54 protein-coding genes and 3 pseudogenes (1 of these 57 running past the window's edge) are annotated in these 56294 nt (G+C 59.5%); 36 read left to right on the forward strand and 21 right to left on the reverse strand.

Annotated features, from left to right (window positions below):
- Positions 1 to 511 precede the first annotated feature (511 nt).
- Both IP85_RS00040 and IP85_RS00045 read left to right on the forward strand, forming a co-directional pair.
- On the forward strand, positions 512 to 1870 hold the full coding sequence (locus tag IP85_RS00040; protein WP_197277959.1) for an MATE family efflux transporter: 1359 nt from the start codon (positions 512 to 514) through the stop codon (positions 1868 to 1870).
- Positions 1867 to 2997 (forward strand): DMT family transporter, encoded by a 1131-nt coding sequence (locus tag IP85_RS00045; RefSeq protein ID WP_054147624.1) that lies wholly within the window; start codon positions 1867 to 1869, stop codon positions 2995 to 2997. Before IP85_RS00040 ends, IP85_RS00045 begins: the two co-directional genes overlap by 4 nt.
- Positions 2998 to 3011: 14 nt before the next feature.
- On the opposite strand, the gene IP85_RS00050 is transcribed toward IP85_RS00045, so the two are convergent.
- A complete protein-coding gene (locus IP85_RS00050; RefSeq protein ID WP_054147625.1) occupies positions 3012 to 3962 on the reverse strand; it encodes a LysR family transcriptional regulator in 951 nt (316 codons plus the stop codon).
- A gap of 484 nt (positions 3963 to 4446) precedes the next feature.
- Here IP85_RS00050 and IP85_RS00055 point away from each other — a divergent pair, with 484 nt between their 5' ends.
- The 13 genes from IP85_RS00055 (at position 4447) to IP85_RS00115 (ending at position 17001) form a co-directional block, all read left to right on the forward strand.
- Positions 4447 to 5748: an NtaA/DmoA family FMN-dependent monooxygenase gene (locus IP85_RS00055; protein ID WP_054147626.1), complete on the forward strand. Its 1302-nt coding sequence runs from the start codon at positions 4447 to 4449 to the stop codon at positions 5746 to 5748.
- Positions 5749 to 5802: 54 nt separating this feature from the next.
- Positions 5803 to 7107 carry an NtaA/DmoA family FMN-dependent monooxygenase gene (locus IP85_RS00060; protein WP_054147627.1) on the forward strand — a complete coding sequence of 435 codons (1305 nt, stop codon included), beginning with the start codon at positions 5803 to 5805 and terminating at the stop codon, positions 7105 to 7107.
- Positions 7108 to 7157: 50 nt separating this feature from the next.
- A complete protein-coding gene (locus IP85_RS00065) occupies positions 7158 to 7718 on the forward strand; it encodes a flavin reductase (protein ID WP_082347515.1) in 561 nt (186 codons plus the stop codon).
- 63 nt (positions 7719 to 7781) lie between these two features.
- Positions 7782 to 8483, forward strand: coding sequence for a 3,4-dihydroxy-2-butanone-4-phosphate synthase (gene ribB / locus IP85_RS00070; protein ID WP_082347548.1), 702 nt, complete (start codon positions 7782 to 7784; stop codon positions 8481 to 8483).
- Positions 8467 to 9570 (forward strand): LLM class flavin-dependent oxidoreductase, encoded by a 1104-nt coding sequence (locus IP85_RS00075; RefSeq protein WP_054147628.1) that lies wholly within the window; start codon positions 8467 to 8469, stop codon positions 9568 to 9570. The genes ribB and IP85_RS00075 overlap by 17 nt, the downstream gene beginning before the upstream one ends.
- Positions 9533 to 10138: a flavin reductase family protein gene (locus tag IP85_RS00080; protein WP_245280779.1), complete on the forward strand. Its 606-nt coding sequence runs from the start codon at positions 9533 to 9535 to the stop codon at positions 10136 to 10138. The genes IP85_RS00075 and IP85_RS00080 overlap by 38 nt, the downstream gene beginning before the upstream one ends.
- Before the next feature lie 396 nt (positions 10139 to 10534).
- On the forward strand, positions 10535 to 11848 hold the full coding sequence (locus IP85_RS00085) for an NtaA/DmoA family FMN-dependent monooxygenase (protein WP_054147629.1): 1314 nt from the start codon (positions 10535 to 10537) through the stop codon (positions 11846 to 11848).
- Between the two features lie 63 nt (positions 11849 to 11911).
- Positions 11912 to 12745, forward strand: a complete 834-nt coding sequence (locus IP85_RS00090; RefSeq protein ID WP_197277961.1) for a transporter substrate-binding domain-containing protein — start codon at positions 11912 to 11914, stop codon at positions 12743 to 12745.
- A gap of 167 nt (positions 12746 to 12912) precedes the next feature.
- On the forward strand, positions 12913 to 13701 hold the full coding sequence (locus IP85_RS00095; protein WP_054147630.1) for a transporter substrate-binding domain-containing protein: 789 nt from the start codon (positions 12913 to 12915) through the stop codon (positions 13699 to 13701).
- A 42-nt stretch (positions 13702 to 13743) separates the two neighbouring features.
- On the forward strand, positions 13744 to 14442 hold the full coding sequence (locus IP85_RS00100; RefSeq protein WP_054147631.1) for an ABC transporter permease subunit: 699 nt from the start codon (positions 13744 to 13746) through the stop codon (positions 14440 to 14442).
- Positions 14439 to 15254 (forward strand): ABC transporter permease subunit, encoded by an 816-nt coding sequence (locus IP85_RS00105; RefSeq protein WP_069043098.1) that lies wholly within the window; start codon positions 14439 to 14441, stop codon positions 15252 to 15254. Before IP85_RS00100 ends, IP85_RS00105 begins: the two co-directional genes overlap by 4 nt.
- Positions 15251 to 16027 carry an amino acid ABC transporter ATP-binding protein gene (locus tag IP85_RS00110; RefSeq protein WP_054147632.1) on the forward strand — a complete coding sequence of 259 codons (777 nt, stop codon included), beginning with the start codon at positions 15251 to 15253 and terminating at the stop codon, positions 16025 to 16027. The genes IP85_RS00105 and IP85_RS00110 overlap by 4 nt, the downstream gene beginning before the upstream one ends.
- A 155-nt stretch (positions 16028 to 16182) precedes the next feature.
- Positions 16183 to 17001: a bifunctional allantoicase/(S)-ureidoglycine aminohydrolase gene (locus IP85_RS00115; RefSeq protein ID WP_054147633.1), complete on the forward strand. Its 819-nt coding sequence runs from the start codon at positions 16183 to 16185 to the stop codon at positions 16999 to 17001.
- 277 nt (positions 17002 to 17278) lie between these two features.
- On the opposite strand, the gene IP85_RS00120 is transcribed toward IP85_RS00115, so the two are convergent.
- Both IP85_RS00120 and IP85_RS00125 read right to left on the reverse strand, forming a co-directional pair.
- Complete coding sequence (locus IP85_RS00120) at positions 17279 to 17485, reverse strand: hypothetical protein (protein WP_054147634.1); 207 nt, start codon at positions 17483 to 17485, stop codon at positions 17279 to 17281.
- Between the two features lie 34 nt (positions 17486 to 17519).
- Positions 17520 to 17912, reverse strand: coding sequence for a hypothetical protein (locus IP85_RS00125; RefSeq protein WP_156322675.1), 393 nt, complete (start codon positions 17910 to 17912; stop codon positions 17520 to 17522).
- Between IP85_RS00125 and IP85_RS21785 the strand changes: the two are divergent.
- A pseudogene (locus IP85_RS21785) lies at positions 17863 to 18195 on the forward strand (Tn3 family transposase); the annotation flags it as partial. The gene IP85_RS00125 and the pseudogene IP85_RS21785 overlap by 50 nt on opposite strands.
- Positions 18196 to 18296: 101 nt before the next feature.
- Here the strand turns inward: IP85_RS21785 and bcsN are convergent.
- The 4 genes from bcsN to bcsA are packed head-to-tail and all read right to left on the reverse strand — an operon-like array spanning position 18297 to position 25648.
- Positions 18297 to 19073 (reverse strand): cellulose biosynthesis protein BcsN, encoded by a 777-nt coding sequence (bcsN, locus tag IP85_RS00130; RefSeq protein WP_054147636.1) that lies wholly within the window; start codon positions 19071 to 19073, stop codon positions 18297 to 18299.
- Entirely contained in the window at positions 19073 to 21118 is a 2046-nt protein-coding gene (locus IP85_RS00135; RefSeq protein ID WP_054147637.1) for a hypothetical protein, read from the reverse strand. The genes bcsN and IP85_RS00135 overlap by 1 nt, the downstream gene beginning before the upstream one ends.
- Positions 21115 to 23406, reverse strand: a complete 2292-nt coding sequence (locus IP85_RS00140; RefSeq protein ID WP_054147638.1) for a cellulose biosynthesis cyclic di-GMP-binding regulatory protein BcsB — start codon at positions 23404 to 23406, stop codon at positions 21115 to 21117. Before IP85_RS00140 ends, IP85_RS00135 begins: the two co-directional genes overlap by 4 nt.
- Positions 23399 to 25648, reverse strand: a complete 2250-nt coding sequence (bcsA, locus tag IP85_RS00145) for a UDP-forming cellulose synthase catalytic subunit (RefSeq protein WP_054147639.1) — start codon at positions 25646 to 25648, stop codon at positions 23399 to 23401. Before bcsA ends, IP85_RS00140 begins: the two co-directional genes overlap by 8 nt.
- Positions 25649 to 26231: 583 nt before the next feature.
- On the opposite strand from bcsA, the pseudogene IP85_RS00150 reads away from it, so the two are divergent.
- Positions 26232 to 26744 (forward strand): annotated as a pseudogene (locus IP85_RS00150) (tyrosine-type recombinase/integrase); the annotation flags it as partial.
- A gap of 189 nt (positions 26745 to 26933) precedes the next feature.
- Positions 26934 to 27278 carry an HNH endonuclease signature motif containing protein gene (locus IP85_RS21790; protein WP_082347517.1) on the forward strand — a complete coding sequence of 115 codons (345 nt, stop codon included), beginning with the start codon at positions 26934 to 26936 and terminating at the stop codon, positions 27276 to 27278.
- A 129-nt stretch (positions 27279 to 27407) separates the two neighbouring features.
- Here IP85_RS21790 and IP85_RS00155 read toward each other — a convergent pair whose 3' ends face one another.
- Complete coding sequence (locus tag IP85_RS00155; RefSeq protein WP_082347518.1) at positions 27408 to 28091, reverse strand: TetR/AcrR family transcriptional regulator; 684 nt, start codon at positions 28089 to 28091, stop codon at positions 27408 to 27410.
- Positions 28092 to 28208: 117 nt separating this feature from the next.
- Between IP85_RS00155 and IP85_RS00160 the strand changes: the two genes are divergently transcribed.
- The 4 genes from IP85_RS00160 to IP85_RS22320 all read left to right on the forward strand — a co-directional run bounded on the left by IP85_RS00160 (position 28209) and on the right by IP85_RS22320 (position 32154).
- Complete coding sequence (locus IP85_RS00160; RefSeq protein WP_197277963.1) at positions 28209 to 29324, forward strand: HlyD family efflux transporter periplasmic adaptor subunit; 1116 nt, start codon at positions 28209 to 28211, stop codon at positions 29322 to 29324.
- Positions 29317 to 30492 carry an ABC transporter permease DevC gene (devC, locus tag IP85_RS00165; RefSeq protein ID WP_054147641.1) on the forward strand — a complete coding sequence of 392 codons (1176 nt, stop codon included), beginning with the start codon at positions 29317 to 29319 and terminating at the stop codon, positions 30490 to 30492. The genes IP85_RS00160 and devC overlap by 8 nt, the downstream gene beginning before the upstream one ends.
- Positions 30492 to 31199, forward strand: coding sequence for an ATP-binding cassette domain-containing protein (locus tag IP85_RS00170; protein ID WP_054147642.1), 708 nt, complete (start codon positions 30492 to 30494; stop codon positions 31197 to 31199). Before devC ends, IP85_RS00170 begins: the two co-directional genes overlap by 1 nt.
- 394 nt (positions 31200 to 31593) lie before the next feature.
- Positions 31594 to 32154, forward strand: a complete 561-nt coding sequence (locus IP85_RS22320; protein WP_197277964.1) for a methyltransferase domain-containing protein — start codon at positions 31594 to 31596, stop codon at positions 32152 to 32154.
- A gap of 12 nt (positions 32155 to 32166) precedes the next feature.
- Here the strand turns inward: IP85_RS22320 and IP85_RS21795 are convergent, their stop codons facing one another.
- The 10 genes and pseudogenes from IP85_RS21795 to IP85_RS00230 all read right to left on the reverse strand — a co-directional run bounded on the left by IP85_RS21795 (position 32167) and on the right by IP85_RS00230 (position 42345).
- Complete coding sequence (locus IP85_RS21795; RefSeq protein WP_197277965.1) at positions 32167 to 33132, reverse strand: helix-turn-helix transcriptional regulator; 966 nt, start codon at positions 33130 to 33132, stop codon at positions 32167 to 32169.
- A gap of 19 nt (positions 33133 to 33151) precedes the next feature.
- Complete coding sequence (locus IP85_RS00190; RefSeq protein WP_054147646.1) at positions 33152 to 35206, reverse strand: molybdopterin cofactor-binding domain-containing protein; 2055 nt, start codon at positions 35204 to 35206, stop codon at positions 33152 to 33154.
- A complete protein-coding gene (locus tag IP85_RS00195; protein ID WP_054147647.1) occupies positions 35206 to 35676 on the reverse strand; it encodes a 2Fe-2S iron-sulfur cluster-binding protein in 471 nt (156 codons plus the stop codon). The genes IP85_RS00190 and IP85_RS00195 overlap by 1 nt, the downstream gene beginning before the upstream one ends.
- A 518-nt stretch (positions 35677 to 36194) precedes the next feature.
- Positions 36195 to 36752 carry a CIA30 family protein gene (locus IP85_RS00200; RefSeq protein ID WP_054147648.1) on the reverse strand — a complete coding sequence of 186 codons (558 nt, stop codon included), beginning with the start codon at positions 36750 to 36752 and terminating at the stop codon, positions 36195 to 36197.
- Between the two features lie 45 nt (positions 36753 to 36797).
- Complete coding sequence (locus IP85_RS00205) at positions 36798 to 37421, reverse strand: class I SAM-dependent methyltransferase (protein WP_054147649.1); 624 nt, start codon at positions 37419 to 37421, stop codon at positions 36798 to 36800.
- Positions 37422 to 37435: 14 nt separating this feature from the next.
- Positions 37436 to 38227, reverse strand: a complete 792-nt coding sequence (locus IP85_RS00210) for a sulfite exporter TauE/SafE family protein (RefSeq protein ID WP_054147650.1) — start codon at positions 38225 to 38227, stop codon at positions 37436 to 37438.
- Positions 38224 to 39093 (reverse strand): annotated as a pseudogene (locus IP85_RS00215) (MBL fold metallo-hydrolase); the annotation flags it as partial. The gene IP85_RS00210 and the pseudogene IP85_RS00215, both read right to left, overlap by 4 nt.
- Before the next feature lie 30 nt (positions 39094 to 39123).
- On the reverse strand, positions 39124 to 40023 hold the full coding sequence (gene dsbG / locus IP85_RS00220) for a thiol:disulfide interchange protein DsbG (protein WP_197277966.1): 900 nt from the start codon (positions 40021 to 40023) through the stop codon (positions 39124 to 39126).
- 298 nt (positions 40024 to 40321) lie between these two features.
- Positions 40322 to 41686: a sensor histidine kinase gene (locus IP85_RS00225; protein ID WP_054147652.1), complete on the reverse strand. Its 1365-nt coding sequence runs from the start codon at positions 41684 to 41686 to the stop codon at positions 40322 to 40324.
- A complete protein-coding gene (locus tag IP85_RS00230) occupies positions 41686 to 42345 on the reverse strand; it encodes a response regulator (protein ID WP_054147653.1) in 660 nt (219 codons plus the stop codon). The genes IP85_RS00225 and IP85_RS00230 overlap by 1 nt, the downstream gene beginning before the upstream one ends.
- Positions 42346 to 42458: 113 nt before the next feature.
- Here IP85_RS00230 and dsbD point away from each other — a divergent pair, with 113 nt between their 5' ends.
- The 5 genes from dsbD to IP85_RS00255 are packed head-to-tail and all read left to right on the forward strand — an operon-like array spanning position 42459 to position 46885.
- Positions 42459 to 44285 (forward strand): protein-disulfide reductase DsbD, encoded by a 1827-nt coding sequence (gene dsbD / locus IP85_RS00235; protein ID WP_054147654.1) that lies wholly within the window; start codon positions 42459 to 42461, stop codon positions 44283 to 44285.
- A complete protein-coding gene (locus IP85_RS00240; RefSeq protein ID WP_054147655.1) occupies positions 44285 to 45100 on the forward strand; it encodes a TlpA disulfide reductase family protein in 816 nt (271 codons plus the stop codon). The genes dsbD and IP85_RS00240 overlap by 1 nt, the downstream gene beginning before the upstream one ends.
- A 6-nt stretch (positions 45101 to 45106) precedes the next feature.
- Positions 45107 to 45814 (forward strand): L,D-transpeptidase, encoded by a 708-nt coding sequence (locus IP85_RS00245; RefSeq protein WP_054147656.1) that lies wholly within the window; start codon positions 45107 to 45109, stop codon positions 45812 to 45814.
- Complete coding sequence (locus IP85_RS00250) at positions 45814 to 46425, forward strand: DsbA family protein (protein WP_054147657.1); 612 nt, start codon at positions 45814 to 45816, stop codon at positions 46423 to 46425. The genes IP85_RS00245 and IP85_RS00250 overlap by 1 nt, the downstream gene beginning before the upstream one ends.
- 4 nt (positions 46426 to 46429) lie before the next feature.
- Positions 46430 to 46885, forward strand: a complete 456-nt coding sequence (locus IP85_RS00255) for a thioredoxin family protein (RefSeq protein WP_197277967.1) — start codon at positions 46430 to 46432, stop codon at positions 46883 to 46885.
- A 56-nt stretch (positions 46886 to 46941) separates the two neighbouring features.
- Here the strand turns inward: IP85_RS00255 and IP85_RS00260 are convergent, their stop codons facing one another.
- The 3 genes from IP85_RS00260 to IP85_RS00270 form a co-directional block, all read right to left on the reverse strand.
- Positions 46942 to 47988 (reverse strand): YeeE/YedE family protein, encoded by a 1047-nt coding sequence (locus tag IP85_RS00260; protein WP_054147659.1) that lies wholly within the window; start codon positions 47986 to 47988, stop codon positions 46942 to 46944.
- 21 nt (positions 47989 to 48009) lie between these two features.
- The gene (locus IP85_RS00265; RefSeq protein WP_054147660.1) at positions 48010 to 48348 is read right to left on the reverse strand and encodes a metalloregulator ArsR/SmtB family transcription factor; all 339 of its coding nucleotides are present in this window, start codon (positions 48346 to 48348) and stop codon (positions 48010 to 48012) included.
- A gap of 139 nt (positions 48349 to 48487) precedes the next feature.
- Positions 48488 to 48826 carry a hypothetical protein gene (locus IP85_RS00270; RefSeq protein WP_236759275.1) on the reverse strand — a complete coding sequence of 113 codons (339 nt, stop codon included), beginning with the start codon at positions 48824 to 48826 and terminating at the stop codon, positions 48488 to 48490.
- Between the two features lie 135 nt (positions 48827 to 48961).
- On the opposite strand from IP85_RS00270, the gene IP85_RS00275 reads away from it, so the two are divergent.
- From IP85_RS00275 to IP85_RS22665, 9 genes are all read left to right on the forward strand, one after another.
- A complete protein-coding gene (locus IP85_RS00275; RefSeq protein WP_054147662.1) occupies positions 48962 to 49699 on the forward strand; it encodes a cytochrome c biogenesis protein CcdA in 738 nt (245 codons plus the stop codon).
- A 15-nt stretch (positions 49700 to 49714) separates the two neighbouring features.
- Positions 49715 to 50290 carry a thioredoxin family protein gene (locus IP85_RS00280; protein ID WP_054147663.1) on the forward strand — a complete coding sequence of 192 codons (576 nt, stop codon included), beginning with the start codon at positions 49715 to 49717 and terminating at the stop codon, positions 50288 to 50290.
- 106 nt (positions 50291 to 50396) lie between these two features.
- Positions 50397 to 50870: a sulfur oxidation c-type cytochrome SoxX gene (soxX, locus tag IP85_RS00285; protein WP_054147664.1), complete on the forward strand. Its 474-nt coding sequence runs from the start codon at positions 50397 to 50399 to the stop codon at positions 50868 to 50870.
- Positions 50871 to 50887: 17 nt separating this feature from the next.
- On the forward strand, positions 50888 to 51307 hold the full coding sequence (gene soxY / locus IP85_RS00290; RefSeq protein ID WP_054147665.1) for a thiosulfate oxidation carrier protein SoxY: 420 nt from the start codon (positions 50888 to 50890) through the stop codon (positions 51305 to 51307).
- Between the two features lie 19 nt (positions 51308 to 51326).
- Positions 51327 to 51656 carry a thiosulfate oxidation carrier complex protein SoxZ gene (gene soxZ, locus IP85_RS00295; protein ID WP_054147666.1) on the forward strand — a complete coding sequence of 110 codons (330 nt, stop codon included), beginning with the start codon at positions 51327 to 51329 and terminating at the stop codon, positions 51654 to 51656.
- Positions 51657 to 51692: 36 nt separating this feature from the next.
- Entirely contained in the window at positions 51693 to 52559 is an 867-nt protein-coding gene (gene soxA, locus IP85_RS00300) for a sulfur oxidation c-type cytochrome SoxA (protein WP_054147667.1), read from the forward strand.
- A 119-nt stretch (positions 52560 to 52678) separates the two neighbouring features.
- Positions 52679 to 54370, forward strand: a complete 1692-nt coding sequence (soxB, locus tag IP85_RS00305; RefSeq protein ID WP_054147668.1) for a thiosulfohydrolase SoxB — start codon at positions 52679 to 52681, stop codon at positions 54368 to 54370.
- 22 nt (positions 54371 to 54392) lie between these two features.
- Positions 54393 to 55664: a sulfite dehydrogenase gene (gene soxC, locus IP85_RS00310; RefSeq protein WP_054147669.1), complete on the forward strand. Its 1272-nt coding sequence runs from the start codon at positions 54393 to 54395 to the stop codon at positions 55662 to 55664.
- Positions 55648 to 56294, forward strand: the 5' portion of a protein-coding gene (locus IP85_RS22665) for a c-type cytochrome (protein ID WP_054147670.1). Its footprint extends 505 nt past the window's final position; 647 of the gene's 1152 nt are visible here — the first part of the coding sequence; its start codon is at positions 55648 to 55650; the stop codon falls past the right edge of the window. Before soxC ends, IP85_RS22665 begins: the two co-directional genes overlap by 17 nt.

Genomic DNA, 56294 nt, shown 5'->3' on the forward strand with positions numbered 1-56294 from the left:
AGCCCGGTAGCTCGTCAGGCTCATAACCTGAAGGCCGCAGGTTCAAATCCTGCCCCCGCAACCAGTTTGGTCACTTATCTCTCAGATCGGACAGATCAAACGTCTTACCGCCTCCATGCGGTGGGGGCGGTTTCTGGCGTTTAGACTGTCATCCCGAAATCAGATGCGTGAGCTGCGATTTCGTTTCGGCAGGCCCCTAAACATCTGGGGTAGTCGAACCGCGCTTTCGAATTTTGTGATGGTCGATGCACGTTTCAGAGATCTATGACGAGGCACAAGAAACTCTGGGTGAACACGTTTGAGGTCGGACCGGACTGTGCAGATGATCGCCTTTAGGTGATCTCCCTGGGATCCAGTTCTTCAGGTCACACCCTCTCGCGTGGCGCAGTCGGGAAACCGTCGTCTCTCCTCAATTGGTCTGAACCGCATGGATAACCTCACGGAACCGGCAAGCCAAAGGGTCGTCGGTTTTAGCGACGGCGCCATTTCCCAAGTGGGTGGACGGGGCGCCGTGTTCGACAGAAATCCCTGCGCTGAAAGCGTCGCCACGCATTTTGGCCAGACGACGCGGCTAGCGGGTCCGATCCTGATGGGCCATCTCTCGAACTTCGCCATGACGACGACGACTTTGCTTCTCTTCGGCTGGCTGGGCAGTGCCTCCCTCGCCGCGGCAGGTCTAGCGATCCGTGTGGCTGTCAGCACGAATATTCTGGCGGGAATCCTTCTTGTCGCCGGCGTCGCCGCCTCCGGCGCCAATGGCGGACGGGACGCCAAGCGCGTTTCCGGTTTCTACTGGAACGGTCTCTATCTGGCGCTGGCACTGTCGGTCCTGTCCTTCGCGTGGATGACCGTAGCGCCCGGCCTGCTTGCCGTGCTCGGCCAACCTCCAGAGGTCGTGGCCGAAGCCGAAAGGATACTTCACGTCTTGCGTTGGGGCGAACCGGCAAATCTTCTGCGTCTCGGGTTGATGCGCACCATGCTTCCAGCGCTAGGCATGACGTGGATCCTGTATGCGCTCACGCCTCTCTCCCTCGTGCTCTATGTCGTCGCGGGGTTTGGTCTCGTTTTTGGCTTTTCTGGTCTGCCGCCAATGGGTGCAATCGGAATTCCCGTCGCTCTGGTCGGCGTGACGTGGCTGACGGCGCTGGTCATGCTGGCCGCCGTTCATTGCGGGCGCAGTCGTTCTCTCATTCCCTTCACACGGATCCGACTGTCGCTATTGCGGGAGCTTATCCGGACTGGCCTGCCGATCGGGACTTTGCAGGGCGTCGACGGGATCTTCTTCCTTATCGCGACAGTCGTGGTTGGCCAGTTCGGAGCTGCTGCGCTTGCCGCACACCAGATCGCGTTGAATTTCGGCACAATCGCCTATTCGCTGGCGGTTTCATTTGGTGACGCCGCAGCATTGCGGATCAGCTATCGGCGAGGTGCACTGGCCTTCCAGGACGCGCGGGTGGCCGGCTTCGTCGGCGTCACCATGGGCACTGTCTCGATGGCCGCTGCGGCTCTGGTCGTCCTCGCCTTCCCGAACGTCTTTATCGGCCTGTTCATTGACATCAATGATCCGGGCAATGCCGCAACGCTGGCAGCGTCGCAGTCACTGGTGCTCTTTGCCAGTCTCTTCATCTTCGCCGACGGCGTTTACGGTACCGGGATGGGCGTGCTGCGGGGGCTTGGAGATAACCGCTATGCGATGTTGGTCGTGATCATCGCCTATTGGGGAATTGGGCTCCCTGTCGGCGCTGCTTATCACCTACTCGTCGGGTTCGGTATTGAAGAGGTCTGGCTGGGGCTTGCGACTTTGCAGGGGTTTATTGGACTGGTTCTCATACAGCGCTATGCCAAGGTCACACGGCAGGATCCAATATGAGCAAACAGGAACTGGGCTCTGGGAGAACCTCGCTGCATCACAGTGAAGCGTGCAGCGGTCCGGGACAATTGCCGTCCCTTGATGCGTCGGATCTTGCCAGCGTGACGGCTGCGGCAATGCCGATCGTCACCGGACACGAGCCGGTTGCGGCTATCCCGCGCTTTGCGCTTCCGTTGTATAGGCCGATCAACCGTCTCGCTGTGCTGCACAGCCAGGGTAGGCAGAAATGGATCGCCGTGCCTGACAACATGCGCGGCTCAATTCTCTTCATACTGTCGGTCGTGATGTTTTGCATCATGATGGTGGCCATCAAGAAAATTGGTGCCGGGTTGCCGCTTCCACAGATATTGCTGATCCGGCAGGTGATCCTGACCATGATACTTCTGCCGCTGTTGCTCGGCGATCTCTCGCGCGCGCTCAGCACCCAATACCTGGGAAGACACATCGTACGAGGGCTCGTCTGCCTTGGCTCGCAGTACACCTATTTTCTGGCGCTTCTGTATCTGCCACTCGCAGACATGACGGCGCTCGGCTTCAGTCAGGTCATTTTCATGACCATTGCCGCCGTCGTTATTCTCAAGGAGAAGGTGGGCTGGCGACGGTGGCTGGCAACGATGGTCGGCTTCGCCGGTGTCCTTATTATGCTGAGACCGTCTGGCGGGACCGTCGACGTCTATAGTCTGGTCGCAGTCTTGAGCGCGCTGCTTTTGTGCGGCGTCACCGTATCGATCCGGTTGATGGCACGCACCGAGTCGACGGAAACCGTCATGCTCTACCAGTCTTTCGTGCTCTGCGCGGCCTATGCGGTGCCGACCTTTCTGTGGTGGCAGTGGCCAACCAGGGAAGAATGGGTCCTCTTGGCTGTGATCGGCATAGTCGGGACGCTGGGACAGTATCTCTTCACACTTGCATTCCGGGTGGCGGAGGCTTCAGCGCTGGCGCCTCTGGAATTCACCCGGCTCCTGATTGCTATCATCCTCGGCTTTTTGGTCTTCAGCGAAATACCCGAGATGTCGACCATGCTGGGTGCGGTGATCGTCATGGGCTCAACGATCTACACGGTTCGACGAAATTCGCGGCCCGAAAACGCAGATCGAGCGAACGCGTTGAACCGATCAGGCCCGTAGGAACAGGACGCTTGTCAGGACGCGACCATAGCCAGCTTGCTGGTCATCGGAATGCTTTCCATATGGGTGTCGATGAGACAATCGACGAACCGGCGCGCAAGCTTGAATTCGCTGGAACTTGGCCCCGTCACCGCCGCGATGGCATGCACCCGTCGGGTGAGATCCTGGCGCAGCACCCGCAGCCGGCCCGTTTCGACATGCGGTTGAGCAACGTGGTCGGGCAGATAGCCGATATTGCGGCCCGACAGGATCAGCGTCATATGCGCATGTGCGCCGTATCCAATATCTCCACGGGTTGCTGCATTCCGGATCCGTTCGGGATGGAAGTGTTCGAGATGGCCGCGATTGGCATAGACAGCACTTTCGATCTGCTGCAGCGTGATGTCGGAATCGCGAATGTGGAACAGCGGATGCGCCCGGCCGCAATAGATCGCCGCCGTTTCCGGAAACAACGGTTCGAATGTCAGTTGGCTGAAGTGGTCGTCGGTCAGGCCGATGCCGACGTGAATGAGGCCGTCGGCCACATGACCTGTCATCTGAAATCCCAGCATGACTTCCAGCTTGAAGCGCGCATTGGGGTAGTACTCGGCCAGCCGGCTGATGGCTTCCGCAATGCGCGAACGCGGATTGTCGACGATGTGGTCCTGGACTCCGATGATCAGTTCATGTCCGGCACTGTCATTGAGATTGGACGCCCGCTGCTTGAAGTTCTCCACCGAGGCGAACAACTCCTTTGCCGCCTGATAGACGACCTCGCCCTCATGATAGAGCTTGAAGCCTTTCGGGCCGCGCTGGCAGAGCCGAACGCCGAGGCGAATTTCCAGCGATTTCAGATATTCGCTCAGCATGGATTGCGAGAGGTTCAATACCGACTGGGCAGCCGTAAAACTACCCTCCTCGACGATCGTGCAGAAGCATCGCAGCAACTTGAGGTCTACATCATAGATCTGGGACAAATTGGACATTGTAAACCAGTTCTGACTGTTTGAGCCGCCCTATTAAGTTCCTCAGCAAAGATTGTGCCAACACAAGAAACGCATTTGCGATCTTTGATAAAAGTCAACTTTTCAAGGGCTTGGAATCCGTCGCACTCAGGGGCAACGCCAACGAGCCGTTGCCGGACATGCGCGAACTGCTCATGTAAATGGCATGGCTTGACCCGAATGGTGCGCCGCAACACTTTCTGGGCGCGGAATGACAGCTTGCGCAGCTTTTTCACTAAGACGTAAAGTTGCAGATGTTCTAGGGGAGTCCCTCCCGACACAAGCAAGATACTATGATTGCAGGGAAACGGCCTGTTCGAAAAGCATCCATCCTGACCAATCAAAGCATCGAGCTTTGCCGATGGTCACTCATGCTGCACTGCGATTAACGTTCCTTCACCCCCCTTTACCTGCGGGCCGTTCTACGGCTGCGGCAGGTACGATGGATGCAAGGACACAGCGTAAAATGCCCAAGAGCTTTCACCTCGCCTGGTTCATGAATTTCTCCGTGGATGACTGGAATGCTCCCTTCTCTGCCGGTGGGAAACCCTGGGACGGAAACTTCTATGTCGACATGGCGAAGGCCATGGAGCGTGCCTGTTTCGACTATATCATGCTTGAAGACACATTGATGATTTCGGAGGCCTATGGCCACAGCATGGAGGTCTACCTCAAGCATGCTCTGATGGGGCCGAAGAGTGATCCCATGCCGCTTGCGGCACTGATCGCCAGCAAGACAAGCAATCTCGGCGTTGTCGCTACAATGTCGACCATGGCCTATCCGCCCTTCATGCTCGCCCGCCTCTGTGCGACGGTCGACAGCATCTCCGGCGGGCGGTTCGGGTGGAATATCGTGACCAGCGGCGAAAATCTCGCCGCCCAGAACTTCGGCATGGACGAACTGCCCCCCCGCCAGGACCGCTATGACATGGCGGATGAATATGTCGAACTCTGCAAGCAGCTGTGGGGCAGCTGGGACCAGGATGCCGTCGTGCTCGACCGTGAGACCGGCACCTATGCCGACTTCCGCAAGGTCAGACCCATCAATTTCGTTGGCAAATACTATAAATGCCGCGGGCCGCTGAATTGCGTGCCCGGCCCGCAGGGTCGTCCGACCTTCGTGCAGGCAGGGGGATCGCCACGTGGTCGCCAGTTCGCGGCGATGACCGCCGACAGCATTATTGCAGCCGCATCCGGGATCGAAGCGATGAAGGAATATCGCGATGATATTCGCGCTCGTGCGGCAGCCGGCGGGCGTGATCCGGACGAGGTGAAGGTGTTCTTCATCGTCACCCCCGTCTTGGCGGAGACCGAAGCCGCTGCCAAGGCCAAGCTCGACGACTATGTCAGTTCGCCCGAATATCAGGTGAAGACGCTGGCCTCCATCAGCTCGGTCACCGATATCGACTTTTCGCAATTCGAGCTTGACGAGGAACTGCCCCGGCTGACCACCAATGGCGAGCAGGGCTCACTCGACGCCTTTGCGCAATGGGGCCGCGGCAAAACGCTGCGGCAGCTGATCAGCGATAGGGCGACGCGCGGTCTCGACGGCGTCGTGGGCACGCCCGACCAGGTGGCCAAACGGCTGGGCGAGGTGATGGAGGCCGTCGGCGGTGATGGTTTCCTGATCAGTTCGCCCTTCCAGAAAGTCAGCCGCCAGTATGTCACCGAGATTTGTGAAGGCCTCGTGCCGGCCCTGCAGCGCCGTGGCCTGACCCGCACGGCATACACAAAGCCGACGCTGCGCGAGACCCTTCGCGAGTTCTAGGAACCCGCGCCGGGAGTGAATGACCGATCTGCATCAGACAAGAGGACATCAGACATGCCAAAGCGCTTTCACCTCGGTTGGTTCATGAACTTCGCCGTCAGCGAGTGGAACCATCCCTTTGGCGCCGGCGGGCGGCCATGGGACGGGAACTTCTACATCGACATGGCAAAGGCCATGGAGCGCGCGTGTTTTGACTATATCATGCTCGAAGACACCCTGATGATTTCGGAAGCTTATGGCCACAGCACCGAGGTCTATCTGAAGCATGCGATCATGGGCCCGAAGGCGGATCCCGCACCGATGGCGGCCTTGATCGGCGCCAATACGAAGCATCTCGGCGTCGTCGCAACCATGTCGACCATGGCCTATCCACCTTTCATGCTCGCTCGCCTTTGTTCGACACTCGACAGCATTTCTGGCGGACGTTTTGGTTGGAATATCGTGACCAGCGGCGAGAATCTCGCCGCCCAGAACTTCGGCATGGATGAATTGCCGCCCCGTCAGGACCGCTATGACATGGCGGACGAATATGTCGAACTCTGCAAGCAGCTCTGGGGCAGCTGGGACCAGGATGCCGTCGTGCTCGATCGTGAGACCGGAACCTATGCCGACTTCAGCAAGGTGCGGCCGATTGAATTTGTCGGCAAGTATTACAAGTGCCGCGGGCCGTTGAACTGCGTGCCTGGCCCGCAGGGGCGTCCGACCTTCGTACAGGCGGGGGGCTCGCCGCGCGGTCGCCAGTTTGCGGCCATGACCGCCGACAGCATCATTGCGCCCTCTTCAGGTGTGGATGGCATCAAGGCTTATCGGGACGATGTCCGAGCAAGGGCACAAGCCGGCGGACGCGATCCGGATGAGATCAAGGTCCTGTTCGTCATTGCTCCCGTGCTTGGAGAAACAGAAGCCGAAGCGCATGCAAAGTTTGAGCGGATATCGGCGCATCCCGATTACATCGAGAAAGTCCTCGCCTCGATTAGCTCGATCACCGATATCGACTTCTCGCAGTTCGATCTGGACGCTGAACTGCCGCACCTGACCACCAATGGCGAACAGGGGTCACTCGATGCCTTTGCGCAATGGGGCAGCGGCAAGACTTTGCGCCAGATCTGCATGGAGCAGGTATCGCGCGGAATCGACGGACTCGTCGGTACGCCCGATCAGGTTGCCGACCGTCTCGGGGAGATCATGGAGGAGGTGGGAGGCGACGGCTTCCTCATCACGCGCCCCTTCACGACGACGATCAGCCGCCAATACATCCTCGAAATCTGCGAGGGCCTCGTACCAGCGCTGCAGCGCCGGGGTCTAACCCGGACCGAATACACCAAGTCAACCCTGCGCGAAACGCTGCGAGAATTCTGATCACCTTCTGAGGCCACGATCAGGTGCCAACATCCGAAAAGAGGTCCCCGATGACACAAGCAATCAATGAGATCATCCCCCCGACGACGGAACCAGATGTTGCTTTGACATTGCGGCTTCCCGTCGAAGCTCAGGACTACCGGAACGCAATGGCCAAGCTCGCGGCGGCAGTGAACATCATCACCAGCACAGGCGAGAACGGTTGGTGTGGCTTTACCGCCTCGGCGGTGTCGAGCGTGACGGACAGCCCGCCGACACTGCTTGTTTGCATCAAGCGCACCGTCCAGGCACACGGGACGATTGCTGCATCGGGCGTCCTTTGCGTCAACACGGTCGCCGGACCGCAGGAGGAACTGGCGATGACCTTTGCAGGATCGGGCGGCAACAAGGATATGGCACAGCGTTTCGCCGGCGGAGACTGGACCCAGCTCGTCACCGGCGCGCCTGTATTGACCGGTGCCATCGTCAATTTCGATTGTCGCGTGACCAGCGTCAGTACAATCGGCACGCATGATGTCTTCTTTTGCGAGGTTCTGGCCGTGGCCGGCCAGGACACTGTGGAAAGTGGGGCTCTCATCTATTTCGATCGGAAATTCCACGCCGTCGCCTGAATGTGGTCCGGCGTAGCTTCAAGCAAATGGCATGGCGAACGATAGGAGACAGCAGTGAACATCATGACCCCGGAATTCCAGAGGACGAAGACGCGACCGGATGGGACAGTCGCGAGTGCTGCGGAGATCATAGAGGAGGCGCGGCAGGGGCGGATGTTCATTCTCGTCGATGACGAGGATAGAGAAAACGAAGGTGACATTATCATCCCCGCATGTTTCGCCGACGCCGATGTCATCAACTTCATGGCGCGGAACGCCTGCGGCCTGATCTGCCTCGCCATCACGCGGGAACGCGCAGAAGCACTGGCATTGCCACCTATGGCTCCTGTTACTACCGCACCGTTGAAGACTGCATTCACCGTTTCTATCGAAGCCCGTCAGGGTGTGACTACAGGGATTTCATCACATGACAGAGCACACACCATCGCAGTCGCGACCGATCCCGAGGCTGGGCCGTCAGATTTGGTGATGCCAGGCCATGTCTTTCCGATTGTTGCCCGCGATGGAGGGACGATCACGAGACCGGGTCACACCGAAGCGGCGGTGGATGTGGCCCGTCTCGCCGGACTGCCGCCGTCCGGCGTCATCTGCGAGGTCATGAACGAGGACGGGACCATGGCGCGCCTACCGGACCTGATGACCTTTGCCAGGCGTCATGGAATGAAGGTCGGAACCATTGCCGATCTCATCGCCCACCGCTTCGCCATCGGCGATCATCCCTTCCCAGATGCAGGCGCGGCCACCTGTCATGCTGCAATGCGTTGACATCGCTGGCACCTCCACCAGGAGGATTCCACTTTCCGTCCTAGATCAATCGCTGGTCTCCGCCGGACATGTGCCGGCGCAGGCAATTCGTGACAGCGTCACGCTTGCCCGCGCCTGCGAAGGTTTCGGCTATCACCGCTATTGGGTTTCGGAGCATCACGGCAATGCGGCCATGGCCGGATCCGCGCCCGAAGTCCTTTTGGGTGCACTTGCCATGGCGACGCGCACGATGAGGATCGGTAGTGCTGGAGTTATACTCCCGCATTATGCACCCTTGAAGGTTGCCGAACAATTCCGTGTGCTTGAAGCGCTCGCACCTGGGCGGATCGATCTCGGGCTTGGTCGCGGTCCCGGTGCCGATCGTCAGACCGCCTATGCCTTGAGACCCGATGCTCTGGATAATCCCGTTTCCATGTCTGCGATGGACAGCTTTCCCGCCAATGTCGAGGACACACTTGCCTTGGTTCGCGGTGAGCCACTCGGTGATGACCATGTCTTCGCCGGAGTTTTCGCACAACCCCGAGGGCCAACGGCACCTCAGCCCTGGATCCTCGGGTCAGGCAAATACTCCGCACGTCTCGCAGGCCATCTCGGGCTGCCCTTCTGCCAAGCGCATTTTTTTGGCAGCGACAGCGAAGCCTCCCAGGCAATCGGCGCGTATCGCGCAGGCTTTCGCGCCTCGCCGACCCTGACAGAACCCCTTGTCGGCCTGTGCCTCATTGCTATGGCGGCGCCAACCAGTGCCGAGGCCGAGCGCCTTTTCCTCTCGTATGTCCCCTGGCGTCTCTCGAGAGATGCCGGACGCATGGTGCCGTTGCAGCAGCCCGAACACGCAATCGCAGCGGCTGTCGGCCTTGATCAGGACACGATCCAGCGTCTGCGCAAAACGGCGGTGTTCGGTACCCCCGACGAGGTTTTCGCCAGAATTGCGGGGCTCAAGACCGGTTACGAAATAGACGAGATGGTGATCCTCGCGCCGGCATATGAGCTCTCTGTTCGCATGGCCTCCTATGGCCTGATTGCGGGGATCAATCAAACACAGGCAACAGATGACCGACCGGCTCGAGCGTCCGAATTCTGGCTATGACCGTCCACAAACCATCGGAGACTTCGTGATGATAGAGATCGGCGCCATTCCCCCAGCAACCCCCGAGCTGCCGACGATTGATCAAGGCACTTTCTGGCGCACCCTTGGCACACGTGCCACCGGAATGACGATCGTCACAGCCAGGAGCGACGAGGGACCTGTCGGATTTCTCGGCCTGTCTGCGACACACGTGGCGGCCGACCCCGCAACCATGATGGTCTCAATTGATCGCAAAACCAGCGCGCTTGCAGGCGTCCTGTCTCAGAGACACTTTGCAGTCAACTTTCTCGATGCAGCCGCTGCTCATGTCGCGACCGCGTTCGGAGGTAAGTCCGGACTGCAGAATGCCGACCGTTTCGTCGACGACGAATGGGCGACGCTTGCAACCGGCGCCCCAGTCTATTGTCGGGCTCTTGGCGTCTTCGATTGTCTCGTGGAGACCGTTGTTGAGCACGGCAACGTGTCCATCGTTATAGGAAGGGTGGTCGCGGCCTCCTCCCGCGCCGATGGCGAACCCCTCCTTTTTTTCCGCGGCAAGACGATCGAGGGCCTACGCCAGCCAGATTGATTGGCTGGAAGGGCGCCTGACAGACTTTCTGTGTCAAAGTCATGCTGCGGGCAAACTGCCGTGAACGACGTCGGTTGCAGAACTTACTGCGGCATCAGCAGCACTATCGATCTATTTGGTTTCTACTTGCGGACGTTCTGAAAGGAACGGTGCAATCCTGCATGATGTGACTATGCAGATTCTAGCAATGACACTCTATCTGCGTGCTGTTCGTTGATTAAAAAAACATCATCGCGATGCAATAAGATGCGCCAAAAGCTTCGGTTCAGCCGGAGTTCATTTTCAGTTTTCACCATGTTTATCAGCAGGAAACGTCGCTACGGTCCTCATACTGCGATGCAGCAAAGCAACATCCTCAAGGGAGGTAGGTAGCGGCTGCGAAGGAGCGCGCGTTTCATGCCAACGAATATGTTTCATCTTGGATGGTTTCTGCAGGGCTCAAGCATTGGTGGCTGGGGCGATAAATGGTCCGGAAATATTGCCAGAGAATGGATGCATCCTGGCGCCTATCTGGATCTCGCTCGTGCGATGGAGCGCGCTTGCTTTGACTATATCCTCATTGAAGACTCGATCTATGTTGGACAAAATTGGCAGGACTCCCGCGAAATATTTCTCACCAATGGCATCAGCGTCCCACGTCAGGAACCCTCTGTCGTTGCAACCCTGATGGCGGCTGCGACCACACGGCTTGGCATTGTTCCGACTTTGTCGACCTTTGCCTACCACCCCTATCTCACCTCTCGGATCGTCGGCACGCTCGACCAGATCTCGCTTGGACGTGGCGGCTGGAATGTGGTGACCGGCAGCTCGGATCTGTCTGCTCAGAACTTCGGAATGGACAAGCTCGCAGACCATGATGAGCGCTATGTCATGGCCGAAGAATACATGCAGATCTGTCAGGGACTCTGGGGGTCCTGGGAGCCGGGGGCGATCGTCGGTGATCGCGACACTGGGGTGCTTATCGATCATAACAAGGTCCATACGATCGATTACAAGGGCAAATACTACGCCTCGCGCGGTCCACTGAATTCCGGCCCTCTCCCCCAGGGCCAACCTGTCATCGCCCAGGCCGGCGGCTCGAAGAGCGGCAAGGGATTTGCCGCGCGCTATGCCGACACCATTGTCGCGGCGCCGAAGGGCGTGGAAGCGATGAAGCAGTATCGCAATGACGTCCGCGCCGAGATGGCAGCCATCGGGCGCGATCCGGACAAATGTAAGGTTCTCTTCCTCGTCCAGCCGATTTTGACAGAGACGATGACGGAAGCCGCTGAACGTATAGCCGAGCGCAAGGCCGCATCCGAGAAATACATCGATCAGCGTCTGGCGCGCTTCGGCTGGAGCACCAATCTCGACCTTTCTGGCTGCGATCTCGACGCCCCGATCGGTGAACTCACCACCAATGGCCATCAGTCCAGTCTGGCCCAGTTCCTCGCGCGCTCATCCGGCAAGACCCTGCGTGAGGCAATCATCGAGCATACCACCAGCGGCTATTGCGTCGACATGGTCGGCACGCCCGAAAGCATTGCAAGCCAGATGGCGGAGGTGATGGAGGAAGTTGGTGGCGACGGTTTTCTCATCGAACAACCGAATGTCAACCGGCGCACGATCGCCTCGATCACCGACGGCCTCGTCCCGGTCTTGCAGCATCGCGGACTGACACGAAAAGCCTACGCGCATGAGCAGCTGCGCGACAATCTTCTGGACTTTTAGCATCCGCAGACACGGCTCGATCCGACATCGCCTTCCCCATCTTCATTTCCAGGGAGTTCTCTCATGTCCATGCATTCGAAAACCATACTGACTGTCGCTTCCATGCTCTTGGGAGCATTGACACTCACGGCGCGCCCGGCTTCGGCGGAAAAACTTCTCCTTGGCAACGAGGGCGTCTATCCGCCCTTCAGCATCGTTGCGTCCGACGGTTCACTCACCGGATTCGAACCGGCACTCGCACGCGAGATGTGCAAGCGAATGAATGTCGAGTGCGAATTTGTCGTCATGGATTTCAAGGCGCTGATCCCATCCATTCTGCAAGGCAAGTTCAACATCCTCGCAAGCCAGCTTTCGCCGACCCCTGAGCGCTTGGAAAAGCTCACATACGCACTGCCGATCGTCTATAATCCGGCGACCTTCGTCGTGCGCAAGGACTCCAATCTGACCTTCACGCCAGAGGGGCTTGGCGGCAAGAACCTCAAGCTCGGCCTTCAGCGGGGCGCATCCTCGATCCCCTATGTCGAGAAGAACTTCACCGGGCTGTTCACGCCTGTCCTCTACGACAATCCCGACCAGATGCAGCTCGATCTGCTTGCCGGTCGCGTTGACCTCGTCTTCGATTCCAAGATCAACTGGACGCTCGAACTGATCAACAAGCCTGAAGGCAAGGACTACATGCTTGCTGGTGGCGATCACTGGCTCGGTGATCCGGCGATCCCGGCGAATGAGCGCGGTTATAGCTGGGCCGTGCGCAAGGGTGACGAGGCGATTGTCGAGCGCATGAACGTTGCCCTGAAATCGATCATCGAAGACTGCACCTACACCAAGATCCGCAAGGAATATCTCGACATCACGATCCTGGCCGGCGAGGAGGCCTGTGCAGCAGCGTCCGAATAGGGCGGTGCAACAGGCGCTCACCTCCGCTTTTCTCCTGTCTCCAACCAATAGGAATGAAGTCCATGGGCATGCTCTCAATACAAGGCATCAGCAGGTTTTCTTCCTCCAACCGGGTCGGGGGTCGGCGACAGGCTAAGGTGCGCCGCCGAATAGGTGTCGTAGCCGGCATGATGGCCCTTCTTCTGGGCCATCTGCCTGCCGCGGCCGAAACCCTCAAGCTCGGGAACGAGGGGGTTTACCCCCCGTTCAGCATGGTCGACGCCGCTGGAAACCTGACCGGCATCGAAGCCGATCTGGCGCGTGAGATGTGCAAGCGCATGGACGTCGAATGCGAAATCATCGTCATGGATTTCAAGGCGCTGATCCCGTCACTGCTGCAGGGCAAGTTCGACATTCTCGTGTCGCAAGTCACGCCGACGGCCGAGCGCAAGGAGAAGATGTTGTTCAGCACCCGGATCGTCGCCAATCCGATGGTGTTTGTTCTTCCCGCGAACGGTAACTACACGATGACCAAGGAAGGGCTCACCGACAAGGGCCTGAAAATGGGGCTGCAACGGGGCGGCGCGCACATCAAGGTGGCGCAGGATCTGTTCGGCGATGCCGTCGAATATGTCCTTTATGACAATCCCGACCAGATTCATCTCGATATGGTCGCAGGCCGCATCAACATGTCCTTCGAGGCCAAGCTGAACGTCGTTGTCGATTTTCTTGGCAAGCCGGAGGGCAAGGCCTTCGAGATCGTTGGCGAAGAATACTGGATCGGCGAGGCCTCTGTGCCTGAAGATGAACGCGGCCTGTCCTGGGTGGCCCGAAAGGGCGAGGAAGCTCTGGTGGCCCGCATGGACACCGCCATCAAGGCGATCATGGCAGACTGCACCTACACGGCCATCCGCAAGAAATACATGGACATCGCCATTCTTCCCGAAGACGAGGCCTGCGAAGGCAAGACCAACTGAACACAGCCTCTTTGCTGCTCTCACGGATGAAAGGGTTCCGACATGGAAATATCATCAGCGGAGTTTTGGGGATATGTGCGCCAGATCGGCGGTGGCGCGGTCGTGACAATGCAACTCTTCGTCGCCGGATTTTCCCTGGCGCTGGTGCTGGGGACGGTGATCGGGATCATTACCCTGTCGCGGAATGTGGTGATCCAGGCCGTCTGGCGGGTGTATTCCTCGATCATCATGGGTGTCCCGTCCTTGCTTGTCATCTTCCTCCTCTATTATGGAGGAAGCGCGATCCTGACCGGCCTGTTCGGCATGTCGCGCTCCATTGATGTCACCCCGTTCGGAGCGGGCCTCACGGCGCTCACCATCGTCTACGCGGCTTATGTCGCCGAACTGCTGCACGGCGCCGTGCGCAATCTTCCCAAGGGACAATTCGAAGCCTGCGCGGCACTCAACCTGAGTGCATTCCGGGCGTGGCGACACGTAATCCTGCCGCAGGTGGCCCGCCTTGCCTTCCCGGGGCTGGTGAACATCTGGCTGATCGTTCTCAAGGATACCCCGCTGGTGTCTCTCGCGGGTTTGAACGACCTTGTCGCCAATGCGAAAATCGCCGCCGGCGCGACCAATGAGCCTTTCGTCTTCTTCATCGCGGCGTCGCTGTTCTTCATCGTCTTCAGCGCGCTGACCATGCCATTCGCCGCCCGTATTGAAGTTCGCTTCAACCGCGGCCTAGCCAGGGTGAACACATGAACGCGCTCGTGATCGACTTCGCCCTCGTCTGGGAGTCTCTGCCCGCCATGCTCAACGGGCTTTGGACGACGATGCTGGTGACCATCATCGTCCTGGTCCTCGGCCTGATCTTCTGTATCCCGCTGACGCTGGCGAGAATGTCGTCGAACCGGGTCTTCGCTCTGCCGGCGGCCTTTTTCGTGATGTTCTTCCGCGGTGCGCCGCTGCTGATCCTTCTCTATCTTGTCTATTATGGCTTTGGTCAGATCGAGGCGCTGCGCGACGGGCCGCTTTGGTTCATCTTCGGAAGCGCATTTGCCTGCGCCGTGATCGGGCTGACGCTCAACCACCTTGCCTTCATGGTCGACGTCGTGAGGGGAAGTCTTGAGGCGGTTCCTGCCGGGCTTAGCGAAGCCTCGAATTCGCTCGGAATCGCGCCACGCGACACCTTCCGCTATATCCAGCTACCGCTGGCGATGCGGTACGGGATCAAGGCCTACCAGAACGAAGTCGTCATGCTGACCAAAGGCACGGCCGTCATCAGCGTGATCACCATCATCGACCTGACAGCAGTCGCCAATGAGGTCTTCGAGAGAACCTACGACCCGTTTACCCCGATGCTGACAGTCGCAGCCTTCTACTGGGTTCTGGTCAACGTGATGCGGCTTGGTTTCCGCCGGCTTGAATCACACCTGAACCGTCATCACGCGGCCGAGGATGCCCGTCGCAATGAAAAGCCGGTCAAGACCATCGGCTCTCTCCTGTTCCACCCATCCAGCTGGCTGAAAGCCAAGCGCTCGATGCTGGTGGCCCGCAAGGAGCATGCCCTATGACCGGGGTTGCCCCTCCCCAGAACGAGCCGTCCCTGTCCTCCTCCATTGCCGTCAGCATGAAGGGCGTCGAGAAATGGTACGGCAAGTTCCGAGCGCTGAACGGAATTGATCTTGAGGTGCGACGCGGCGAGAAGATTGTGGTGTGCGGTCCCTCGGGATCCGGCAAATCCACCCTCATCCGCTGCATTAACCGCCTGGAGCCGCACGATGAGGGGTCGATCATTGTCAACGGCATCGAGCTCGACGGATCACCAACGACCACGCAGGATGTGCGCATCGAAGTCGGTATGGTGTTTCAGCAGTTCAATCTGTTTCCCCATCTGACCATCATGGAAAACTGTACGCTTGCGCCGCGCCTGGCGCGTGGCGCGACCGTCGAAGCGGCAGAGCGCCTTGCCCGACGCTTTCTTGACCGCGTGCAGATCGGGGATCAGGCGCATAAATATCCGAGCCAGCTCTCGGGCGGACAGCAGCAGAGGGTCGCGATCGCCCGGGCCTTGTGCATGGAGCCGCGGATCATGCTGTTCGACGAACCGACCTCGTCGCTGGACCCCGAAATGATCAAGGAGGTTCTGCAGGTCATGGAGGACCTGACCGACGACGGACTGACCATGATCTGCGTGACGCATGAAATGGGCTTTGCCCGTCGGGTCGCCAATCGATGCATCTTCATGGATAAAGGCGAAATTGTCGAAGCGGGGCCGGCCGACAGCTTTTTCGAGGCCCCGCGAAGCGAAAGGTTGAAAACCTTCCTGTCACAGGTTCTGCATTGACAGTCGTCCTTTGAATGCACTGTTTGACTGCGGTCTCTTTCAAGTGTGGCTTGAGAGATTTGTACCGCACCTGAAAACGCGAGATCAGTTTGACATCAAGACGCTTACGCCGCAGGACTGGGCTGCCGAAAGACGGTTTAGACATGGGTGGCAGAATGAGCGGTAATCATTATTTTTCGCAGGTTGGCGGTCTTCCGCCGCAGACACAGACACTCTCCAGCAAGGCGGTCTTCAAGACAGCCTATGCGGTAATCCCGAAGACGGTGATGAGCGACATCGTCACCAGCGTCCTGCCGCATTGGGATGGAACCAGGGCATGGATCATCGCGCGCCCGTTAAGCGGCTTTGCTGAAACTTTCGCCCAGTACATCATGGAGGTCGCGTCCGGTGGCGGCAGCGTCAGGCCGGAACCGGATGCACGGGCTTCGGCGGCGATTTTCGTCGTCGAGGGCGAGGGCAAGATCGCTTATGACGGCCACGAGCATCCGCTGCGCGCCGGTTCGTTCGCCTACCTGCCCGCGGGGGCGAAATGGACCTTCAAGAACGAAAGCGCGGCGCCGGTCCGGTTTCACTGGGTCCGCAAGGCGTTCAAGGTCGTTGATGGCTTGGACCCGCCGCCGGCCATCTTCACCCACGAAGACGATTGCGTTATGCACGCCATGCCCGATACCGAGGGCCGCTGGGCAACCACCCGGTTCATCGATCCGTCCGACGTGCGCTACGATATGCATCTCAACATCGTTACCTTCGAGCCGGGCGCCATCATTCCTTTCATGGAAACGCACATCATGGAGCACGGGCTCTATGTGCTGGAAGGCAAGGCCGTCTATCGATTGAACGAGGACTGGGTGGAGGTCGAGGCTGGCGACTATATGTGGCTCCGCTCCTTTTGCCCCCAGGCCTGTTATGCCGGCGGCCCGGGACGCTTCCGCTATCTGCTCTACAAGGACGTCAATCGCCATCCTGATTTGTGAGGTGTGCCGAGCGTCCCACCTCACAAATGAAGGGGCGGGCTTGTTCCGAACCTCGTTCGGGTGACCCAGCATGACGGAGCCAACGCATCCCATATCGGTCACCCGAATGTCCGCTGTTATCCTGAGCCCCCCAGCTGCGAGCATCCTCCTTTCAGCCCCAAAACGGTATCGCTAGGCGCAAGACACTCAATACCCGAGACTCCATCTATCGCGGGTTGTTATGCAGAAGCATTGGGCGACGCATCCAAAGACGCAGATATTGCAAGTCTCTGTGCAATCAGGCCCCCGCAACCACTTTCACCGAACTCCCTTCAAGATCCTTTCCAGTTTTAGGTTGGGCCAACGCAATCAACGCAGTGATGGCACCTTCAAGCTCGATCGTAGTTCGGCCATCGACCTCGCGGATGGTCACTGATGAGATCAGGCTGCGAATGTTCTCCAGAGCCGAGGTGCGTATCGCGGTGTCATTGAGTGTCTCGGCCAATGCTGCCACCTTGCGACGATAGACTTCGCCAAGATTAGGATGAAGGCGGACGCGAGAGGGGGGCAGCGGCCGACAATCGCGCGTCCAGTTCCGCAGCTTGCGCTTCCATATTCTCCAGCTTCTCTTTGAGGCCCGGTGTGCGAAGTCCATCGGCGATAGCATCATAAAGCCCATCGAGCCGGCGCGCGATTTGTCCGCGTTGGTTGTCAATGCGCTGTCGTTCCGAATCTTGGGAAGCCCCACCGGCGTTCGCCTCGTTCGCATACTCCTTGATGAACTGCGCAACGGCTTCGGGCTGCATCAAACGCCGACGCAGCAGGTCGAGAATGACCTCTTCCAGTTCACGACGCTTGAAGGAGTGAACCGCAACCGCTTGCCTCAACAAGAGCGAAGCCGAGAACACCTTTGCTCGCGCACTGTTCTTCAACCGCCTCGGAGAACTGCGCGACCGGACTTTCGCGAGCCAGTTCTACCGAGAATCCGGACATAACCTGGTGACCAACGCCATAGTCTATTGGAACACGCTCTATCTTGAACCAGCGTTGGCCGTGCTAAACCGGGAAGGTGTCGCAACGCCGCCCGACGTGATCAAACACATCACTCCGCTTGGATGGCAGCATATCAGTCTCACTGGCGATTACATCTGGACCCCGACGGACGGCGCCGATCTCAGACCATTGCGGCAGGAAACCTCCATCCCCGCAGCATGAGCACCCTATGTTCTCAAAATTCGGACAGGTCTGCCACTTTCGTGTCGTGACGCCAACAAGGCGAAAACGCCGTAGGGCTTGTCCCCCGTGACTGGCCCGCGTTAAGGCTCTGGTATTCTGACCGGTGTGGTGGCCTTGATGTCCGGATCGGTCGTCGCGGCTACGGATACCGCTCCAGTTTTAGGTGACTTAACTGCGTCTTGGTCGATGGTGGCATGATGGATGACCTGCTTTGATGCTGCAGCGAAAGCGGGATAACCATAGGCCACGGTTGCAGTGGACGCGGCGAACCCCGGGTCTCTCACCGACAGCCCGGTGAGGAGATCTGCGAGCACGTCCGGGCCAAGCGCCTGATGGCAGTATCGCAGTCGGATCTCTCTCGGCTCGTTGCGGCCAAGCTCGACGTCGCGGCCGATGATCTGCCACGCGTAAACGCAGCCGCCTTTGTCGCCCAGTTTGCCGGTCGCTGCGCCATAGGCGCCGTAAGCGTTGCGGCGGATGACCGGATCGATACTCATTGATACACCCGGGAACTCGCCCCGCAGCGTTCGGATGATCTCGGCACGGTCAGGCCCTTTCCTGAGCGTCGATCTTGAGGCGGCTGAGGTTGATATCGTCAGCGCGTTTTCGCCCTGCAGTGTTGTTGTGTTCGCCCAGACCATAGTTTGCCTGGTCACTCCATCCGTAAATGTCTGGCGAAGGCCGATCGGCATCTCGCCTAGCCCGGTCAGTGAAGCAGAGGCGAGATGAACGGGCAGTTCGCGGTTGCCTGTCGCGACGGGCATATTGCCGGTCATGCCATCAAGGAAGGGATCCTCGACGGTCGTGCAGCCGTGCAGCGCAAGCAGTGTCAGGATCGCAAGGATGTTTGGCTTCACTAGTTGATCCCCATGCGTTCGTTGATGGCCGCGATGCCCCTGCTGTTTGCCGGGTCTGCCATGACCTGATTGAGCTGGGCGAAGATCGCGCGCGACTGGGCCAGATTGCCAAGGTGGTAATGGCTCCAGCCGCGCATCTGGCTGATCCCCACCGGCTCCGGCATGATCTGCAGGCGGGTGTTCAGCGCTTCGAGCGTGACGCGATATTGCTTGCGATCGAAGGCGGCGCGTGCCCGCTGCCAGAGAAGCTCGGCGCGCAGTTCCCGGTCGCGGAGCGGCGTCAGGCTGTGCTGCATCAGCAGAGCCTCTGCGTCGTCGGTCAGATTGGCGCGAAGCAAAGTGAGGCCAAGGCCATAGGCGGCATCATCCGCCTTGCCGCCACCGCCCGCGAGACCGGCCGTGAAGGCCTGACGCGCTTCGGCCAGATGGTTGAGACCCAGAAGACACCAGCCCTTGGCGACCTGTGCATCCGGCCGCAAGGCTGTCCTGGCTTCAAGCCGCCGCAACTCGGCAACACAGCCACCATAGTCCTTTTTCTGCAGTCGCGAGAGATAGCCGGCCTGAACGCCTGCGGGTGCCGAGACCGATTTCCCGGCCCGCTCGCGCGGTTCCGCTACTGATTTCAGCTCGGCGAAAACCGTTTGATAGGCGTCGCCATGCTGTTCCCGCAGGTTTGCAAGGGTTTTCTTTTCGCCCAGTCGCGTCAGAGTGAGGGCCAGGCCTTTCAGACTGTCTGCCTCGGCCTTCCATTCGAAGGCCTTCGCAAACCAGCCACGCGCCGGCTCGAACTGGCGCGAGTTATAGGCATACCAGGCGATGAGGCGGGCGTGATCGGACGATTCCGTCTTCTGGATCGCTTCCGAATAGCGGGTCACGACACGTTCATCGATGTCGGTCTTCCCCTCGCCCTTGAAAGGGAAGGATAGCTGATCGAGGAGGAAGGCGTCCTGCCCGGCAAGCATGTCGAGGTGCTCCGTGACAAACGCATAGGCCTCCTCGTCCTTCGATTGGTGGGAAAAACTGAGCGCCATGCCGCGGACGGCTTCCGGCGTCGCCTTGTTCTGCAGCATGCGCTGGAAGAAGTTTGCTGCCTGGTCCGGCTGCTCGATCTTCAGCATGTACCAGCCCATGAGGGCGAGGTCTTCCGGCGCTTGAGCGCTCTCGGCAACCGTCCTGACGGCGGCAATCGCCTCGGGGCCTGGTTGAGGTGCGCCCGCAACGCCGGACGCGAAGTCTCCCATTTCGCGGCGCATGAGATCAAGGTTGAGCGATCGCATCGAGAGAGCGAGTTCGGGATCCGCAGAGAGCACACGGATCGCCTCGCGCAGATCGGCTGCCGGAATGTCCTCCATCGCCTTTTGCAGGGTGGTCAGCACCAGTTCATCGGAAAACGCCTTCTCCGGCGTCCGAAAAAGGATGCTGCGATAGACCGCCGTCAGTGCCTCCTGCATCTCATTTGCCCGGTAAGCGTCAAGCATCATCCAGAGCAGGTCGATCTCGGTTTCCTGTGCAGGGTCGAGCTTTGCACCAAGACGAATGACGGTCACAAAGTCCTTCGCCTCGTTTGCCTGCGTCATGGCAAATCTCAGCTTGCGCCGCTCGAGCTTGCTGACGAAATCCTCTGACGGTTCCCAGCCCACATGGCTTGCGGCGATCCGGCTGATTTCCTGCTCGATACCGGCATAGTCATCGCGCTCGTAAAGTTGCCAGAGCGTTGTCTCATCGACATGGTCGCCGGCATCGGGGGCATAGAGGTCGGCCGGGGGCATGAAGCCGGGATACTTCAGTTCCAGGCGGCGGGTCTCGGCTTCGACGCGCTCTGCCTCGCCATTGCGGGCATAGTAATAGAGTGCGGCAAGATCGACCGTGTCAGGCGCCGGCGCTTTGCGCGTGTCAGCTTCAACGGCTTTCGCGCTGTCCGATGGATCCGCCATGATGGCAGCCGCTTCAGGTCCCAGAAGCGAGGTCGCGCCCGCGGGCAGTGTGACGAACAGTGTGGCGAGGATGGTGCCGGCCGAGAGTCTTGTCTTGATTGTCTTCTTCATTCGACTGTCCTCACGCCCTTGCGCGGCACGACATAACCAACCCACCAGCCGAAGCCGCCCATCAGTGCGAGAACAAGACCGACATAGATGATAAAGTTGTCGGAGAGCCAGGCAGCCGCAAGGCGTCTGAGATTGGCGGGGCTCGTGTCGGTGATCGGAAAGAAGCTGTAGCTTTCGGGATAGCGGTTCACGAGTTCGAGGTCCGAGCGGCGGATCACGGCTTCGCCTCCTTCGAGGGCCGTCCAGGTTGCCGGCTTGGTCAGGGCTGCGACGCCCTGCTGAAGCATGGTTTCATCCACCGCGTTGACATAGGTCCAGACGGCAGCGCCGTCAGCGGATGCAACCTGCTTCAGACTGATCAGGCGATCGCGCGGATCGATCTTGACGTCTTCGCGTCCGATATCCTTGTAGGCCAGCCAGCGGTTGACGGTTGTAGAGGCCGTTGCCACCCAGTCAGAGGCTCGGCTCTTCAGTGACAGCTGATCGCGCTCAAGCCGCGTTTCGACCTGGAAAGCATCGAGCAGCGCCTGGGAGTCCGACAATTGACCGCCCGCCTTTACCGAAGCTGTGATCAGATCGTCGGTCGAAGACGGCTGCAGTCGATCTCCCTTTTGACCGGCAAGAGCGGCAAGCTCCAGCGGCTCGCCACCGGCGCCGACAATCAGGGCATTCGTCGTCTTGCGCGGGTCTGGACGGCCGATCTTGAGCTCGGCTGGCAGGGGATGCCCCGCCGACATGGCGAGCCGGGTGAGAAGGGTTAGTGCCGAGCCCAGCCGTGCGGGTGTCGCCGCATCGACATAGAAATCGAAAGCAGCTGGGCCCTTGAAGGGGAAGGACGTTCCAGCAAAGGCCGCAAGGTCGGGAAGACGACCGGCGCGCGCCAGTGGCGGTATCGTCACCGTGGTTTCCTCGAGCAGCAGGAAGCGAGATCGCGCTTCGTCGCGGGCGGCCGGATCACAGACGAGATCGGAGGCGAGCGGCACTTCGGCCAGAACACGAACATGGTTCACGCCGGGATGGAAGGCGCGGAGCGGAAGTTCCAGCGGCTTGTTCTCAAGCGTCTTGCCCTCGGGATCGTAGAGCACGAGGCTTGCCACGGCGCGTTCATTGACGCGGACCAGCAACTGCGTTCCGGGTGCCAGGCCGGGCGCAGTGGCCGCATTCAGGTTGAGATCAACCGTGGCATAGTCGCCCGGATAAAAATCGGCGGGCATGACGACATCGAAGCTCGTCTGGGAGAGACGGCCGGCGAAAGGTGTCGTCTGATAACCGATGCTCGACAGCGGGTGTGTGCCCGGGCTCTCGCCATCGATCCGCGTCTTGGTCATGGCGAACTTGTTTGCGCGGATCAACGGAAGCAGGGGGCCGTTGACGGCGGCAACCAGGAGCGACTGAAGCTCACTCTTGTTCGAACCACGCATGGTGACGATCTGGCGGCCGTGTTCGCCCTGCCGGACGAATAGGCCACGCGGTGCGGCGGCAAGGGCGTCGCGGGTGGGTTGCGGCAGGTTCGCGTCTGCGGGGTCACCGAGATAGAGGTCGATGCCCGGTCCGCTGCCTCCGACGTCGCCGACGGTGATGCTCAGGTCCTCACGACCGAGCACAAGTGCCAGGGTCTGCACGAGGGGCAGGCTGTCTCTCAATGTCGTCTGGGGAGCATCGTTTCCGGCAATCACGCGGATTTCCGTGGCGCCATCGCCATTTCGCCCGACGGACAGAAGGCCTGCGAGATCGCCGTCCTTCGGACGTGCGCTGGTCAGGAAGCCGCTGATCAGCGGATCGACCTGCGTCCACAATTCATAGGTTGCTTGAACGCTGCAGTCGATGCGGTGGTGCTGTTTTGCACGCAGCCGGACCTGATTCCAGCCGACCGTCAGATCCTTGGCGGCGACCGGAATGTCATGGGTCGCCGGACCATTGGGCGAGCGGATGGGTAAGGCCGCGAGAGGCTTACCGTTCAACTCGATGTCGAGCACGGCGTCATCAGGCATGACCGAGACCGCATTGGTGTAACTCAGTCTCAACAGACCTGCTGTCGCGACCTGCTCCGCTGAGAGATAGAAGCTGAGTTCTCTCGCCGCGTCTTCGCCTTCCAGGCGCATGGCGGTTGCCGTCTGGCGGAAGGCGACCATCTGGCGGGGGATGTCCGGCACGGCCTGACCCGCGCTCTGGACACTTGCCGCACCAAGGTCTGCGGGCACGAAATCACCAGCATGAGAGGCGTTTGCCGACAGACAAATGAGGATCGCTGCTGCTGAGAGCCGGCGCAGGACTTCAAGGTTATGCATAGGCCGGCCCTTTCACGGCTGCCGGATAGGTTGCGCCCGGCTCCGAAACGCTGCTCGATGTGTTGATGATCAGCGGCGCGTCGGGATGCGAGATTTCCGTCGTTTCGCGAACCAGACGCAAGGCGTAGGTGAAGCCGCGCAGCGTTTCGGTGATCGTCCAGAGGGCAAATCGGAAGGTGCCGGTGAAGAAGCCCTTGTGTTTCTGAACACGGTTCCAGCGCTCCTGAAGCGGCTGCTGTTCGCAATACATCATCTCGGCAATCGCGATGAAGGTTTCGGGTGTGCGCTCGGCAAAGGCAAAGCCGAAGCTCGTCTCGTCCTGCCGGCGCAGCATGCTGCGGCAAACAAGGGGTACGCGCATTCCGCGGCCGTGGCGGCGGATTTCGATTGTGGCCTCTTCGCCCGTCTCCAGCCCGTTCACCGGATGTCCGTCGATGAACTGCAGTGCGAGGCCACCGCTCGAGACATCCGCGATGATGACGGCGTGGCTTGTGCCGCCGGAATGCAGGATCGCATGACGCCGAACGCTGAGGCGCTGGTTGCGCCGACGTTCGCGCCGTTCCGAGACGGAGCCCAGGGCGGCGCCGGCGATGCCCATGTTGATGATGTTCCAGCCGGCGACGATCAGCAGCAGTTCGGAGGGCATTGCTTCCGTCGTGTAACGCCAGATCGCATAGCAGGTGGCGGCAAAGAGCAGGAAGAATATCACAAAGTATGGGCGCGCCAGCGGTGACAGCTTGCTCTCATCCAGTGTCTGTCCCTTCGACGTGACGTTGAAGGTCGGCTTGCGCGGGTTCTTCACGACGCTCAGGATCGCGCCGAAAAGCATCACCGACTGCACATATTCATAGAGCTCGGAGACCCAGGGCCAGCGCACGCGACCGAAGAGGTAGCTCTGCATGGCGAAGGATGAGATGAGATAGGTCACCGAGTAGCAGATGAATTCGGTGATGTTGGCTTCGAAGATCTGCAGCGAAAAGAAGATGTAGAGCAGCGGCGAGAACATGAAGGTCAACCGCGTCAGGGGAAAGAGCCAGAAGAGGTTCGTGCCGGCGTAGCAGATGCGCTGCGCCGTCGAGAGACCGCGCTGAAGGAAGGGGCGGTTCAGCGTCAGGATCTGCAGCATGCCCTGGGCCCAGCGAACGCGCTGACCAATGAAGGAGACGAGCGTTTCGGGCTGCAGGCCGGCGATCAGGGGCTTGTCGACGTAAAGGCTGTGCCAGCCGCGGCAGTGGAGCGCGAGCGCGCTTTCGCAGTCTTCGGTGATCGACTGGCCCGAAAATCCGCCGGTTTCCTTCAATGCCTTGCGTCGCAGAACGGCAGCGGAACCGCAGAAGAACGAGGCATTCCACTTGTCGAGGCCGCGTTGGACGACGGAATAGAACATCTCGTTCTCCGACGGCATCTTGCCGAAGGTCTGGAGGTTCTTCTCCACCGGGTCCGGATTGAGGAAGTAGTGGGGGGTCTGGACGAGGAAGAGCTTCTCGTCGTTTCTGAAGTGGCCCACTGTCTCGTTGAGGAATTCGCGGACTGGTGCATGGTCGGCATCGAATACGACCACAAGCTCGCTGGTCGAGATCGAGAGACCCGCGTTCAGATTGCCGGCCTTGGCATGGCTGTTTTCGGCGCGGGCGTGATAGCGAACGCCCAGCGCTGCCGACAGCGCCTGCAGTTCCTCGCGACGTCGACGGGCAGCGATTGCAGCGCGCGGATCGGACTGTCCGCACTTGGCATCGGTGCCGCCATCGTCGAGCAGATAGACGGTCAGCTTGTCGGCCGGATAGTTCATCGACTTGGCCGCAGCAAGTGTCAGCGCCAGAAGGTCGGCCGACTCGTTGTAGGACGGAACGAAGACGTCGACGGTCGGCTTATCGTCATCAGCCAGCTGCGGCGCCGGCTTGCGGTCCAGCGGGTCGGCGACGATGAAGAAATTGATTGCCAGCATGACCAGGCAATACATTTCCGCCGCATAGAGAATGATGCCCGGGATGAAGTTCCAGGGCTCGTTGATGTCGGGAAGCGTCTCCGTTGTGCGCCAGAACGCATAGCGCAGGGCGAGCACGGCCGAGAACACGAAAGTCATCACGCGGAATGTCTTGTTCTGCGGACGCATCATGAACAGGAGCATCAGGGCCAGGATGGCCAGGCTGAGCACCAGTTGCGCCTGGAGGCTGATCGGCAGCCACAGCAGAAACACACCAAAAAGGCCCGCAATGATTGCAGGCAACGCAGCGCACATCATGTGCAGAACCCCATCTTTCACTCACCCGCAGCTTCATCTGCGGCGACCCCTCGAAAGGAATGGCCGGAAATTAGGGGTGATTTCTTAGCAAATTGCTAAGACATGAAGGGGCGAAAACAACCTGGATAGGCGCTATTCCAAATTCATCACGGATATTAACATTATGAAATTGCTGGTATTTTCTGATGACACATTTCGGAAATTCGGCATAAAAGAATAATCAAACCCCTAAGCCTGTTCTAATCGATATAGTTTACGATTACTGAAGGTGGGCGCCTTTTCGGTCATGTCGCGTCAGTGTTGGATCAATTTGGACCGGAAAAGCTCCGCTGGCAGGGCAAACGCCTAAGGTCACGACGCCCGTGTCGCGCCTGGAGCTTGGGCGCTCGCTCCTCCATGAGACTCCCTGACAAGGATCGGACACAAGCCATATACGGCCAAGCCATTCAATCGTCGTGCCAGTGTATCAAGAGCTGAAGATATGTTGGTTACCGCGTACCCGCAATCCGCCCGGTCCGCTGCTATCGGCGACCGGTTCCGTCTCGATGGCCTCGCTGATCTCACGGCTGTCGGTGCAGGCTTCGATCGTGAAGGAAGGATGCGAGATCTGGCGCTTTTTGATCTTGCCATCGACCGCAAGCTCCGTGGCCGCGATCTGGTAAAGCTGAAAATCGGACACTCGTCACCGGCCACGACATTCGAACTCGAGCGATGGTCGTCCAGCAGAAGACTGGACGACCCGTGCAGTTCGAAATTACGACCGAGGTCAGAGCCAGTCTGCTTGCCTGGCTTCAGCGAAGGGGAGGAACAGTCGATGACTATGCCTTTCCCAGTCGCGTCGACCACGCTGATCATCTCAGCACTCGGCAATACGCCAGACTGGTTGATGAGTGGGTGACGGCGATCTGGCTTCGTCGGCAGGATTACGGGACGCATTCCCTGTGGCGAACGAAGGCTACCATGATCTACAAGGCCACCGGCAATCTTCGAGCGATCCAGATCCTGCTTGGCCATAACCAAGATCGAGAACACAGTCAGATATCTCTGCGTCGACATTGAGGACGCACTAGAACTGGCCGAGCGGACCGAAATCTGAATGAGGACGGCCCCGCACGTTGTGGGGCCGCGCCCTTTCGCTGCGAGAGCCTCTCGAAGGATTCGATCCGCTTTGCTGCTTCAAAGAAGCCATACGGTTCTGATGGTTTCGTGCTACTGGCGTGCGCGTGCAACACTAGCACCATCCTCGGGAACAGCATCCGGGGTCTACAACAGGAAAGACCGAGCGTTGGCCCGCAAGAACAGAGATGAGTTAGCTTCATGGGACGAGCCTACGCCAGAGCCGGTGTTCTGTCCGCTGTGCGAGCGCGTGATCCCAGAAGATCAGCGAGACGAGCATCATCTCGTTCCTAAGTGCAAGGGTGGCAAGAAAACCGTCCTCCTGCACCGTATCTGCCACGACCAGATACATTCGATCTTTACCGATGCTCAACTCGCCAAGAAGTTTTCCACGATCGAAACCATCGTGGAAGACCCTGCGGTGCGGACATTCGTCACCTGGGTGAGAAACAAGCCTCCGGGCTTTTCGGATTCTGCAAAGGAATCAAGGCAGTCATTCCGTCGAGGCCGCTAACCGTAACAGGCGAAAATTCCAGCTGGAAGCGAACGCTGCCGTGGCGGGAACGCGCCATCATTCCGGCCGTTCGGGCGGTCGAAAGCGTACTCCAAACCGCGCATACTGGCCACCGTGGGACCCTTCCGTCTATCGTTCAGCATTCGCCGAAAGGAGCCCCCGAAGCACCAGATCAAGATGTCGCTCCAAAAACGCGTCGCGGTCACCATGCGACTGGGCACCAAACACCTTCCCGCCGATTGCCAGGATGGCGATCGGGGCCACGATCATTCTTGGGTCAATGTCGTCGGCTGCCACGCGCAACTCTCCTCGCGCTTCGGCTCGCTTCAGAATGCTCTTCATTGTCGCCATGCCCTTGGCCAAGGCGATCTCCCGATACATCTTAACAAGATCCGGGAAACGGTCGCCTTCGCCGATCAGGATGCGCAACAGCACGCCAGCATCGCCTTCGATCATCTGTCCATAGATCCGCGCGAGAACGAGCCTAAGGAGTTCTTCAGTGGATCCCGCAAAAGATGCAGTCAGTTCGCCGACACCCTCCATCGTCGAGACCATGCGATCCTTGAGCGCCGCCTCAAACAAGCTCTCCTTCGAGGAGAAGTACAGATAAACGGTTCCCTTGGCGATGCCCGCACGCTTGGCGACGTCGTCAAGCCTCGTCGCGGCGAACCCGCGTTCTGCAAACAGCGCCAATCCTGCCTCAAGAATCTCTGAGGGACGCGCGTCTTTACGTCGCTGACGTTTCTGCTGGGGTTGGCCCGCTTGCATCTTGCAGTCTTTCTCCGTTTCCCATATTAATGACTCGTTAGTCATTAAATTGAAAGCCTGTCACGGATGCAAACCGAAATCTCGCCGCCAGCACTCCCCATGCCGCGAGCAGGCCTCGTTGAGGAGGCTGGCTCTGGCAAGTCAAGATGGTCGCTGCGAGGCTTGTTCACCCGCGTCGTCGTTGTCTTGCTTATCTTCGTCATTGGGGCATTTCTAGGCGCATATCTTGGCCCGCCATTCTCCTCAGGATTTTTCGGCATCGACGGGAAAAACCTGCCTATAGCTGAAATGGATGCTCAAGCAACGTCAGCGACGAATGACGATGGAGCTGCCAGCCAAAGTGAAAGCGCGGTTGTCGCCCTTGGCCGGCTGCAGCCAAAGGGAAAGACGATCACCCTGGCTGCACCCTTTGGCGCCTCGGACGCCCGGATTGCATCGCTACTCGTCGACGAAGGTGATCATGTGACAATTGGCCAGACGGTGGCCGAGCTCGACAGTCTACCGTCCCTGCAGCTTGCGGTCGAAAGCGCCCTCGTCAACATCTCCGCCAAAGAGGCCGCGCTTGCTCAGACCCGAGCCATGGTTGCCGCAAGCCTGTCGGAGGCCGAGGCGAACCGCGATAGGGCGCTTGCCGCTGTCCAGCTTGCGCGGCAGGCGTTGGAACGGGAGCGCAGCCTGAGCCTCGGTGGCGCCTCTTCACGGTCCACTCTGCAATCTGCTGAGGCCACTTTGGCGCAATCGACTAGCGATCTTGCCAAGGCAGATGCCTCGATTGTTCGATACCAGTCTGCGCCAGGAACGCTGCAGTCCGATATAGAAGTGGCCGAGCGAAACCTGGATCTAGCCAAGGCCGAACTCGCGACTGCACGTGACAATCTGAGCAAAGGCGTGGTTATCAGTCCGATTTCGGGGACGGTGATTGCAATCAACAGCCGTCCGGGAGAGCGCCCTGCGTCTCCAGGGATCATGACGCTTGCTGATACCGACCACATGCAGGTCGAGCTTGAGGTTTATCAAACCGATATCAGACGGATCGCAATTGGACAGACGGTCATTGTCTCCAGTCCAGCACTGTCTCAGGAATTGGAAGGCTCGGTGACCTTGATTGGTTATGAAGTCGAGCAGCAAACGGTGCTCTCCGCCGATCCTGCAGCCAATACCGACGCACGGGTGGTGCGTGTCACGACTCATCTGGATCCTCCCTCCAGCGCTTTGGCCGCCAAACTGACCGGGCTCGAAGTCATGGGGCGTGTCGCGGTAGGCAAAGATCATGAGTAGGCTGCTTTCACTTCTATTCGGCAGGCTGCCGATCGGTTGGCTTCAGCTCAGACACAACCGTGGACGTCTTTTAGCGGCGCTGGCCGGTGTCGCCTTCGCGACCATGCTCGTCTTTGTTCAGTTGGGCATCATGGGCGCGCTGAACGGAACCATCCGTACGTCCTACACCCCATTCGCGGCTGACATCATCATCTCGTCGAATGACGGAAACACATTGGCCGACGGATCTCCGCTGGCGCGTCGAACCCTCTACCGTGCTCTGGCAATAGACGGTGTTGTTGCCGCGGCCCCTCTCTATATTGGCAAGCTCGACTGGCGGCGTCCCGATGGGTCTGTAGCCAGCCTCCAGGTCATTGGACTTCCGATTGAGGCTGAGAAATTTACGGGTCCGCAGGTTACCCCTCTGATAAGGAACCTTGCCGTCGCAGACACGGCTTTGATTGATCGGCAGACACGCGGCGTCGATACCGCCGCTCTTGCGGGTGTCGGTCCATCAAAGCCACTCCAGTTCGAGGTAAATGACCGCACGATCAATGCCATCGGGACAATCTCTATCGGGGGAGGCTTTTCTGCCGACGGCATCATGGTTGTGTCAGACCAGACCTTTCTTAGTCTGTTCCCGAACCGGATCAGCGGGACGCCGTCGCATCTTCTGCTGAAAGTCAGCGATCTTGCACAGTCAGTGGCGCTGGTGCGGCAATTGCAGGATAGGTTCACTGGAGAGCCGATCGAAGTCCACACACTTGATGAGATGATTGCCAAGGATGTCCGGTATCAGACGACCCAGCGTCCAACGGGTGTCATCTTCGGCTTCGGCGTGTTCATGGGTGTCCTTGTCGGCATTGTGATCGTCTATCAGGTCCTGTCGACTGATGTCGCTGATCACCTGCGCGAATACGCGACCTTAAAGGCTGTGGGGTATCCGCATCGTTTCTTCCTCAGCATCGTCTTTGAGGAGGCGCTGGTGTTGGCGGCCATGGGCTTCATACCGGGTCTGATCCTTGCGATGGGCATCTACCAGGTGATGTCTCAAGCGACCGGTCTTCCCGTACTTATGTCACCGGAGCGGGCGCTCATGGTTTTTGCAGGCACCCTCTTAGCCTCCACCCTCTCTGGCGCGCTCGCTGCCAGACGCCTAAAGGGCGCTGATCCGGCGGACTTGTTTTGATGAGTGACCTTCCAATTTCCGTCCGCAATCTCAATCACTGGTTCGGCCGCGGCGAAGCCAGCAAGCAGGCGATCTTCGATCTCTCCCTTGATATCGCTCCCGGGAGCCTCACAGTGATGGTTGGCCCGTCGGGTTCCGGCAAGACTACGGTTCTCACACTGATGGGATGCCTACGACAGGTCGAGGACGGGTCCGTCCGGCTTCTAGGTCACGAGCTTCGTGGCGCCGACGAGCCCACACTTGAGGTTTTGCGCCGGCAGTTGGGCTTCATTTTCCAGGCCCATAATCTTCACGAAAGCCTCACTGCCCGCCAGAATGTGATGATGGGTTTGCAAGTGCACGGCACGGGAGATGAAAACCGTCGTGCTCAGGCCGTCGAGCACATGCTTGAGCTGGTCGGTCTGGGGCATCGGCTGGATTATCTCCCCGGCAATCTGTCGGGTGGCCAAAAGCAGCGTGTGGCGATCGCCCGCGCGCTGATCGCGGGCCCGCAGATTGTGTTTGCCGACGAGCCGACAGCAGCGCTCGACAAGGCTAGCGGCCATCAGGTCGTTGCCATGTTGAAGGCCCTGGGGCGGGAGCGCGGCACGACGACCGTCATGGTAACCCACGACAGCCGTATCCTCGATATGGCGGACAGGATCATCACGCTGGAAGACGGTCGGCTTGTAAGAGACCAAGGGGCGGTGGTTGGAGTGTCCAGTTGAATGGCGAAGTAATGCACGCGTGCTATCTCGTGAGCTCGGCAAAACCTCTTTGCGCCTTCACTTCAGACATTGCATGGCCAGCCGACCCACAGCAGAAGCAGCCGTTTCGTCGCCATCATCAGTCAGCCGCTGGAGGTCTTGCCCTAGAAACCTGCGGTCCTGGGTAAGGCGCTCGCCGCAAGACCTCAGTGATCGGCACGGTTGTTTCGGGCTACCCGGCAAGCCTGTCTGGGTTCGGAAGGACGCAAGACGAGCGTCTGCTGCAGCTCGCAGCCGATTTTGGCGCATAGTTTCAATATCTCTGGCGACGAATGTCCGAAATGAAGGGCAAGGAGATCACATCTCCGACGTGATTTCCTTGTCCCTTCAGCCCTTCCGGTTACCCATGCAGAGAATGAGACACGTCGCCACCTTCACCCGCGAATGGCTGCGCGCACCACTTCGAACGGCGTCGGTCGTGCCATCCAGTTCCTCTCTCGCAAGAGCAATGGTGGAAGGTCTTGATCTTCAGGATGCCGCCGTGCTGGAACTGGGGCCGGGCACGGGCGCGTTCACCGAGCACCTCGTGTCAATGCCGGCGGGGCCGTCCCGGATCTATGCAATCGAGAGCAATCCAGCCTTCGCAGACCTGATGAGAACGCGATTTGCAACCGTTGAGACCTTTACCGTCGATGCATGCCGGATGCGCAGCCTCCTGCCTTGCAGCCCCCGTTCGGTGAAAGCCGTGCTCTGTGGTCTGCCGCTTCTGTCGATGAGACTTTCTTCAGTCCATCGGATCATGAAATCGGCTTTTGAGCTTATTCAAGATGACGGCGAGTTTCGCTGCTTTACCTATGGTCCCCGCTGTCCGATCCCTTTCGCGGTTCATGAAAGGCTGCTGATTGAAAGTACACGCGTCAGGTTCTGTCCGGCAAACTTTCCGCCAGCGAGCGTTTACCGTGTCTTCCGCGCCTGAGATCCCCAGATATCACGGTGTTCTTGGGCCTGCAGCGTCGTTTCCTGAACGAAATTGATCGCGATAGATTCCGGGCGTCATCCCGACCTTCTGGGAAAACAGCCGAGTGAAATGCGGCTGGTCGGAGAAGCCGTTGAGGAAGCCGATCTGGGCGAGGCTGGTCTGCCGCTCGTTACAGAGCTGCTCTGCCGCAAGCTCCAGCCTGACATCCAGAACCACGTTGCTGAAAGATGTCTGCCGCTCTTCCAGGCGTCGCTGGAGCGTCCGCCTGCTGGTTGCCAGCAGGTCTGCCAGACGATTGATAGACCAGCGGCGACAGGGATCATCTGCAACAAGACGGCGCAAATTTTCGAGTACACGTTCTGATGTGCATACAAGCGGCTTGTCGAGTGAAACGGTCGCCGGCTTTACCTCGACAAGCACTGACTTCAGCACGAGGTCGCGATCGACCGCGTGCCACTTCTGTTCGGAGCGGATGACGGTTCCATCCTCCTTCATGAGAACCAGATCTTCGCCGGACAGTTCGATGAGCACGGCAAGGAGGGCGAGAATCAAAAGGCTCTCTGCTCTGGAAGGGCCTGGCCCATCCGCTCTGGCGTGATGCTCCAGTCTGTAGAGAGATGGCTGAAGCGCGAATTGTGAGACCACGTGTCGACCGTGGCTGAAGCGCTCCAGCCGGCTCCAGCGATCCAGAAGATCCTGTGCGCCGATGGCCTGACGCAAGGCACGGACAACGGGTTCGAGCGGCATCAGAGAGGCACAGTCTGCGATCCTGAAGATTGCCTGAACACCGTGCTCGGCAAGAACTCTTTCGAGGAGATCGTGTTTCTGCGCACGCGGAACATGCGCTCCTTGCGCCTTTGGCACGGCGATGGAGATCTCTTGCGACCGAAGGCCGAGCGCGATGAGCCGCATGATCGCTGCCGAAGCAAAATCGGATCTGTTCAGTTCCTCCAATCGGGTCGCTTCGGGCGTCATGTCAGTCCCTCGGCCTCGGTCATGAAGTCCTGACCGGAAAGCGTGTCGGCCTGATGCCGGTGGCGGCACGGATCGCATTTGCTATTGCGCCGGGTCCACACGCCATGATCGTTTCTCCGGCTCCGGTGGGGGAATCCGTTCCCTCTATCAGCTTGATGGTCATCTTCGGCGTATCTTCCATACGGGGGATGGGAGCATCGATAAAGGTTTCCGCCACGATACGAGAGCTTTCCATCGGCAGATGATCATGCAGCACGAAACCGATGCTCCACATCAGGTTCCCCTCGCATTGTGCATTGACCTGATCCGGGTTGATGACGAGCCCGCAGTCATGGGCGCACCAGAACTCGCGCAGACCGAGGCGCCCGTCTGCGGCTACCTCCACTTCCGCGACCACGGCGGCATAGCTCACGTCCTTGTAGATGCCGCAGGCCACACCGCGACCGACCCTGGGCCCGTATGCCGGGTTTCTCCACGTCGTCCATGCTGACATGTCTCCGACAGCTTTGAGGACCGCTGCCAGTCTTTCGTCGTTGATGTGGGCAAGGCGGAAGGCGAGGGGGTCGGCGCCGACTGCCAGCGCTGCCTCGTCCACCGCGCTTTCGATCACGAGGCCGTTTGGACCAGCGCCGAGACCTCTCCAGGGGCCTGTATGAACGGGCAGGCGAACGAGATCATAGGCAGCTTTCGCTCTGGGGATGATATACGGCGCCGACATGCCACGTGCGACGCCGCCATCGCCGATCAATGCATCCGTTGCCTGCTGCATAAGGCTGGGGACCACTGCAGACGTGAAGATGATATGTGAGGAGACCTGCCGATGGTCCCAGTCGCTGATCTGTCCATCCTCAACGCGGGCGCGGATTCGGTGGGAAGAGGGTGGGCGGTGAAAGGCGAAAGCCAGTTCCTGGGCGCGCGTCCACTGTACCTTGACTGGTGCCTCTGCCACTCGCGACAGAGCTGCGGCCTCTGCCTCGACTGTGCATGTCGTCTTGCCGCCGAAGCTGCCTCCGACCCGGCAAGACTGCACCGTGACGGCCTCCGTCGATACACCGAAGGTATCTGCCAGACAGTCGCGAATGAAGAAGGCATCCTGTGTGCCGGCCCAGACGGTGAGTTTTCCTTGCGCCCATTCCGCGACGGCCGCCCGTGGCTCGATGGCGCCGTGGGCGGCAAACGGGATGTCGAACTTGAGATCGACGTCCCAGGACCCGGGTTGCGGGCCCCCGTCCATGACGATGTTCGAAGGCGTCTCTTCCAGCGGGCATCGGTCGACATCTACGGGGGCATCCGGGGAAAATCCGGTTGAAGGCTCCTCGGTCTGCCAGACGACGTCGAGTGCTTCAACGACCCGGTCGAGTACGCCGGGCCGTTCGGCGATGATGCCCAGCCCCTTGGCATTGCCGATATCAGGGCCGCAGTCTTCGACGATGGCGATAAAACCCGGGATGGCTCGCGCCGCCTCGGCATTCCAGGACCGAGGTTTCGACACATATTCGGCCATGGCGGGTGCGCGGAGGACCCGTCCGAAGAGCGTGCCGGGACGGCGTATGTCGGAGGCATAGAGTGCGTTGCCGGTAACAATTTCCCGGCCCTGCACAATCTCGGCGGTCCGGCCGATTTCTCCATGTCTGGCAAATGTCCTCAATTGCTCCCTGGGCCGGGGTTCGACCGACACCAGTCCCTGCCGCTCACCCCTCATCAAGGCGTCACGCAGGCTGGCGCAGGCCTGCGCCAGCGGCTCGGCAAACAGCATGATGGATTCACTGCCCACCGTTGATCTCACCCTGGCGAGACCAGTGTCATGGAAGGATACGTCGACCGTCTCCCAGCCCACATTGAGTTCGGTGCAGGCAATCTGCTTGAAAGCAGTCGCAATGTTCTGACCCATCTCGATGCGCGGAAGCGTGAGAACGAACCGCCCCTCATGGTGGGCGATCCACCCCAACGCATCGTCCGTGCCGGGTGTCGGGCGTTTGGGAATGACTGGGAGTGTTGCATAGACGGCAGTGCCCGCGCCGATCAGCGCGACCAAAGTGCCGAAACTGCCGAGGAGAAAGCTACGACGTCTCATCAGCGGTTCTCAATCAGGGTGCTGATGGCGTCCCTGATCCTCTGGTAGGTACCACATCGGCAGAGATTGTCGTTCATCGCGGGCACGATTGCATCCAGGTTCATTGTCGAGCCGGCACGGTTGCTATCGGCCAGAAGCGCAACGGCGGACATGATCTGCCCGGACTGACAATAGCCGCATTGCGGCACTGCCTTTGCCAGCCAGGCGTCTTGGACCGGATGGAGCTTTCCGTTCCGCTCCAGGCCTTCGATGGTCAAGACTTGCGTCGTTGGCGTCAGGTCTGCCGTGCGGACCTGGCATGAACGGGTCGCCATCCCGTCGATGATCACCGTGCAAGCACCGCAGATCCCGACGCCGCAGCCGAACTTTGCTCCGACAAGACCGTGGTGTTCACGGAGGGTGAAGAGAAGGCTCTCGTCGTACCACTCGCTCGGCACGTTCGCGATCACACCATTCAAGACATACTGCATTTGCTGTCCTAGATTTACAGATGGAAGCCGCAGGTTAGATCTCGATCTGGCCTGGGTCTTGAATGATTGCGCCAGACACGCGCGACTCGGGCACACCGAGGCAGGCTCACGCGGCGCTAAAATGAGGGAGGCAATCCGGTGCCGGAACGCTTCGCCGATTTTGCAGGCGCGGTCCTGACAGCCGAGGGGCACTGGACCGTTGTTCGTCAAGATTAGCTGGCTTGCTCGTTCCGCCCGCTCGGTCATCGGGATCCCGATCAATTGGCCGAGCACAAACGTCACGCATTTGGGCGAGGTGTTGGCGAACTGCCGAGGGTCAGCCAAGTCGGTGCAAGGACCGCAGAGAGACTTTGGCCCCTCTGCGGTCAAACAGGTGAGGGCGGCTGCCTGACCTGTTTGCGCTGGCTGCCACTAGGCTCGCTGTCTGAAAAACATATGGCTATTGGCTTACACTGCCCAACCGGAGTTCGTTCAGCCAGCAAAGGGCTGATCGGCTTAGGTCCCGTGGTGCCTTGGGCCTAATAGAAGCCGATTTCGCGGACGCTGATATCCGCATCGTGGTTGCGACCATAAGCGGCTATCCCGATCGATGTCAGGCTGCTTGCGCGCGGAATGTTGCGCAAGATCGATCCAGACGCTTTGAATTCAGTAAGGGGAAGTCGCACCTCGGTCCAAGTCCGCGTCACATCAAATCCGGCCTGATAGAATTGCCAGGGCAAGATCGTGCCTCCTGTGCGCAGGTGCACGAAGTACCTCTGATCGTTTCCACGGACCAGCAAGCGTATTCCGATCGTGTTTTCTGGTGCTGCATGCTGCAACTTCATGCGGATCTGAATGAAGCCGCCATTGTTGGCGGTGCTAACGTTACCGGTCATACGCGCATGCGCATGTCCTTCTTCGTTTTCGAATTGCACCTGCCCCGATGATTTTCCGCCCATCACGCTGTCTGCGAAAAAGCGCCAGCGCGTTTCGGGTTGCAGCTTGAAATCGTCTATCAACATCTCGCCCGCCAGCGCCGGTGTGTAAGCCGACAGTATCAGCGTGATCACTGTCGCAAGCCCAATTTTGAAACGCATCAGGTTGTCCTATATCCTCTCTGCAGGCGGAAGCGAAGTCACAGGTCACGTCTCAGGCTTACGCGCGACGATGTAGGGGTTTTGCGGATACTTGCCGAAGATCCGCTCGTCTGTGATTTCAAAACCAGCATCTATGATCGACTGCCGAAGCTCGGGGATACTGCGCGGCTTGACCGCAGGAAATAGGCCTACGAACTGCAGCGCACGAAACAGAAGACGAAACTTGAACTTCAGGTCGGCGAAACACCAGGTTTTTGAGATAAGCAGACCGCCAGGTTTTAGATTGGCGAATATCTGCGCCAAGGTGGCTGGTTGGTTTTCCACCAGGTGCAGAACGTTGAAGGCGCAGATGACGTCGAACGGACTACCATCATAGGCATTCTCAGCGTCCGCAATCTTGAAGGTCAGGTTGGCGCCCGCAGGTTTGTCCTGAGCGATCTTGATCATCTCAGCCGAGAAATCTGTCGCTGTCCAGTGTGACACATGGGGCGCAAGCCGGATTGCCGTGCCGCCGGTACCACAGCCGAGCTCAAGGACGTGATCTCCGGGCTTGAGACGTGACGCGACATCGCCGATCATGGCGTCATAGGCTGCCACGTCTTTCAGCGGGCGCGCGGCATAGCGCCCGGCGATTCGGTTCCAGAATTTCTGCTGCTTAGACAAAGACATTTCCAAACCTTTCGTCAGAGCGGCAGGATCGCAGCGCTGCTTTTGTACAGGACATAAAATGCGACGACGATGATCAGCACAGCGAAGATCCGGTTGAGGAGGTTTCGCTTCGTCGACAGACGAGTTGCCAGCAGCATGCCGCCGACGCCGCCGATCACGCCGCCACCGATAAACTCGGCCGCGATCGCCCAGTCGATCAGGCCCGAGGCCGCGTAGTTGATCGCAGTGGCGAGGCCGAAGGTGCCAACGGCGAGAAGCGACGATCCGACCGCGTTGATCATCGGCATGCCGGTCGCGAGCATCAGGCCCGGCACGATCAGGAACCCTCCGCCAATTCCGAAGAAGCCGGATGCTGCTCCTGCCGCTATGGCAACAGCCGCCGTTTTCCAGCATGTCAGGCCATCTGTCTTGACGACGTCTGACGCTATGGTCCTCCGGGGCCGGAGCATCAGGGCTGCAACGACCAGCATCAGAAGGCCAAACAGGAAAAGCAGCTTCTGCCCGTCGAACGCTTTCCCAAGTGTTGAGCCCGCGAGTGCGCCAACCGTCCCGGTGGCGGCAAAAACAAACGCGCAACGCCACCAGACATGCCCTTTGCGGGCATGGCCGATGAGGTTGACATAGGCATTGACCGATACGGCCAGAGCACCGGTGCCGATGGCGATATGCGGCTGTGAGATGCCAACCGCGTAGAGCAACAGAGGTGTCGCCAGAATGGAGCCCCCGCCACCGATCAGTCCAAGCGTAAAGCCCACGAGACCGCCCGAACCGATCGCCGTCAGAGCCTGGGTGACCAGATCGTTCATTCCCACGCAGCCCCTGCGAGTGCATCCAGCGGGATCTTCAGATAGCGCTTGCCGTTCGCTTCCGGTTCTGGGAGGCGTCCTCCACGGATGTTAACCTGTAGTGCATGCAGAATGAGCTTCGGCATGGGAAGGGTTTTGTCGCGTGCGTCGCGCAGCGCGACGAAGGCCGCCTCGTCCTTGCCGGCAATATGCGGATTGCAGCGCTTCTGCTCGGCGACGGTGCTTTCCCAGAGGGGTTCGCGCCCGTCCGGCTGATAATCATGGCCTGTGAACAGACGCGTTTCATCCGGCAGCGACAGGATTTCTTTGATCGAGGCCCAGAGGCGTTTGGCGCTGCCGCCGGGAAAGTCAGCGCGCGCCGTGCCGCTGTCCGGCATGAACAGGGTATCATGCACAAAGGCTGCGTCTCCGATCACATAGCTGATCGATGCGAGCGTGTGGCCGGGCGAGAAGAGGACGCGGCCCTTGAGATCACCCACCGAGAAGGTGTCGCCTGCCTCAAGCAGCCTGTCCCATTGCGAGCCATCGGTTGGTAGATCCGGCCAGTTGTAGATCTCCTTCCAGAGCTTTTGCACTTCGACGACACGCGCGCCGATGGCGGTCGGAGCGCCGGTCTTGTCCTTGAGATACCTGGCAGCGGAAAAGTGGTCTGCATGGGGATGTGTATCGAGGATCCACTCGACGCTGAGCCCCTTTTCCTTGATGTAATCCAGTATCGCATCGGCATTGCGGGTTGCGGTTGCGCCCGACTTTTCATCATAGTCGAGGACCGGGTCGATGATTGCACATTTTCCCGTTGCCGGATCACTCACGACATACTGGATGCTGAATGTGCGTTGATCGAAGAAGCCTTTTACATCGGGTTTGCCTGCCATTCGTGTCGACCCTCCTATGGATCATGCAGTCGGGGACGCTGTCCCTTCGTCCTGCCGTGACAAAATATATGCAAACATATATATCTTCATAGTATCGAAATAAAGGCTTGAACCTTCGTGCCTCTGTCTTTCTGCAGCCTTTGGTACAGGTCTGACGAGTGCTTTGGCGGTTGCCCCTGTGACGGCGCGTGTATCTTCACTTCGGCCCCAGAAGCACTTCCATCTGTGGGCGTCACTCGGAAGGCCGGGAAAGGTATCGACGGTGCCGTCCGCGCCCTTGAAGACGATCGCTGGCGTGCCGCCGAAACCAAGTTCCGTCATCAGAGCGGCATTCCGCTCAAGCTGTCTTGTCGTATGGTCATCGACCCTATCGAGCGGGGCAATGCCGCCATCGGCATGTTTGCGCTCGTTTTCCATCCGCGCGTCTTCCGGAGACTTGGCTTGAAGAATGGCCGCAGCTTTGGCCGGCGAATCCTGACGGATCACGCCGACCATCACGTGGCGTAACTGAACTTTACCGCTTTCGATCCAGGGTCGCGCCGCGAGCCAGAAGCGATTGCAATAGGGGCAGTTCGGGTCGGTGAACGTGTAGATGACACGAGGCGCGTTCGGATTGCCGTCCCGCACCCAGGTCGCTGCCTCGAGCTTGGTCCAAGTGGCTTCGCTCAACGGTTGTTCGACCATCTTTTTAAGCTGATCTTCCGCCATGTCCTGCCCATAGGCATCGACGAGCGTACCGACGACCACATGTTGATTATCGGGTGTCAGATAGATGGCCAGAGGCTGTGCACCGGCTTTCGCGGCGAAGGCTCTGAGGCCACCCGGAACCTGCATTTCGCCAAGGATTCGGATGCCCTGCTGCTCGATTGTCTTGAGGATCTCTGGATAGGGCTTGTCCTCGGCCTCGGCGCCGGTGGCCATTACGGCACCTATCACAAGCGCAAGGAAGAGTGCCGGAATTGCACTCGAACGTCGCAACGCTTGTCTGTGGGGGTGCTTGCGCCAGACGGGGCCCAGTGACGGGAACCGAATAGCTGCCTTCGCCGTGAGCGAGGGGGGTTTGATGCGATGATGGCTATCGGATAATGTGGGGAGCGGCGAAGAAAAACGGTACATGTCGAGCAGGGCTCCTTGCAAGGGTGGCTCTTGTCCGCTTCGCCTTGTCACCTTAAGGCTCCTTATGGTGGATATCCGACCTCGCCACGATGCGATCTGCTGCTCACTGTCTCGTTGTCGGCAGTTCCAGACAAACGCAGAAACCCGCCTTCCTCTCGAATAACATCTGACCACCAAGCTTTGTCAGAGCCATTTCAACGATCGCAAGGCCGAGGCCGCTTCCGAGCGCGTTTGCGCTGTTGCCGCGCTGGAACCGGGCCTTGAGACGCTGTTCGTCCTTCTCATCGATACCGGCTCCGGTGTCGGACACGGCTATCGTCGTGCCTGTCTCGGTCTGCGTGCCGATGATCCTGACGGATGAATTGCGCGGCGCATATTGCAGGGCGTTTTCGATGACATTGCGCAAGGCAAGCCGCAAAAGGGTCTTGCCTGGCACGCTGATCATCAGATCCTCTGCAATGTCCGTCTCAACGGTGATCTCCCTCGACGAAACGAGTGTCGCCATTTCGCCGCGCAGCTCTTCGACCATTGCTTTGACCACCACAGTTTCTGATGTCGAAGAGCTGTCCAATGAGTCGACGGCTGCGAGGTCTATCAACTGGCGAACGAGGCGCCCGGTGCGGTCGACGCTGAGCGAGATCTGGTTGAGGGCATTGGCGCGGACCTCATCGCTATCGCTGCGAAGGGCGACCTGGGCCTGGGTCTTCAAACCGGATAGCGGCGTCCTCAGCTCATGGGCTGCATAGGCGATAAAGGTCTTTTCCCGTTCGCGGGCCTCCTCCACGCGTTGGAACAAGGCGTTAAGAGAGCCCAGCAAAGGCCTGATCTCGCGGGGCGCTCCGCTATCGTCGACGGGGTGGAGTTCGTCGGCTGAGCGCAGAGACAAGGCGTCCGCGACTTGCCGGAGGGGGGAGAGACCGCGCCCGACACTCAGCCAGATCAGACCGGCGAGGATGGGCAGGATCGCCAGTGCAGGAACGAGCTGGCCCTTGATGACGTCACCGACCAGCTTTTCGCGGATCTCGATGCTATCGCCGACGAGGACCCTGACACCGAGCTCGGGATTGACGACAGCGTAGACACGCCAGCGTTCGCCGTTGACGAGCTTTTCGGCGAACCCGCTTTCGTGATCGGCGAGCGATGTATTGGGCGCGCTCTCCGACCGGCTGACAAGATCACCCTGAAGGGACCAGATCTGACAGGACAATTGCCGGCTATAGTCTCCTTCATGCAGGCCGAAGCCTTCGGGTATCCCAGCGGCCTGCGCGGCATCGACCGCTGCTGCGACGTCGATATGGTGGTCGGTGATCAGTGAGCTCACCATACGCGCCGCTTCCGTCAGGCGCGCGTCGAGCACACGCTCGACTTCGCGCTGCGTGCTGAGATAGGTCCAAAGCACGGCGAGGAGCCATACGGCACCCGTTGCCGCAAGCAGGATGAGAAAAAGCCTGAGCCGGATCGATCGCATCAGGGTTTCCCCATGCGGTAGCCGACACCGCGCACGGTTTCGATGGAGCTGGCGCCCAATTTGTGGCGCAGCTTATGCACGTGGACCTCGATCGTGTTGCTTTCGATCTCTTCCTGCCAGCCATAAAGCCTGGTTTCCAAGATCTGCTTGGAGTGAACCATGGTCGGATTTTCCATCAATGCCAGGAGGACGGCAAATTCCCGCCGCGACAGGCCAGTGATTTCGCCGTTTTTAAGAACCTCCATGCTCGCCGGGTCGAGGGTTAATTCTTCCCAGGTGAGCTTGGGTGTGGCGCGTCCCTCGGCACGCCGGGTAATGGCGCGCAGCCGTGCCGCCACTTCGTCGAGATCGAAGGGTTTGCCGAGATAGTCGTCGGCGCCGGCGTCGAGACCATCGATGCGATCGGTGACCGCATCCTTGGCCGTCAACAGAAGAACGGGCGTGCGGTTGCCGGCGGCGCGCATCGTGCGAAGCAGATCCAGACCGGATCCATCCGGCAGCATGCGGTCGAGCACGAGGGCATCGAAGCTATCGCTTTCAATCGCGGCCTTCGCATCGGCAAGCGTACTGACGGTGTCCGCCGAGAAGCCGGCGAGACCCAGCCCTACCTTCAAGCCGTCGATCAGAACCGCATCGTCTTCGATGACTAGGATACGCATCACACCTCCGTGAGAAAAATGTCGTTTCACGCCATGGCCTGCCCAGCTTAAGCCTGCCTTAAGCTGCCCCGCAGAAACGGCCGCACATTCGATGCGTAACAAGGAATGATGGAATGCAACTCTTGAGGCACCTGGCGATTTTCTTCTCCGTTTTGCTCTTCTCCGGCATCGCCATTGCCCAGACCGCGCCGCTCCAGATGGACGAGGCGTTTCGGCCTTCCCTGTCACGGATCTCCGCCACCGAAGTTGCCGTCACGTGGGAGATCGAGCCAGGCTACTATCTCTACCGGGAGTATCTTTCCGCCAAAAGTGACGATGGCAGTCCGCTGAAGCTGGAGACGCCTGATGGAAAGATCAAGGAGGATCCGGGCTTTGGATCGACCGAAGTCTACTATGACACCGCCCGGGCGACGCTTGTCAGTGACGCTTCGACGATCGAGTTGACCTATCAAGGCTGCCAGGATGGCGGGCTCTGTTATCCGCCTGTGACGAAAACGATCGACATGGCCAGCCTGCAGTTCAGCAATTCCGAGCACGGAGGCCCAATATCTGCCCCGGCATCGATTGCATCGCAAAGCGAATGGTCGGCTTTCAGCTCCCAAAGGCCGGATTTCGCACTCGCACAGGATGAAGTGACAACCGGTGTCGATGGACTCCTGGCGCGCGGCGGCCTGCCTCTGCTTCTGGTTGGCTTTGTTGGTTTTGGCGTGCTTCTGGCGTTCACCCCCTGCGTCTTTCCCATGTATCCGATCGTTGCCGCCATGCTGTCACGGCAGGGCGGGCCCCTTTCGCCGAGCCGCAGCTTCATCCTTTCCAGCGTCTATGTCGGAGCGCTGGCACTGGCGTTTGGACTGTTCGGTATGGTCGCGGCATGGTCTGGGCAGAACCTGCAATTTGCCTTGCAGTCGACAACGGCCACCATGGTCATCGCAAGCCTGTTTGTGATCCTCGCCCTGTCCAACTTCGGGCTCTTCGAGATCCAGCTGCCGGCTGGCTTCAGCAATCGCCTGTCGTCCGGGCGGCGCCGTGGCGGATCTCTCGGTGGGGCTGCGATGCTGGGCTTTACCTCCGCATTTCTCATCGGTCCCTGTGTCACCGCGCCACTTGCGGGGGCGCTGCTCTACATTGCCCGCACCGGAGATGTCCTCATCGGGGCGGCCGCGCTGTTCGCGCTTGGGCTAGGCAAAGGCCTCCCCTTGATCCTGATGGCAACGCTCGGCGGCAAGGCACTGCCGCGTGCAGGGGCGTGGATGGCAAGCATCCGCTCCGCCTTCGGCTTCGGTTTCGTCGGAACGGCGATCTGGATGGTCAGCCCTCTTCTGCCAGAAACGCTGGTGCTGTTTGCCTGGGCGTGCCTTGCCGTTTCAGTCGGCGTATTCCTTTGGCAAATCCGGGTCGCAAGTGCCTCTCCTGGCGCGGCTGTCATCTCGCGATCTGTGGCCACTGTTTCGATCGCCTGGGGAGCCCTGCTGCTCGTCGGCGTCTGGCTCGGTGCCCGCGATCCGCTTGCCCCTCTGGAGCCGCTCACAATGAAGACCGAGGTTGGACAGACGGCACGCGAAATCGCGAAATCGGACTTTGAAGCCGTCGCCTCGCTGCAAGCGTTGACTTCGATGCTGGGCGAAGCTTCGGCCGAGAACAGGCCGAGCCTCGTCTACGTCACCGCGGACTGGTGCGTCACCTGTGGCGCCATAGAGCGGACCATTCTGCCGGACGACAGCGTCTCGGCGGCTCTCGATGGTGCGCGCCTGTTGACCATCGACATGAGCGCGACCTCCTCAGAGACCAATGAACTCCTGACGTCCCTCAATGCCATTGGCCCGCCGACGATGATCTTCTTCGATCACGAAAGGCAGGAAGTGGCGGGCACGCGTCTGGTGGGCGACGTAACGATCGACAAGCTTGCTGCCTCCGCCCGGGCGGCAAAGGGTACGCCCTGATGGACGTCGTGACACTAGGGCCACTTGCCTTCGCATCCGACAGGCTGGCGGCGATCATCGGGATCTTCGTGTTCCTCGGCGTCGGCTCATTTCTGGCGCGTCGCTATGACACGCGGCTCGCGCCCTGGACGACCGCGGCGCTGCTGTCGGGTCTCATCGCCGCGCGGGCACTGCATGTCCTTATGTATCTCGACAGCTTTCTCACCGAGCCGTGGCGCGCCCTCTATGTCTGGCAGGGCGGCTTTTCGATGGTTGGCGGCGCGATCGGTGTTGCGATCACGCTCGTCTTTCTGATGCGTGAACCCCGGCAGACGCTGCCGCTTGCCGCCGTGACGCTCGCCGCAGGATGCTTTGTCTGGTTCGCGCTGACCATGCTCTGGCAAGCAGCCGAGGGGCCTGCAGCACCCCGCTTCACGCTGGCAAATCTTGATGGATCTCAGTTTGTCGCTTTGTCAGAGCGCGCTGGACGCCCCGCCGTCGTCAACCTCTGGGCAACCTGGTGCCCGCCTTGCCGCCGTGAAATGCCACTTCTGGCGGAAGTGGCCGCGGTACGCACCGACGTCGATTTCATCTTCGCCAATCAGGGCGAAGGGCCAGCGGCGATCAAGGCCTATCTGGAGGATCAAAACCTCCGGCTCGAAACCATCCTGCTTGATCCGGCCCATTCCCTTTCGCGCCACTACGCAGCGCCTGGAATGCCGGTCACCCTTTTTCTTGGCGCTGACGGCCAAGTTGTCACGACCCATTTCGGAGAGATTTCGCGCGAGGCTTTGAACGCCGCCATCGCCCGGCTGATCCCCGCAGACAAGGAATAAATAAGAATGAGACTTACAGATTTGCGGCCGGTTATCGGCATCCTGAAGAAACTAGGCGTAGGGGCGGGGCTCGCTCTCCTGCTTGCCGCCTGCTCGCAGACGACGGGCACGCCGTCTCAGCCATCTCCACCGCCTATCGATCCGGCGTTGCAGGCTATGTATGGCGAAGTGCAGGACGGCGAGGAGATCATTCCTGCTGTCGATGTGTCGAAGATGGATCCGCGCAATGTTCGCCAGGTCGTCAACTACCGCACCTCCTACGCGCCCGGTACGATCGTGGTCGATCCCTATGCCCGCTTCCTCTATCTCGTCATGGAGGATGACAAGGCGATGCGCTACGGCGTCGGCGTCGCCAAGGCCGGTTTGGAATTTGAGGGCGAGGGCGATATCAAGCGCAAGGCTCGCTGGCCGGGCTGGGTGCCGACGCCCAACATGATCGCCCGCGAACCTGACCGTTATGGCCCACTGGCCCAGGGCTTGCCCGGCGGCATAGACAATCCGCTCGGTGCGCGCGCGCTCTATCTCTATCAGGGCGGAAAAGACACGCTCTACCGGATCCATGGCACCAACGAGGCTTGGTCGATCGGCCAGTCCGTCTCGTCGGGTTGCATTCGCCTTCTCAACCAGGACATCATCGATCTGCACGCCCGTGTTCCGGAAGGGTCAAAGATGGTTGTCCTCACTGCCGAAGAGTCCGGAAAGGGAGAATTCTGATGATGAAGCGTCGCACCATCCTGACATCAGGGCTCGCCCTTGGCACGTTCGCCGTCTGCGGCAGTCGCCTGGCCTTCGGGCAAGAACTGACGAAGGACGAGGTCTTCAACGACAAGGACGCACCGTTTCTCGGCAATCCGAAGGGCGACGTCACGGTTGTCGAGTTCTTCGACTATCAGTGCCCCTACTGCAAAAAGGCGCATCCCATGGTGAAAAAGGTCATCGAAAGGGACGGCAATGTGAAGCTTGTCATGAAGGATTGGCCGATCTTCGGCGATGCCTCGATCTTCGCTGCCCAGGCGGTGCTGGGTGCAGCGCAGATCGGCAAATATGAAATTGCCATGGGTGCCCTGATGAAGACAAAGGGGAAGCTGACACATGATGACATCGAGAGCACGCTGACCGCTGCGGGCTTGCACATGGATGAAATCGCTGTTGCCGTGAACAAACACGTCGAAAAGATTTCAGGCCTGCTTGACCGCAATTACGCGCAGGCCACCGCCTTCAACTTCGCGGGCACTCCGGCCTATGTTATCGGATGGAGCCTCTATCCCGGAGTGTTGGACGAAAAGGGGCTCGTTGATGCGATCGCGCGCGCCCGGCAGGGCTGAGCGCATGCGTTCTATTGAAAGAGTGAACCGGCGGCGTTTTCTCTTCGGGACCCTTGCCGTCGTCCTCGCGCCTCCCGTGCAGGTGCAGGCGGCGTCGACAGTGATCGGCCCGATACGATCCGTCCGGGATTATACCGAACCAATTGCATTTGCCAGCATGCGTAACAAGCATGCTCTTGTCGATGTTGCAGCGGAGTGGTGCGCCTTTTGCAAGACGATCGATGGAACGATCCTCGTGCATCCGAGAGTGCAGTCGCGGATGAAAGACTTTGCGCTGCTGAAAATCGACGTGACCGCATGGACCGCAGAGAATGCAGAATTGCTTCGCTATCTGAATGTGCAGGGTCCCCCGACGGTCTTCATCGCAGAAACAGGGCAGGGAAAAGAAGTTCCGGGTTCACGGACTGTCGGCGAATTCGACGTCGACAATCTGGTCGGCCGGCTGGAGAGTGTCAGTTGATCCGCAGGTGGAGGTTCGCGCGCCGCCCCGGCACGAGGCGACCATCAAGTCCGACGTCAAACCGCCTGAAAGCCGCCGATCAACTGCCGCAGTCCTACCAGGGCACCGACCACGATGCATAATAGCGTGACCGGGCCTGACCAGGAGAGGGCTGCAAAACCAGACACGCCCTGACCGATTGAACAGCCCATGGCAACGATGCCGCCAACGCCCATAAGGGCCGCGCCGCCGACCTGTCGCCCAAGTTCGCGGGGGTCTTCGCATGCTTCCCAGACGAAGGTGCCCTTGATCATCGAGCCGATGAAGGCACCGAGGGCGACGCCGACCACTGAGCCGACAGAAAAGGTGATGCCTCCGGCCGTTGCCGTCATCAGATAGATCAATGTCCGGCCGATCGGCGCGGTGAAGGATGGGCCTTCGGGCGCGACGGCACCGAGACTTGCGTCGGACAGGAAGCTTGTTCCCGCGAAACACCAGGTGACGGCGAGCCCCGCCGCGATGCCCCAGGCGATCATCTTTCGGTCTGCCCGAAGACGCTCGTTCGACAGCGCCCATGCGAAGCAGGTTATCGCAATCGCAATCACCGTCAGCAAGGCAGGGATGCCCAGTGACGTCTCGAGGTCATACACGATGCCACCGGGACCGTCGGCCTCGGGCTGCGGAAACAGGGATGTCCGCAAGGTTGCCAGAGGACCGGAGAGCGCCATGAAGCCAGTAATGCCCATGACAACGAGCAGAACGAGCGAACGAAGGTCGCCGCCGCCGAAACGTGCGAGAGCGCCAAATCCGCAATTGCCGGCCATGGCCATGCCATAGCCAAACATCAGCCCTCCCACGACCGAGGCTAGTGGGTTCCAGGCGATCGCGTGATAAAGAGTACCTTCGAGATTGATCCAACCGATACGCGCGCCGAACTGAGTTCCGAGTATCGCAACTCCCAGCACGATGCCCCACAACCTCAACCGCTTCTGATCGGTGCCATATACCGCTGTTTCAAGAGCCGCGAGCGTGCACAAACCGCCCAAACGCCAGCCGAGGCCCAATATCAGTCCCCCCGCCAGCCCGACCAGTGCAGCCAGAAATCCGATAGGCAAGCTTTCCATGTCTTTCGCCTCCCAACGAATCTACATGTACGCCCCGTCCTCGAACAGGTTTGCCAAGAATACGACTGTCTTGCGGACTTTGTCATCCTCAATGGAGTAGAAGATGGCATTGCCGTCGCGACGGGCCGCCACAAGCCTTTCGAGGCGCAATCGGGCAAGTTGCTGACTGACCACCGCCTGGCGTGCCGAAAGTAGGTTTTCGAGCTCTGTCACGCTCTTCGGGCCGCTGAGAAGATGGCACAGGATCGTCAGGCGTCCGTCGTGTCCCAGTGCCTTAAGGAATTTCGAAGCGGAGTCAGCCCTCTGAATGAGTTTATCAACGGCACCATCCTTTGGTACTGTCTCAGTATCAGCGTTCACAATCTCAGGTCCCTAGCGCAATCCCAGCGTTCCGACGCAGCCCAAGCCGCCTCCGGCGAAGGCCGGCCGCCCCAAATCCTGGCCAACCGACTCCCATGGCAGCTATACTGCGGCTTTCGAATATAAGATACATGCCGCCTCAATCCGAGGTGATGCCGCCGGCCTCGGTGGTCAGTTCGGTGAGCAGACCCCAGAAGAACTCATCGCCAGGATAGCCCTCAATCCGCCCAGTCTCCCGGCCATCAACGACAAGAACAAAGGTGGGCGTGAAAGTGACCGGGCGATCGAGTCGGAGATCTGCCGGTACCGGAGTATGAAGGTTGAGCCTGCGAAGTGGCGCTGCCTGTCCTTCGGCGGTCCTGGGATAGGCCGGGGCAATCTCGGCATCCCATCGCGCGCAATATACACATCCCGCCTGCTCGAACATCAACAGCTCCATCGCCGCGCCCGGCGATGGGAGCAGCGTGATCAGAAACATGAAAATCGGCATCCAGTGAGCGCGCATGTTGACAGTCTACATATAAACATAGAGATATTCTAATTGGAAACGCTCGCGAGCGCAATTGTCGGCGCGGGAGAAGCCGAACGGTCAGGTAAGGCGCTTGGAGGGGCCATGCTGGAGATCAGTTATGGCGGTGCCATTCTCGCAGGACTTCTGTCTTTCCTTTCGCCCTGCATACTGCCGATGGTTCCGTTCTACCTTTCATATATGGCAGGCCTTTCGGTTCAGGAGTTGCGGCAAGGCGATGGAATATCGCCTGTCGCGCAGCGACGTCTGCTCATCCAATCCGTCGCCTTCGCCGCCGGGGTCACCACAATCTTTGTCTTGCTCGGGATGGGCGCCACCGCTGCCGGGCATCTCTTCATCCAATGGAAGCAGCCATTGTCATGGCTGGCGGCTGGCATCCTCATCCTGTTCGGTTTGCATTTCCTTGGCGTCCTGCGCATCGGCTTCCTCTATCGCGAGGCAAGGGTGCAGTCGTCCGCCGATCCAACCACCCTTGCAGGCGCCTATCTGATGGGATTGGCCTTCGGGTTCGGCTGGACCCCCTGTGTTGGGCCGGCTCTTGCGGCGATCCTCATGGTGGCGAGCGGCATGGGCGATGTCTGGCGTGGCGGGCTACTGCTGCTCGCCTATGGGATCGGTATGACCGCGCCCTTCGTCGTCGCCGGGTTGTTTGCCCGCCCTTTCCTGTCCTTCGTCGGCAGACATCGGGCACTCATGGGCTATGTCGAAAAGCTGATGGGGGTAATGCTGATCGTTTTCGGCATCCTGATCGCGACGAATACCGTCAATCTGATTGCCGACTTTCTCGTTCGCAACTTCGATTGGTCTGCGACGCTGAAATAATCTGGAGGAGAGCTAATGTCCCGGTGGAAATTTTTCCTGGCCTGCGTCTTGCTGATGACAGGTCCCATGCTGGCAGCGTCTTCGTTGGCGGCCGAACTGGGCGATGATGGACTTCATAAGCCGTCATGGCTTCGCGAGACGTTCAAGGATCTGAGGGAAGACCTCAGTGATGCCAATTCTGAAAACAAGCGCCTGCTCCTCATCGTCGAGCAACGCGGCTGCATCTACTGCACCAAGATGCATGAAGAGGTTTTCTCCGATCCTGGCATCGAGGCCTTTATCCGTGAAAACTATTATGCCGTGCAGCTCAACCTCTTCGGCGATATCGAGGTGACCGATTTCGACGGCACGGTGTTGCCTGAAAAAGAGATGGCCATCCGCTGGGGCGTGATGTTCACGCCGACCCTGATTTTTCTGCCCGAGGACGTTGGCTCAGGCCTGTCCGCGCAACAGGCGGCCGTCGCGGCCATGCCGGGTGCATTCGGCAAGGGGACAACCTCGGCATTGCTCAACTGGATCGTTGATCACGGGTATCAATCGGGCGAGCATTTTCAGAAATTCCTTGCCAGACAAATGGCGATTGAAAATTAACTCGATTAAACAATCAGATACTGGTTATTCAAAAATATATATATAGGCATTGTTATACGCTTCGTTTGGCGCTAACCTGTCTTCAGGAGAGAAGTGGGAGGAGTCGATGAACTGGCAGCTTTGTCTGGCAGCACTGGTCGCGGGAGCGAGCGTCACGCCGGCGCTCGGCGAAACGGCGCCTGGTGCAATCGTGTTTCAGGAGGGGGCTGTTGCGGCCTCGCTTTCCGGCGCGCCGGGGGACGCAGAATCCGGTATCAAGATCATGACGACGAATGCGCTCGGCAACTGCGTGGCCTGCCATACCGTCGCAGCCCTGCCTGACGTGCAGTTTCCGGGGGATATCGCGCCGCCGCTTGACGGTGTTGCGGATCGCTACAGCGAGGCGGAGATCCGCGGCATCGTGGCCAATGCGAAGAACACCTTCGAAGACAGCTTCATGCCGGCCTTCTACAAGATCGACGGGTTCATCCGTCCCGGTGAAGGCTTTACGGGCAAGGCGCCCAAGGGTCCGCTTTCGCCTGTCCTCTCGGCGCAGCAAATCGAGGATGTCGTCGCCTATCTGATGACTCTCAAGGAATAGGATTGAGGAGAACCGAAATGAGTTTCACAAGACGCGACATGCTGTTCATCGGGCTTGGAGGCGTGGTCGCGGCCACTTTGCCAAGTCTGGCAGCTGCGGCAACAACTGAGGAACTGGTCAAGGCCTTCACTGGCGGGGCAACGCCCGGAACCGACGGTATCACGCTGACGGCGCCCGAGATTGCCGAGAACGGCAATACAGTCCCAGTCTCGGTCGATGCCCCCGGTGCAGTCTCGATCATGCTGCTCGCCACCGGAAATCCGGAGCCTGCAGTTGCGACGTTCACGTTCGGTCCCGCAGCTGGAAATCATATGGCCGCAACGCGGATCCGCTTGGCCAAGACACAGGACGTCGTCGCGCTGGCGAAAATGGCGGACGGGTCCATCAGGCAGGCACAAGCAACAGTGAAGGTCACCATCGGCGGATGCGGCGGCTGAATTCGGAGGAGGAATAACAATGGCAGACGATGCAAAACCACGCGTGAAGGTACCGAAGTCGGCGAAGGCTGGCGAGTCGGTGACCATCAAGGCGCTGATCAGTCACAAGATGGAATCCGGCCAGCGCAAGGACGCTCAGGGCGCTATCATTCCCCGGTCGATCATCAACCGCTTCACCTGTGATTTCAACGGCGTCAACGTCATTGACGTTGCCATCGATCCAGCGGTTTCGACAAACCCCTATTTCGAATTCGAAGCGAAAGTCGACGCTGCCGGCGAATTCGTCTTCACCTGGTATGACGACGACGGCTCTGTTTACACGGACAAGAAGCCGATCGAAGTTGCCTGATCACTGACGCGCAACGATCTCGGGGAGGGAGTTCTCATGCACGGCAAGTCCAAACTAGTTGCAGTTCTGGCGGCCATCGGCCTTGTTGCCTCCGCTGCTGCGCATGCGGATCCGGTCGAGGATACGCTCACGGTCGAGACGGATGATGGCACGATCGAGCTCGTGACCAAGACGGCTGCACCCGCATTTCTCAAGGATACATTTGATACCATCTATTCGGGTTGGTTGTTCCGGGAGACCGAAACACGCGACCTGCAGAAAGATGATTTCGACAATCCGGGCATGGTCTTCGTTGATCGTGGTCTCGATGCCTGGAACGAAACCATGGGCAAGAATGGCGAGTCCTGTGCAGGCTGTCACGAGGGGCCGGAAAGCATGAAGGGGCTGCGCACGGTTCTGCCCCGGGTCGATGCCAAGACCGGCAAGCTGATGATCATGGAAGACTACATCAATTCCTGTGTCACCAAGGAGATGGGCCTGGAAGCCTGGGGTGTCACGTCCGACAAAATGAAGGACATGATGGCCCTGATCTCCGTCCAGTCGCGCGGTGAGGTGGTGAATGTCGCCATCGATGGCCCGGCCCAGTCCTTCTGGGAGCACGGCAAGGAGATCTACTACACGCGCTACGGTCAATTGGAGATGTCTTGCGCAAACTGTCATGAGAACAATTACGGCCGGATGATCCGTGCCGACCATCTTTCGCAGGGGCAGGTCAACGGGTTCCCGACCTATCGCCTGAAGGACGCCGGTATTCTGAGCGCGCAGCAGCGGTTCGTCGGGTGTGTGCGCGACACGCGTGCCGAAACCTTCAAGGCAGGATCGGACGAGTTCAAGGCGCTTGAGCTTTATGTGGCCTCGCGCGGGAATGGTCTGTCGATCGAGGGCGTCTCCGTCCGGCACTGAACAAGATGGCGCGGCCGGGAAAGCCCGACCGCCCAAACACTTTGAACGAACATTATTGGCAAGCAGGACCACGTCTTCGGCGTGGATGGATTTCCTGTGCTTGCTGGAGGGAATGCGGGATGATTACCCGTCGTGAGTTTCTGCAGGCATCCATGGCAACCTCGGCAATCGTGGGGTTGTCCGGCTTTGGCAATTTTTCGCGGCTCGCCGCGCAACAGGCGCTGACGCAGGAGCAACTTCTCGAATTCGAGGATTTTGGCAACGTCACGCTCATCCACATCACGGATATCCATGCGCAATTGAAGCCGATCTGGTTTCGCGAGCCGGAGGTCAACCTTGGGGTTGGCGACGCCAAGGGTCATGTGCCGCACCTGACCGGCTCCGAATTCCTGAAGACCTTCGACATCGCAGCGGGTTCGCGTGATGCCTATGCTCTGACCCATGAGGATTTCGGCGCGCTCGCCAAGGCCTATGGCCGCATGGGTGGCATGGACCGCGTCGCGACGGTCGTGAAGTCGATCCGGGCTGCCCGACCCCAGTCGCTCCTGCTCGACGGTGGCGATACATGGCATGGTTCCATGACCAGTCTGCTGACGAAGGGCCAGGACATGGTCAACGTCATGAACGCACTCGGCGTCGAAGCCATGACCAGCCATTGGGAGTGGACCTACGGAACCGAGCGGGTGAAGGAAATTGTCGATGGGCTGCCGTTCCCGTTCCTCGGAGCCAACATCTTCGATGCAGAATGGGACGAGCCGGCTTTCGAACCCTACAAGATCTTCGAAAAGGGCGGCGTTCGGATTGCTGTTATCGGCCAGGCCTTCCCCTACATGCCGATCGCGAATCCGAAATGGATGTTCCCCGAATACTCCTTCGGCATTCGCGAGGAACGCATGCAGGAGGTCGTGGACGAAGTCCGGGCCGAGGGCGTGGACCTGGTGGTCTGTCTCTCCCACAATGGGTTCGACGTCGATCGCAAGATGGCGGGGCGGGTCAAGGGCATCGATGTCATCCTGACCGGGCATACCCATGACGCCGTGCCGGAACCGGTTCTGATCGGTGAAACGATCCTGATCGCCTCCGGCTCGAACGGCAAATTCGTCAGCCGGCTCGATCTCGATATCCGCGATCGCAAGATGATGGGCTTTCGCCACAAGCTCATCCCGATCTTCTCCGATGTCATTGCCCCGGATGCGGAGATGGCGGGGCTAATCGACCAGGAGCGGGCGCCCTACAAGGCGCAGCTCGAAGAGAAGATCGGCACGACCGAGAGCCTGCTCTATCGGCGCGGCAACTTCAACGGCACCTGGGACGACCTGATCTGCGATGCCGTGCGCAGTGAACGCGATGCGCAGATCGCCATGTCTCCCGGCGTCCGATGGGGGCCCTCGCTTCTCGCCGGTGATGCGATCACCCGGGAAGACATCCATAATGTGACCTCAATGACCTATGGCGCCTGCTATCGCACCGAGATGACGGGCGAGACCATCAAGACCATCCTCGAGGACGTGGCCGACAACATCTTCAACCCGGATCCCTACTACCAGCAGGGTGGGGACATGGTGCGCGTCGGCGGGCTTTCCTATGCCATCGACGTCAGCAAACCCATCGGCGAGCGGATCACCGATATCGCACTGGTTGATGGTGGCGCCGCTATCGAAGCGGGCAAATCCTACACCGTGGCGGGCTGGGCAAGCGTCAACGAAGGCACGGAAGGTCCGCAGATCTGGGACGTGATCGAAGCCCATGTCCGCAAGATCGGAACCGTCAAGCTCGACCCCAACACATCGGTCCGTGTGACCGGAATCTGACAGGAAGCAAGGAGCGTTCGCCATGTCCGACGAACCCGAAAACGTCTCGTCCCGCAGGACATTCCTGAGGCAGGCCGCGATGACAGGAGCCGGCCTTGTCGCAGGCGCCTCGGTCGCGCGTGCCAGTGGCCCGGATCCGAAGATCACCGAGGTGCAGCCCTGGGCTTCATCCTTCGGCGATCCTGTCGATGCGTCGCCCTATGGATCACCGATCCGGTTCGAGTCGCACGTGGTCCGGCGCAATGTGGAGTGGCTCACCGAGAGCCCCGTCTCGTCGATCAACTTCACGCCGATCCATGCCCTGGAAGGCACGATCACGCCGCAAGGCTGCGCTTTCGAACGCCATCATTCCGGGGCGATTGAACTGAGCAAGCAGGACTACCGGCTCATGATCAACGGCCTTGTCGAAACGCCGCTTGTCTTCACCTTCGAGGATCTTCTTCGCTTTCCTAGATCGGTGACAACCGCCTTCCTCGAATGTGCGGCCAATGGTGGCATGGAATGGGGGGGCGCGCAGCTCGAAGGCTGCCAGTTCACCCAGGGCATGATTCACAACATGGAATATACCGGCGTGCCCTTACGCCTCCTTCTCAAGGAGGCAGGCGTCAAGCCCGAAGGAAAGTGGGTCTATGTCGAAGGAGCCGATGCGAGCTCCAATGGTCGGTCCATCCCTCTCGACAAGGCGCTCGACGACGTCCTCGTGGCGTTCTTTGCCAATGGCGAGGCCCTGCGCAAGGAACACGGTTATCCGGTCCGTCTCGTCGTGCCGGGTTGGGAAGGCAATATGTGGGTGAAATGGGTCCGGCGCATCGGCATCTATGACCAAGCTGTCGAGAGCCGTGAAGAAACCTCCAAGTACACCGATCTTATGCCGGATGGTCGGGCGCGGAAGTGGACCTGGGTGATGGATGCAAAATCCGTGATCACATCTCCCAGCCCGCAGGTCCCGATCCGTCACGGCAAGGGACCGCTGGTCATTTCGGGGCTTGCATGGTCTGGCAATGGCAAGATCACCCGCGTCGATGTCTCCACGGATGGTGGCGTGAACTGGCAGGAGGCCCGGATCTCCGGAGACGCCAAATCGAAGGCGCTGACCCGCTTCCATCTCGACATCAACTGGGATGGCAGCGAACTGCTCCTGCAGTCGAGGGCCATCGACGAGACCGGCTATGTCCAGCCGACTAAGGATGCGCTGCGTGAAATCCGCGGACTTAACAATGTCTACCACAACAACGGAATTCAAACCTGGTGGGTCAAGGCCGACGGGGAGGTCGAAAATGTCGAAGTTGCGTAATCGTCTCCTTCTGTCGCTCGGGCTGGTCCTGCTTTCCACGCCAGCGATGTCGGAAAAGCTGGGGCTCGGACGTCCGGCTCTTCCAGAAGAAGTGTCCGCCTGGGATCTCGCCGTGCTCCCCGACGGCAAGGGGTTGAAGCCTGGTTCGGGTGACGTGCTGACCGGTGAAGAAGTCTTCGGCGAGAAATGTGCAGTCTGTCATGGCGAATTCGCGGAAGGCATCGACAGTTGGCCTGTACTCGCAGGAGGCGATGGCACGCTGACCGATCGGCGGCCCGTCAAGACGATCGGCAGCTACTGGCCGCATTTGTCGACCGTCTGGGACTATGTGCATCGCTCGATGCCGTTTGGCGAGGCGCAGACGGTGACGGTCGACGAGACCTATGCGATCACCGCCTTCCTGCTCTATTCCAACGGGCTGGTCGACGAAGACTTCACACTGTCCGACAAGAATTTCACTGAGGTGACCTTGCCGAATGCAGACGGCTTCTATCCCGACGATCGCGCGGAGAGTGAGTATCCGCGGTTCAAGGGAGAACCCTGCATGAAGGATTGCGGTGCGCCGGTCAAAGTGACCAAGCGCGCCATCGAGTTGAATGTGACGCCAGAAGATCCCGACGGCAGGCCCGC

Source organism: Rhizobium sp. AAP116 (assembly GCF_001295785.1).
In the GTDB taxonomy this organism is placed as follows: domain Bacteria; phylum Pseudomonadota; class Alphaproteobacteria; order Rhizobiales; family Rhizobiaceae; genus Allorhizobium.

What these genes read in the sequence shown, in the direction of transcription:
- IP85_RS00045 (WP_054147624.1), top strand. Translation starts at nt 1,867, where the DNA reads ATGAGCAAACAGGAACTGGGCTCTGGGAGAACCTCGCTGCATCACAGT.
- IP85_RS00050 (WP_054147625.1), bottom strand. Translation starts at nt 3,962, where the DNA reads ATGTCCAATTTGTCCCAGATCTATGATGTAGACCTCAAGTTGCTGCGA.
- IP85_RS00055 (WP_054147626.1), top strand. Translation starts at nt 4,447, where the DNA reads ATGCCCAAGAGCTTTCACCTCGCCTGGTTCATGAATTTCTCCGTGGAT.
- IP85_RS00060 (WP_054147627.1), top strand. Translation starts at nt 5,803, where the DNA reads ATGCCAAAGCGCTTTCACCTCGGTTGGTTCATGAACTTCGCCGTCAGC.
- IP85_RS00065 (WP_082347515.1), top strand. Translation starts at nt 7,158, where the DNA reads ATGACACAAGCAATCAATGAGATCATCCCCCCGACGACGGAACCAGAT.
- ribB (WP_082347548.1), top strand. Translation starts at nt 7,782, where the DNA reads ATGACCCCGGAATTCCAGAGGACGAAGACGCGACCGGATGGGACAGTC.
- IP85_RS00075 (WP_054147628.1), top strand. Translation starts at nt 8,467, where the DNA reads ATGCTGCAATGCGTTGACATCGCTGGCACCTCCACCAGGAGGATTCCA.
- IP85_RS00080 (WP_245280779.1), top strand. Translation starts at nt 9,533, where the DNA reads ATGACCGACCGGCTCGAGCGTCCGAATTCTGGCTATGACCGTCCACAA.
- IP85_RS00085 (WP_054147629.1), top strand. Translation starts at nt 10,535, where the DNA reads ATGCCAACGAATATGTTTCATCTTGGATGGTTTCTGCAGGGCTCAAGC.
- IP85_RS00090 (WP_197277961.1), top strand. Translation starts at nt 11,912, where the DNA reads ATGTCCATGCATTCGAAAACCATACTGACTGTCGCTTCCATGCTCTTG.
- IP85_RS00095 (WP_054147630.1), top strand. Translation starts at nt 12,913, where the DNA reads ATGATGGCCCTTCTTCTGGGCCATCTGCCTGCCGCGGCCGAAACCCTC.
- IP85_RS00100 (WP_054147631.1), top strand. Translation starts at nt 13,744, where the DNA reads ATGGAAATATCATCAGCGGAGTTTTGGGGATATGTGCGCCAGATCGGC.
- IP85_RS00105 (WP_069043098.1), top strand. Translation starts at nt 14,439, where the DNA reads ATGAACGCGCTCGTGATCGACTTCGCCCTCGTCTGGGAGTCTCTGCCC.
- IP85_RS00110 (WP_054147632.1), top strand. Translation starts at nt 15,251, where the DNA reads ATGACCGGGGTTGCCCCTCCCCAGAACGAGCCGTCCCTGTCCTCCTCC.
- IP85_RS00115 (WP_054147633.1), top strand. Translation starts at nt 16,183, where the DNA reads ATGAGCGGTAATCATTATTTTTCGCAGGTTGGCGGTCTTCCGCCGCAG.
- IP85_RS00135 (WP_054147637.1), bottom strand. Translation starts at nt 21,118, where the DNA reads ATGAAGAAGACAATCAAGACAAGACTCTCGGCCGGCACCATCCTCGCC.
- IP85_RS00140 (WP_054147638.1), bottom strand. Translation starts at nt 23,406, where the DNA reads ATGCATAACCTTGAAGTCCTGCGCCGGCTCTCAGCAGCAGCGATCCTC.
- bcsA (WP_054147639.1), bottom strand. Translation starts at nt 25,648, where the DNA reads ATGATGTGCGCTGCGTTGCCTGCAATCATTGCGGGCCTTTTTGGTGTG.
- IP85_RS00155 (WP_082347518.1), bottom strand. Translation starts at nt 28,091, where the DNA reads ATGACTAACGAGTCATTAATATGGGAAACGGAGAAAGACTGCAAGATG.
- devC (WP_054147641.1), top strand. Translation starts at nt 29,317, where the DNA reads ATGAGTAGGCTGCTTTCACTTCTATTCGGCAGGCTGCCGATCGGTTGG.
- IP85_RS00170 (WP_054147642.1), top strand. Translation starts at nt 30,492, where the DNA reads ATGAGTGACCTTCCAATTTCCGTCCGCAATCTCAATCACTGGTTCGGC.
- IP85_RS22320 (WP_197277964.1), top strand. Translation starts at nt 31,594, where the DNA reads ATGAGACACGTCGCCACCTTCACCCGCGAATGGCTGCGCGCACCACTT.
- IP85_RS21795 (WP_197277965.1), bottom strand. Translation starts at nt 33,132, where the DNA reads ATGACGCCCGAAGCGACCCGATTGGAGGAACTGAACAGATCCGATTTT.
- IP85_RS00190 (WP_054147646.1), bottom strand. Translation starts at nt 35,206, where the DNA reads ATGAGACGTCGTAGCTTTCTCCTCGGCAGTTTCGGCACTTTGGTCGCG.
- IP85_RS00195 (WP_054147647.1), bottom strand. Translation starts at nt 35,676, where the DNA reads ATGCAGTATGTCTTGAATGGTGTGATCGCGAACGTGCCGAGCGAGTGG.
- IP85_RS00200 (WP_054147648.1), bottom strand. Translation starts at nt 36,752, where the DNA reads ATGCGTTTCAAAATTGGGCTTGCGACAGTGATCACGCTGATACTGTCG.
- IP85_RS00205 (WP_054147649.1), bottom strand. Translation starts at nt 37,421, where the DNA reads ATGTCTTTGTCTAAGCAGCAGAAATTCTGGAACCGAATCGCCGGGCGC.
- IP85_RS00210 (WP_054147650.1), bottom strand. Translation starts at nt 38,227, where the DNA reads ATGAACGATCTGGTCACCCAGGCTCTGACGGCGATCGGTTCGGGCGGT.
- dsbG (WP_197277966.1), bottom strand. Translation starts at nt 40,023, where the DNA reads ATGGCCACCGGCGCCGAGGCCGAGGACAAGCCCTATCCAGAGATCCTC.
- IP85_RS00225 (WP_054147652.1), bottom strand. Translation starts at nt 41,686, where the DNA reads ATGCGATCGATCCGGCTCAGGCTTTTTCTCATCCTGCTTGCGGCAACG.
- IP85_RS00230 (WP_054147653.1), bottom strand. Translation starts at nt 42,345, where the DNA reads ATGCGTATCCTAGTCATCGAAGACGATGCGGTTCTGATCGACGGCTTG.
- dsbD (WP_054147654.1), top strand. Translation starts at nt 42,459, where the DNA reads ATGCAACTCTTGAGGCACCTGGCGATTTTCTTCTCCGTTTTGCTCTTC.
- IP85_RS00240 (WP_054147655.1), top strand. Translation starts at nt 44,285, where the DNA reads ATGGACGTCGTGACACTAGGGCCACTTGCCTTCGCATCCGACAGGCTG.
- IP85_RS00245 (WP_054147656.1), top strand. Translation starts at nt 45,107, where the DNA reads ATGAGACTTACAGATTTGCGGCCGGTTATCGGCATCCTGAAGAAACTA.
- IP85_RS00250 (WP_054147657.1), top strand. Translation starts at nt 45,814, where the DNA reads ATGATGAAGCGTCGCACCATCCTGACATCAGGGCTCGCCCTTGGCACG.
- IP85_RS00255 (WP_197277967.1), top strand. Translation starts at nt 46,430, where the DNA reads ATGCGTTCTATTGAAAGAGTGAACCGGCGGCGTTTTCTCTTCGGGACC.
- IP85_RS00260 (WP_054147659.1), bottom strand. Translation starts at nt 47,988, where the DNA reads ATGGAAAGCTTGCCTATCGGATTTCTGGCTGCACTGGTCGGGCTGGCG.
- IP85_RS00270 (WP_236759275.1), bottom strand. Translation starts at nt 48,826, where the DNA reads ATGTTTCTGATCACGCTGCTCCCATCGCCGGGCGCGGCGATGGAGCTG.
- IP85_RS00275 (WP_054147662.1), top strand. Translation starts at nt 48,962, where the DNA reads ATGCTGGAGATCAGTTATGGCGGTGCCATTCTCGCAGGACTTCTGTCT.
- IP85_RS00280 (WP_054147663.1), top strand. Translation starts at nt 49,715, where the DNA reads ATGTCCCGGTGGAAATTTTTCCTGGCCTGCGTCTTGCTGATGACAGGT.
- soxX (WP_054147664.1), top strand. Translation starts at nt 50,397, where the DNA reads ATGAACTGGCAGCTTTGTCTGGCAGCACTGGTCGCGGGAGCGAGCGTC.
- soxY (WP_054147665.1), top strand. Translation starts at nt 50,888, where the DNA reads ATGAGTTTCACAAGACGCGACATGCTGTTCATCGGGCTTGGAGGCGTG.
- soxZ (WP_054147666.1), top strand. Translation starts at nt 51,327, where the DNA reads ATGGCAGACGATGCAAAACCACGCGTGAAGGTACCGAAGTCGGCGAAG.
- soxA (WP_054147667.1), top strand. Translation starts at nt 51,693, where the DNA reads ATGCACGGCAAGTCCAAACTAGTTGCAGTTCTGGCGGCCATCGGCCTT.
- soxB (WP_054147668.1), top strand. Translation starts at nt 52,679, where the DNA reads ATGATTACCCGTCGTGAGTTTCTGCAGGCATCCATGGCAACCTCGGCA.
- soxC (WP_054147669.1), top strand. Translation starts at nt 54,393, where the DNA reads ATGTCCGACGAACCCGAAAACGTCTCGTCCCGCAGGACATTCCTGAGG.